The organism is Stenotrophomonas sp. STEN008, assembly GCF_056760435.1.
In genome coordinates, this window is sequence record NZ_JBRRET010000015.1 from 1 (window position 1) to 55,793 (window position 55,793).

50 protein-coding genes and 2 pseudogenes (1 of these 52 running past the window's edge) are annotated in these 55,793 nt (G+C 65.6%); 30 read left to right on the forward strand and 22 right to left on the reverse strand.

Going from position 1 to position 55,793, the window contains the following annotated elements; all coding sequences use genetic code 11:
• Window positions 1-151 precede the first annotated feature (151 nt).
• A complete protein-coding gene (locus ACVOME_RS09290) occupies window positions 152-1,666 on the reverse strand; it encodes an acetyl-CoA hydrolase/transferase family protein (protein ID WP_128988074.1) in 1,515 nt (504 codons plus the stop codon).
• 318 nt (window positions 1,667-1,984) lie between these two features.
• Here ACVOME_RS09290 and glnE point away from each other — a divergent pair, with 318 nt between their 5' ends.
• Complete coding sequence (glnE, locus tag ACVOME_RS09295) at window positions 1,985-4,780, forward strand: bifunctional [glutamate--ammonia ligase]-adenylyl-L-tyrosine phosphorylase/[glutamate--ammonia-ligase] adenylyltransferase (RefSeq protein WP_481505011.1); 2,796 nt, start codon at window positions 1,985-1,987, stop codon at window positions 4,778-4,780.
• Between the two features lie 111 nt (window positions 4,781-4,891).
• Here glnE and ACVOME_RS09300 read toward each other — a convergent pair whose 3' ends face one another.
• Both ACVOME_RS09300 and ACVOME_RS09305 read right to left on the reverse strand, forming a co-directional pair.
• On the reverse strand, window positions 4,892-5,458 hold the full coding sequence (locus tag ACVOME_RS09300) for a queuosine precursor transporter (protein ID WP_053520117.1): 567 nt from the start codon (window positions 5,456-5,458) through the stop codon (window positions 4,892-4,894).
• A gap of 101 nt (window positions 5,459-5,559) precedes the next feature.
• On the reverse strand, window positions 5,560-6,519 hold the full coding sequence (locus ACVOME_RS09305; protein ID WP_164151055.1) for a mitochondrial fission ELM1 family protein: 960 nt from the start codon (window positions 6,517-6,519) through the stop codon (window positions 5,560-5,562).
• 126 nt (window positions 6,520-6,645) lie between these two features.
• Here ACVOME_RS09305 and ACVOME_RS09310 point away from each other — a divergent pair, with 126 nt between their 5' ends.
• Both ACVOME_RS09310 and ACVOME_RS09315 read left to right on the forward strand, forming a co-directional pair.
• Window positions 6,646-7,236 carry a malonic semialdehyde reductase gene (locus ACVOME_RS09310; protein WP_053520115.1) on the forward strand — a complete coding sequence of 197 codons (591 nt, stop codon included), beginning with the start codon at window positions 6,646-6,648 and terminating at the stop codon, window positions 7,234-7,236.
• Between the two features lie 85 nt (window positions 7,237-7,321).
• The gene (locus tag ACVOME_RS09315) at window positions 7,322-8,032 is read left to right on the forward strand and encodes a YceI family protein (protein ID WP_074902043.1); all 711 of its coding nucleotides are present in this window, start codon (window positions 7,322-7,324) and stop codon (window positions 8,030-8,032) included.
• Window positions 8,033-8,136: 104 nt separating this feature from the next.
• Here ACVOME_RS09315 and ACVOME_RS09320 read toward each other — a convergent pair whose 3' ends face one another.
• On the reverse strand, window positions 8,137-8,538 hold the full coding sequence (locus tag ACVOME_RS09320) for a hypothetical protein (RefSeq protein WP_164151053.1): 402 nt from the start codon (window positions 8,536-8,538) through the stop codon (window positions 8,137-8,139).
• 180 nt (window positions 8,539-8,718) lie between these two features.
• Between ACVOME_RS09320 and ACVOME_RS09325 the strand changes: the two genes are divergently transcribed.
• On the forward strand, window positions 8,719-9,543 hold the full coding sequence (locus ACVOME_RS09325) for a hypothetical protein (protein ID WP_368865992.1): 825 nt from the start codon (window positions 8,719-8,721) through the stop codon (window positions 9,541-9,543).
• Between the two features lie 16 nt (window positions 9,544-9,559).
• On the opposite strand, the gene ACVOME_RS09330 is transcribed toward ACVOME_RS09325, so the two are convergent.
• Together ACVOME_RS09330 and ACVOME_RS09335 are read right to left on the reverse strand one after the other, a co-directional pair.
• The gene (locus ACVOME_RS09330; protein WP_065175417.1) at window positions 9,560-10,357 is read right to left on the reverse strand and encodes a siderophore-interacting protein; all 798 of its coding nucleotides are present in this window, start codon (window positions 10,355-10,357) and stop codon (window positions 9,560-9,562) included.
• 59 nt (window positions 10,358-10,416) lie between these two features.
• Entirely contained in the window at window positions 10,417-10,974 is a 558-nt protein-coding gene (locus ACVOME_RS09335) for a PadR family transcriptional regulator (protein ID WP_053520111.1), read from the reverse strand.
• A gap of 573 nt (window positions 10,975-11,547) precedes the next feature.
• On the opposite strand from ACVOME_RS09335, the gene aceE reads away from it, so the two are divergent.
• Together aceE and ACVOME_RS09345 are read left to right on the forward strand one after the other, a co-directional pair.
• A complete protein-coding gene (aceE, locus tag ACVOME_RS09340; RefSeq protein WP_065175416.1) occupies window positions 11,548-14,235 on the forward strand; it encodes a pyruvate dehydrogenase (acetyl-transferring), homodimeric type in 2,688 nt (895 codons plus the stop codon).
• 238 nt (window positions 14,236-14,473) lie between these two features.
• A complete protein-coding gene (locus ACVOME_RS09345) occupies window positions 14,474-15,970 on the forward strand; it encodes a reverse transcriptase domain-containing protein (RefSeq protein WP_481505012.1) in 1,497 nt (498 codons plus the stop codon).
• Between the two features lie 22 nt (window positions 15,971-15,992).
• Here the strand turns inward: ACVOME_RS09345 and ACVOME_RS09350 are convergent, their stop codons facing one another.
• From ACVOME_RS09350 to ACVOME_RS09365, 4 genes and pseudogenes are all read right to left on the reverse strand, one after another.
• Window positions 15,993-17,612: a TIGR04141 family sporadically distributed protein gene (locus tag ACVOME_RS09350; RefSeq protein ID WP_481505013.1), complete on the reverse strand. Its 1,620-nt coding sequence runs from the start codon at window positions 17,610-17,612 to the stop codon at window positions 15,993-15,995.
• An 809-nt stretch (window positions 17,613-18,421) separates the two neighbouring features.
• Window positions 18,422-19,312: an HNH endonuclease gene (locus ACVOME_RS09355; RefSeq protein WP_481505014.1), complete on the reverse strand. Its 891-nt coding sequence runs from the start codon at window positions 19,310-19,312 to the stop codon at window positions 18,422-18,424.
• 624 nt (window positions 19,313-19,936) lie between these two features.
• Window positions 19,937-20,305: a hypothetical protein gene (locus ACVOME_RS09360; protein WP_197600618.1), complete on the reverse strand. Its 369-nt coding sequence runs from the start codon at window positions 20,303-20,305 to the stop codon at window positions 19,937-19,939.
• Between the two features lie 484 nt (window positions 20,306-20,789).
• A pseudogene (locus ACVOME_RS09365) lies at window positions 20,790-21,004 on the reverse strand (hypothetical protein).
• Between the two features lie 132 nt (window positions 21,005-21,136).
• On the opposite strand from ACVOME_RS09365, the gene ACVOME_RS09370 reads away from it, so the two are divergent.
• The 4 genes from ACVOME_RS09370 to ACVOME_RS09385 all read left to right on the forward strand — a co-directional run bounded on the left by ACVOME_RS09370 (window position 21,137) and on the right by ACVOME_RS09385 (window position 24,990).
• Complete coding sequence (locus ACVOME_RS09370; RefSeq protein WP_481505015.1) at window positions 21,137-21,802, forward strand: DUF6988 family protein; 666 nt, start codon at window positions 21,137-21,139, stop codon at window positions 21,800-21,802.
• Window positions 21,803-22,149: 347 nt separating this feature from the next.
• Complete coding sequence (locus ACVOME_RS09375; protein WP_481505016.1) at window positions 22,150-23,289, forward strand: YncE family protein; 1,140 nt, start codon at window positions 22,150-22,152, stop codon at window positions 23,287-23,289.
• Between the two features lie 147 nt (window positions 23,290-23,436).
• On the forward strand, window positions 23,437-24,351 hold the full coding sequence (locus tag ACVOME_RS09380; protein ID WP_414487754.1) for an HNH endonuclease: 915 nt from the start codon (window positions 23,437-23,439) through the stop codon (window positions 24,349-24,351).
• A gap of 45 nt (window positions 24,352-24,396) precedes the next feature.
• Window positions 24,397-24,990, forward strand: coding sequence for a hypothetical protein (locus ACVOME_RS09385; RefSeq protein ID WP_414487753.1), 594 nt, complete (start codon window positions 24,397-24,399; stop codon window positions 24,988-24,990).
• Window positions 24,991-25,049: 59 nt separating this feature from the next.
• Here ACVOME_RS09385 and ACVOME_RS09390 read toward each other — a convergent pair whose 3' ends face one another.
• Complete coding sequence (locus ACVOME_RS09390; protein ID WP_197571269.1) at window positions 25,050-25,526, reverse strand: DUF4440 domain-containing protein; 477 nt, start codon at window positions 25,524-25,526, stop codon at window positions 25,050-25,052.
• Between the two features lie 219 nt (window positions 25,527-25,745).
• Between ACVOME_RS09390 and ACVOME_RS09395 the strand changes: the two genes are divergently transcribed.
• Together ACVOME_RS09395 and ACVOME_RS09400 are read left to right on the forward strand one after the other, a co-directional pair.
• Entirely contained in the window at window positions 25,746-26,558 is an 813-nt protein-coding gene (locus tag ACVOME_RS09395; RefSeq protein ID WP_481505017.1) for an alpha/beta fold hydrolase, read from the forward strand.
• A 20-nt stretch (window positions 26,559-26,578) separates the two neighbouring features.
• On the forward strand, window positions 26,579-26,749 hold the full coding sequence (locus ACVOME_RS09400; RefSeq protein WP_164972344.1) for a hypothetical protein: 171 nt from the start codon (window positions 26,579-26,581) through the stop codon (window positions 26,747-26,749).
• Here ACVOME_RS09400 and ACVOME_RS09405 read toward each other — a convergent pair.
• Window positions 26,746-27,489, reverse strand: coding sequence for a hypothetical protein (locus ACVOME_RS09405; RefSeq protein ID WP_460256228.1), 744 nt, complete (start codon window positions 27,487-27,489; stop codon window positions 26,746-26,748). The two genes, ACVOME_RS09400 and ACVOME_RS09405, sit on opposite strands and share 4 nt — an antisense overlap.
• A 139-nt stretch (window positions 27,490-27,628) precedes the next feature.
• Here ACVOME_RS09405 and ACVOME_RS09410 point away from each other — a divergent pair, with 139 nt between their 5' ends.
• Both ACVOME_RS09410 and ACVOME_RS09415 read left to right on the forward strand, forming a co-directional pair.
• Window positions 27,629-28,225, forward strand: a complete 597-nt coding sequence (locus ACVOME_RS09410; RefSeq protein ID WP_227255455.1) for a hypothetical protein — start codon at window positions 27,629-27,631, stop codon at window positions 28,223-28,225.
• A 54-nt stretch (window positions 28,226-28,279) separates the two neighbouring features.
• A complete protein-coding gene (locus tag ACVOME_RS09415) occupies window positions 28,280-29,248 on the forward strand; it encodes a polysaccharide deacetylase family protein (protein WP_481505018.1) in 969 nt (322 codons plus the stop codon).
• A gap of 3 nt (window positions 29,249-29,251) precedes the next feature.
• On the opposite strand, the gene ACVOME_RS09420 is transcribed toward ACVOME_RS09415, so the two are convergent.
• Together ACVOME_RS09420 and ACVOME_RS09425 are read right to left on the reverse strand one after the other, a co-directional pair.
• On the reverse strand, window positions 29,252-30,103 hold the full coding sequence (locus ACVOME_RS09420; RefSeq protein ID WP_481505019.1) for a class I SAM-dependent methyltransferase: 852 nt from the start codon (window positions 30,101-30,103) through the stop codon (window positions 29,252-29,254).
• A 552-nt stretch (window positions 30,104-30,655) separates the two neighbouring features.
• Complete coding sequence (locus tag ACVOME_RS09425) at window positions 30,656-31,072, reverse strand: hypothetical protein (RefSeq protein WP_111186612.1); 417 nt, start codon at window positions 31,070-31,072, stop codon at window positions 30,656-30,658.
• Between the two features lie 85 nt (window positions 31,073-31,157).
• Between ACVOME_RS09425 and ACVOME_RS09430 the strand changes: the two genes are divergently transcribed.
• Entirely contained in the window at window positions 31,158-31,442 is a 285-nt protein-coding gene (locus tag ACVOME_RS09430) for a hypothetical protein (RefSeq protein ID WP_111186611.1), read from the forward strand.
• A gap of 24 nt (window positions 31,443-31,466) precedes the next feature.
• Here ACVOME_RS09430 and dmeF read toward each other — a convergent pair whose 3' ends face one another.
• The gene (gene dmeF, locus ACVOME_RS09435) at window positions 31,467-32,441 is read right to left on the reverse strand and encodes a CDF family Co(II)/Ni(II) efflux transporter DmeF (protein ID WP_053518816.1); all 975 of its coding nucleotides are present in this window, start codon (window positions 32,439-32,441) and stop codon (window positions 31,467-31,469) included.
• A gap of 51 nt (window positions 32,442-32,492) precedes the next feature.
• On the opposite strand from dmeF, the gene ACVOME_RS09440 reads away from it, so the two are divergent.
• Complete coding sequence (locus tag ACVOME_RS09440) at window positions 32,493-32,777, forward strand: metal-sensing transcriptional repressor (protein WP_049417302.1); 285 nt, start codon at window positions 32,493-32,495, stop codon at window positions 32,775-32,777.
• Window positions 32,778-32,801: 24 nt separating this feature from the next.
• Here ACVOME_RS09440 and ACVOME_RS09445 read toward each other — a convergent pair whose 3' ends face one another.
• On the reverse strand, window positions 32,802-33,179 hold the full coding sequence (locus ACVOME_RS09445; protein WP_197600628.1) for a MerC family mercury resistance protein: 378 nt from the start codon (window positions 33,177-33,179) through the stop codon (window positions 32,802-32,804).
• 68 nt (window positions 33,180-33,247) lie between these two features.
• On the opposite strand from ACVOME_RS09445, the pseudogene ACVOME_RS09450 reads away from it, so the two are divergent.
• Window positions 33,248-34,573: pseudogene (locus tag ACVOME_RS09450) on the forward strand (GTP-binding protein).
• 10 nt (window positions 34,574-34,583) lie between these two features.
• Here the strand turns inward: ACVOME_RS09450 and ACVOME_RS09455 are convergent.
• Both ACVOME_RS09455 and ACVOME_RS09460 read right to left on the reverse strand, forming a co-directional pair.
• A complete protein-coding gene (locus ACVOME_RS09455; protein WP_481505020.1) occupies window positions 34,584-36,194 on the reverse strand; it encodes an ATP-binding cassette domain-containing protein in 1,611 nt (536 codons plus the stop codon).
• Between the two features lie 163 nt (window positions 36,195-36,357).
• Entirely contained in the window at window positions 36,358-37,257 is a 900-nt protein-coding gene (locus ACVOME_RS09460; RefSeq protein ID WP_053518823.1) for a LysR family transcriptional regulator, read from the reverse strand.
• A 197-nt stretch (window positions 37,258-37,454) separates the two neighbouring features.
• Between ACVOME_RS09460 and ACVOME_RS09465 the strand changes: the two genes are divergently transcribed.
• Window positions 37,455-38,633, forward strand: coding sequence for a serine hydrolase domain-containing protein (locus tag ACVOME_RS09465; protein WP_481505021.1), 1,179 nt, complete (start codon window positions 37,455-37,457; stop codon window positions 38,631-38,633).
• On the forward strand, window positions 38,630-39,814 hold the full coding sequence (locus tag ACVOME_RS09470) for an MFS transporter (RefSeq protein WP_277381345.1): 1,185 nt from the start codon (window positions 38,630-38,632) through the stop codon (window positions 39,812-39,814). The genes ACVOME_RS09465 and ACVOME_RS09470 overlap by 4 nt, the downstream gene beginning before the upstream one ends.
• A 3-nt stretch (window positions 39,815-39,817) precedes the next feature.
• Here the strand turns inward: ACVOME_RS09470 and ACVOME_RS09475 are convergent, their stop codons facing one another.
• Window positions 39,818-41,434 carry an EAL domain-containing protein gene (locus ACVOME_RS09475; protein ID WP_065182542.1) on the reverse strand — a complete coding sequence of 539 codons (1,617 nt, stop codon included), beginning with the start codon at window positions 41,432-41,434 and terminating at the stop codon, window positions 39,818-39,820.
• Window positions 41,435-41,660: 226 nt separating this feature from the next.
• On the opposite strand from ACVOME_RS09475, the gene cycA reads away from it, so the two are divergent.
• From cycA to ACVOME_RS09495, 4 genes are all read left to right on the forward strand, one after another.
• A complete protein-coding gene (gene cycA, locus ACVOME_RS09480; RefSeq protein ID WP_481505022.1) occupies window positions 41,661-43,034 on the forward strand; it encodes a D-serine/D-alanine/glycine transporter in 1,374 nt (457 codons plus the stop codon).
• A 61-nt stretch (window positions 43,035-43,095) separates the two neighbouring features.
• The gene (locus ACVOME_RS09485) at window positions 43,096-43,872 is read left to right on the forward strand and encodes a lytic transglycosylase domain-containing protein (RefSeq protein WP_065182540.1); all 777 of its coding nucleotides are present in this window, start codon (window positions 43,096-43,098) and stop codon (window positions 43,870-43,872) included.
• 133 nt (window positions 43,873-44,005) lie between these two features.
• On the forward strand, window positions 44,006-45,358 hold the full coding sequence (locus tag ACVOME_RS09490) for a hypothetical protein (RefSeq protein ID WP_481505023.1): 1,353 nt from the start codon (window positions 44,006-44,008) through the stop codon (window positions 45,356-45,358).
• Window positions 45,359-45,367: 9 nt separating this feature from the next.
• Complete coding sequence (locus tag ACVOME_RS09495) at window positions 45,368-47,446, forward strand: gluconolaconase (protein WP_481505024.1); 2,079 nt, start codon at window positions 45,368-45,370, stop codon at window positions 47,444-47,446.
• Here ACVOME_RS09495 and ACVOME_RS09500 read toward each other — a convergent pair.
• Window positions 47,424-47,828, reverse strand: coding sequence for a YciI family protein (locus ACVOME_RS09500; protein ID WP_065175397.1), 405 nt, complete (start codon window positions 47,826-47,828; stop codon window positions 47,424-47,426). The genes ACVOME_RS09495 and ACVOME_RS09500 overlap by 23 nt on opposite strands.
• Window positions 47,829-48,009: 181 nt before the next feature.
• Between ACVOME_RS09500 and ACVOME_RS09505 the strand changes: the two genes are divergently transcribed.
• From ACVOME_RS09505 to ACVOME_RS09530, 6 genes are read left to right on the forward strand one after another with little or no spacing between them, the layout of a single operon-like run.
• Window positions 48,010-48,423, forward strand: a complete 414-nt coding sequence (locus tag ACVOME_RS09505; RefSeq protein ID WP_053518842.1) for a YciI family protein — start codon at window positions 48,010-48,012, stop codon at window positions 48,421-48,423.
• Between the two features lie 51 nt (window positions 48,424-48,474).
• Window positions 48,475-48,897, forward strand: coding sequence for a VOC family protein (locus ACVOME_RS09510; RefSeq protein ID WP_065182537.1), 423 nt, complete (start codon window positions 48,475-48,477; stop codon window positions 48,895-48,897).
• Between the two features lie 38 nt (window positions 48,898-48,935).
• Complete coding sequence (locus tag ACVOME_RS09515; protein ID WP_065175394.1) at window positions 48,936-49,346, forward strand: VOC family protein; 411 nt, start codon at window positions 48,936-48,938, stop codon at window positions 49,344-49,346.
• Between the two features lie 30 nt (window positions 49,347-49,376).
• On the forward strand, window positions 49,377-49,733 hold the full coding sequence (locus ACVOME_RS09520; RefSeq protein WP_053518847.1) for a DUF1428 domain-containing protein: 357 nt from the start codon (window positions 49,377-49,379) through the stop codon (window positions 49,731-49,733).
• Between the two features lie 45 nt (window positions 49,734-49,778).
• Entirely contained in the window at window positions 49,779-51,047 is a 1,269-nt protein-coding gene (locus tag ACVOME_RS09525) for an RNA polymerase sigma factor (RefSeq protein ID WP_053518849.1), read from the forward strand.
• 54 nt (window positions 51,048-51,101) lie between these two features.
• Window positions 51,102-52,751: a M28 family metallopeptidase gene (locus ACVOME_RS09530; protein ID WP_481505025.1), complete on the forward strand. Its 1,650-nt coding sequence runs from the start codon at window positions 51,102-51,104 to the stop codon at window positions 52,749-52,751.
• 143 nt (window positions 52,752-52,894) lie between these two features.
• On the opposite strand, the gene ACVOME_RS09535 is transcribed toward ACVOME_RS09530, so the two are convergent.
• A complete protein-coding gene (locus ACVOME_RS09535; RefSeq protein WP_065176020.1) occupies window positions 52,895-53,482 on the reverse strand; it encodes an FMN-dependent NADH-azoreductase in 588 nt (195 codons plus the stop codon).
• A gap of 124 nt (window positions 53,483-53,606) precedes the next feature.
• On the opposite strand from ACVOME_RS09535, the gene ACVOME_RS09540 reads away from it, so the two are divergent.
• On the forward strand, window positions 53,607-54,599 hold the full coding sequence (locus ACVOME_RS09540; RefSeq protein ID WP_053520355.1) for a LysR family transcriptional regulator: 993 nt from the start codon (window positions 53,607-53,609) through the stop codon (window positions 54,597-54,599).
• A 67-nt stretch (window positions 54,600-54,666) separates the two neighbouring features.
• Here the strand turns inward: ACVOME_RS09540 and ACVOME_RS09545 are convergent, their stop codons facing one another.
• A protein-coding gene (locus ACVOME_RS09545; protein WP_481505026.1) for a DUF7256 domain-containing protein crosses the window boundary here: on the reverse strand, window positions 54,667-55,793 show its 3' portion. The gene runs 220 nt beyond the window's last position; 1,127 of the gene's 1,347 nt are visible here — the last part of the coding sequence; its start codon lies off the right edge, out of view — the gene reads right to left on this strand; it ends in the stop codon at window positions 54,667-54,669.

Genomic DNA, 55,793 nt, shown 5'->3' on the forward strand with positions numbered 1-55,793 from the left:
CCCCCCCCGCCCCCCCCGCCGCCCCCCCCCCCCCCCCCCCCCCGCCCCCCCCGCCCCGCCGCCCGCCCCCCGGGCCCCCGCCCCCCCCCCCCGGGCGAAGCGGCGAAGGATGCAACGGTAGCGCCGGGCCATGCCCGGCGAACCCTATGCCTCAACCCTTCATCGTGCCCGTATCCAGCCACCGCTGGTGCCAGGACAACGCTTCCGGCAGCAGGTGCGGGGTGTGCTTGCCATAGCTCTCACGGCTGGCGCGGTCGAAGTAGTCCTGCAGCTGCGGGCGGAAATCCGGGTGCGCGCAGCGGTCGATCAGCACCTGCGCACGCTTGCGCGGGGTCAGGCCGCGCAGATCGGCCAGGCCCTGCTCGGTGACGATCACCGAGACATCGTGTTCGGTGTGGTCGACGTGGCTGGCCATCGGCACGATCGCCGAGATGGTGCCGTTCTTCGCCGTGGACGGGCTGAGGAACGCCGACAGGAACCCGTTGCGGGCAAAGTCACCAGAGCCGCCGATGCCGTTCATGATCCGCGTGCCCATCACGTGCGTCGAATTGACGTTGCCGTACAGGTCCACCTCGATCATGCCGTTCATGCCGATGCAGCCCAGCCGGCGCACGAGCTCGGGATGGTTGGAGATTTCCTGCGTGCGCATGATGATGCGCTCGCGGTAGAAGTCGATGTTCTCCTTGAACGTCTCGTTGGCCTGCGGGCTCAGCGCGAAGCCCGTGCACGAGGCATAGCTCAGCACGCCGTCGCGCAGCAGGTCGAGCATGCCGTCCTGGATCACCTCGGTGAACGCGGCCAGATCACGGAAACCACTCCTGGCCAGGCCTGCCAGCACCGCATTGGGGATATTGCCCACGCCGGACTGCAGCGGCAGCAGGTTCGGCGGCAGCCGGCCGTGCTTCACTTCGTGCTTGAGGAAGTCGATCAGGTGCGCGGCGATCTGCTCGCTGGTCGCATCGATCGGGCTGAACGGGCTGTTGCGGTCCGGGCCGTTGGTGCGGACCACCGCCACGATCTTGTCCGGGTCGCAGCGCAGCGCGGTATCGCCGATGCGGTCGTTGGCGTTGACCAGCGGAATCGGCTTGCGATGCGGCGGCAGCGCGGTGCCGTAGTAGATGTCATGCATGCCATCGACGCCGGCCGGCTGCCACTCGTTGACCTCGACGATCACCTTCTTCGCCAGGTCCAGCCAGGTCTTGTTGTTGCCGACCGAGGTGGACGGCACCAGCGAGCCGTCCTCGCGGATGGCCGAGACTTCCACCACGGCGGTGTCGATCTCGCCGTAGAAGCCGAACCAGACGTGCTGGGCGACGTGGCTGAGGTGGATGTCGATGTAATCCAGCTTGCCTTCATTGATGCGGTTGCGCGCATCCGGGTCGCTCTGGAAGGGCATGCGCATGGCGATGCCATCGGCCTTGGCCAGCGCACCGTCCAGCTCCGGCGCGGTGGAGGCGCCGGTCATCAGCTTGATCTGGAAGGGCTGGCCCTGGGCATGCACCGCTTCGATGCGGCGCGCCAGTTCCACGGGGACGGCCTTGGGATAGCCCGAGCCGGTAAACCCGCTCATGGCCACGGTTTCACCCGGCTGGATCAGCGCGGCTGCGGCCTCGGCGGAGACCACGCGGTCGCGGAGACGCGCGTTGGCGATGCGATCAACAGACATGACGACAGTGTTTCTGGGGGGAGCCTCGATTATCGGCCATCCCCCGGCGTACGGGGGGGCTACCTTCGTGGAATGGCTTTTCGCGGGCGGGGCTATCCATACCCGCCGGTTCTGTTTTGCAGTGCAGCGTGCAAAGTCCTTTCGCAGCCCGCAGGATGGCCCTGCATCCCGACGTGGGGGAGGGAGCAGAGCCCGCTGGCAGTTCGCTGCAAGCGGGCTTTTTTATTGCCCGCTGCCCAGGATGAATGCGCGCGATGGACGGCGGCGCAGCGACTTCCCGCCGTTGGCAAAGGCGCCCGGCGCCGCGAGAATCAACGCATGACCCTCGCCCCCGCCGAACTGCCCGCCGCGCTGCAGCCCCTGGTTGATCGTGCCCTGTCGCGCCTGGCCCAGGTGGTTCCGGAACCGATCCCGGCCGACCTGCGGCCCCTGCTGACCCAACTGGCCATCGCCAGTGACTTCGCTCTGGACACGCTGGTGCGGCAGCCCGGCCTGTTGTCGCAATTGGCCCTGCCGGAGTGCCCGCCGTTGCCGGCGCCGGTGCTCGACCCGGTGCAGCCCGGCGAATGGCCGGCGCAGCTGCGGCGTTGGCGTGCGGCGATGTCGACCCGCCTGGTCTGGCGCGATCTGGCCGGGTTGGATGACGTGGCGCAGACCCTGGCCGGCGCCACCGCCCTGGCCGAAGACTGCCTGCGGCTGGCGCTGGACGCCCTGCAGCAGGAATTCGCACAGCGCCACGGCGTGATCCGTGATGACGAGGGCCGCGTCGAGCAACTTGTCGTATTTGGCCTGGGCAAGCTCGGCGGTGGCGAACTCAACTTCAGCTCCGACATCGACCTGGTCTACGCCTACCCGCAGGGCGGTGAATCGGACGGACCGCGTCCGCTGGCCGCCGAAGAATACTTCGCGCGGCTCGGCCAGCGCCTGGCCAAGCTGCTGGATGAAACCACCGTCGATGGCTTCAGCCACCGCGTCGACCTGCGCCTGCGCCCGTTTGGCAGTGCCGGCCGCGTTGCGCTGTCGTTCGCTGCGATGGACCAGTACTTCCAGCGGGAGGGCCGCGACTGGGAGCGCTACGCCTGGTTGAAGGCACGTGCCGTGGCCGGTGATATCGCCGCCGGTGAGGCGTGGCTGCAGACGCTGCGCCCGTTCGTCTATCGACGCTATCTGGACTTCACCGCGCTGGACGGACTGCGCGAGATGAAAGCTGCGATCACGGCTGAAGTCGCCCGCCGCGAACTGCATGAAGACATCAAACGCGGTGCCGGTGGCATCCGCGAAATCGAATTCCTGTGCCAGGCACTGCAGCTGATCCGTGGCGGCCGCGAACCGGCCCTGCGTGAACGTCGCCTGCTGGTGGCGCTGCAGGCGCTGGTGGCGGCGGGCCAGATCGCGCCCGAAGACGGCGCATCGCTGGAGCAGGCCTACCTGTTCCTGCGCCGCCTGGAGAACCGGCTGCAGATGCTGCGCGATGCGCAGACGCATGTGCTGCCCAGAGATGCGATCGACCGCGAGCGCATCGCCCTGGGCCTGGGTTACCCGGATTGGGAGGCGCTGCGCGCCGCACTGACCGTGCAGCAGCAGCGGGTCAGCACCGAGTTCGCTGCATTGCTGGCACCGCGCAAGGGCCAGGCGGCGCCGGACGCGCTGGCCAACTACTGGCGCAGCCTGCCGGGTGGCAGTGACGCGCCGTTGCTGGCCGAAGCCGGTTTCCTCGATGCGAACGGCGCCGATCAGTCGCTGCGCGATTTCGCGCAGAGCACCGGCGTGAAGTCGCTGTCCGACGCCGCGCGCGCGCGGCTGGACCGCGTGCTGCCGGCGCTGCTGCACGCCGCCACGCGCTCGCCGCAACCGGATGCCGCGCTCAAGCGCGTACTCGGCCTGCTGCAGGCGGTGCTGCGCCGGACCAGTTATCTGGCCCTGCTGGACGAACAGCCCAGTGCGCTGGCGCGGCTGGTGGATGTGCTGGCGCGCAGCGCGCTGCTGGCCGAGCGCCTGGCGGCCTATCCGTTGCTGCTGGACGAACTGCTGGACGTGCGCGTGTCCGGCCCGATGCCGGATGCGGCCGGCATGCTGGCCGAATGCCAGCAGGCGCTGACGGTCGAAGATCCGGAAGCCGCGTTGCGCTGGCTCAACGAAACCCGGTTGGCCCTGAGTTTCCGCATGGCGATGGCCACGCTGGACGGCCGCCAGGGCGCGGTCGACAGTACCCGCCAGCTGGCCGAACTGGCGCAGGCGGTGGTGGTCACGGTGCTGGCCATGGCCGAGTCCGACATGCAGGCCGCGCACGGGGGCATTCCCGGCGGGCGCTTTGCGATCATCGGCTATGGCAGCCTGGGGGGCCTCGAACTCGGCTTCGGTTCCGATCTGGACCTGGTGTTCCTGCACGACCATCCGGCGGGCGTGGAGGCCAGCGATGGCGCGCGCGCGCTGGAGCCGGGACGCTGGTACGCGCGGCTGGCACAGAAGGTGATGGCCCTGCTCGGTGCGGTCACCGCCGCCGGTCGGCTGTACGACATCGACGTGCGCCTGCGGCCGGACGGCGGCAAAGGCTCGCTGGTCTCGTCCCTGGCCAGTTACACTGAATACCAGCGCGAACGCGCGTGGACCTGGGAGCATCAGGCGCTGGTGCGTGCGCGCGGCGTGGCCGGTGATGCCAGCCTGCTGGCCGACTTCGAGCAGGTGCGTGCGCAGACCCTGGGCCGTGCACGCGACCCCGCCACCCTCTATGCCGATGTGCTGAAGATGCGAGGGCGCATGCGCACCGAACTGGACCGCAGCGATGCCGCGCGCATCGACCTGAAGCAGGGCGCCGGTGGCGTGGTGGACCTGGAGTTCCTGCTGCAGACCGGTGTGCTCGAGCGCAGTGCACAGGTACCGGCGCTGCTGTCACCCCGCGATACGCCGTCGTTGATCGATGCATTGGCCGCAGCGGAATTCCTGCCGGTCGCCACCGCGCAGGCACTGCACGCTGCGCATGCCACTCTGCTGGATGTGGGCCTGGCCTGCACGCTGGACCGTCGCCCGCGGCTGGCACCGACCACACCGGCCATCGAAGCGGCCTGCGCAGCAATCAGTGCGGCCTGCCGGGCGGCCGGCCTGCCGTTCGGCTGATCGGCGGCGAGGCCGCCGGGCATGGCCCGGCGCTACCCGAACAGGCGCGCTGCGCCATGCCGGCGTCATCCAAACAAACGCAGCGGTAGCGCCGGGCCATGCCCGGCGGAATCACCGCGCGCTTTCCGCGCGCAGCGGCGCCATCTTCCACAGCAGCGCGCGGAACGGCGCCAGCAGGCACACGCCGATGGCCAGCTTCACGGCCAGATCGCCTGCCGCCCAGCTCACCCACGGCAGGCTGGAACCGGCAAAGGCGATCGACCAGAAGATCGTGGTGTCCACCGTCGCGCTGCAGGTGGTGGCTACCATCGGCGCACGCCACCAGCTGCCCCGGCGCAGGCGGTCGAATACGGTGATGTCCAGCAGCTGCGCCACGATGAAGGCCGAGCACGATGCGATGGCGATGCGCGGCGTCGCCACCCAGACCGACAACAGCACCGCCACCGCGAAACCGATCCAGGCCACGCGCCGGGCCGGTCCCGGGCCGAAGCGGCGGTTGATCAGATTGCTCACCAGGAACGCGACGGGATAGCTGAACGCACCCCAGGTCAGCCAGTCGTTGATCGGGTACTGCACCAGCACGTTCGACAGCAGCACCACCGCGCCCATCGCCAGCACGGCCAGCACCAGGGCGCGCGGGGTCAGCGGGGCAAAAACGGGGGCAGGACGCACGGACATGGCGAGCCAGGAGGACAAGGGGAATCGCCCATTATCCGCCCGGCCAAAGGCAAATCCAAAACCACCCGTTCAGGAACACACCAGCCGTCAACGGTGGGGCGTTACCCCAATGCCAGCCGCGCCCTGACCTCGGCGGCGATGCGCGCGGTTTCGCGCAGTGGTTCGATGCGGTCGTACTGCCAGTCCAGCCAGCGTGTCTGCAATCGCCCGCGCTCGTGCAGCTGCTGCTGGAAGCGGGCGAGGCGTCCCTGCGCGGTCTCCGCCAGCGCCACCATCACCGGCATGCGCGTGGCGCAGGCTTCAGAGAGCAGGTTCACCGAATCGGGCGATACCACCACCCGGTTGGCCCAGCCGAGCAGGCCGCCATACGGATTCACCCCGTCGCCGCCATCGCCCCAGATCACGTGCGGCAGGTCGGCGAAGGTCGCGCGCAGGATCTCGGCCAGTGCCGGCGGGGTGCGTCGCGAGGTGGTGGCCAGCAGGCTGCCGCCTTCGCTGCGGATCTGCGCGGCCAGGGCGCGGAACACACCGACCATCGCCGTTTCGTCCCACGGCGCCAGCGGCGTCGGGCCGCCCACCAGCAGTGCAGTGCGCGGACCGGGCAGGGTGCTGAAGCCGGCGAACGCGGCCCGTCCCCAGGCCAGCCAGTCGTCATCGACCGGGTTGAGGCTGCCGATCAGGGTCAGCACATTGCTGCCGCGCAGGCGATCATGCTCGGGTACCACCACCACGTCCCAATGCCTGGCGCCGATGCGCGGGTCGAGGATCTGCACCACCTGCGTGCCGCGGGCGCGCAGCACGCGCAGCGCACCGGCGGCCTGGCGGCCACAGCCGATCGCCAGCGCAGGGGGCTCGGCAGCCAGTGCCGCGAACGCATCGCCGTAGCCGTTGGCATCCCCGGGCAGGCGCCGCGGGGTGACCCAGCGCCAGGGCGCCCGAGGCTGTAGTACCACGGGTCGATAGGTGCCCTGGCGCAGCGCCGAGGCCAGCGCGACCGCCTGGCGGACGTTGCCTGCACGGCCATCGGTGACCGTCCACGGTGCGCTCGATCGTTTCACCATTGGCATTAATTCGTTTCAGCCCTGCTGGGTGTTGCAACAGTCGCGACACTCTACACTGCGGCTGGTCGTTTCGCCCCGCGTTGCCCGCGGGCACTGACTCCCCTTCGCCGCCCTGGAGATGCACCGATGTCCCACGCGCTTGACGCCGCCGCACTGGATCAGCTGTTCCGCACCGCCCGCACCCAGAATGCCTTCCTCGACACCCCGGTGGACGACAGCCTGCTGCAGGAACTGTACGAGCTGGTGAAGTGGGGCCCAACCGCGGCCAACGCCAGCCCGGCGCGCTTCGTGTTCGTGAAGTCGGCCGAAGCCAAGGCCAAGCTGGCCCCCGCGCTGTCCGAAGGCAACCATGACAAGACCATGGCCGCACCGGTCACCGTCATCATCGGTTTCGACCTGGATTTCCACGAGAAGCTGCCGTACCTGTTCCCGCACGCCGACGCCAAGTCCTGGTTCGACGGCCCGCAGGAAGGCCGCCACGAGGCCGCCATCCGCAACGGCAGCCTGCAGGGCGCCTACCTGATCCTGGCCGCGCGCGCGCTGGGCCTGGATGCCGGCCCGATGTCCGGCTTCGACCCGGCCAAGGTCGATGAAGCCTTCTTCGCCGGCACCAGCATCAAGTCGAATTTCCTGGTCAACCTGGGGTACGGTGACCCGGCGGGCCTGTTCCCGCGCCTGCCGCGTCTGTCGTTCGACGAAGCGGCGCGCATCGCGTAAGTCGCTGTATCGGTTTCGGGCCCGCCGGTTGCGGCGGGCCATTGCTGCACCCTGTACCCACCCTACGATCCGGAGAGTTCCTCAGATGAGCGCCACCCGTAAACTGCTGCTGCCGCTGGCCCTGACCCTGGCCATCGCCGCCTGCTCCAAGCCGGCCGATACCGCTGCCCCGGCCGCTGATGCCGCCGCTCCGGCCGCCACCGAACAGCCGGCCGCCACCCCGGCTGCCGATGCTGCCGCTGCCGCGCCGGCCGCCGAAGCGATCCAGATCGCCTCGGGCACCTACAAGCTCGACCCGAGCCACACCGACGTGCTGGCACAGTGGAGCCACTTCGGCTTCTCCAACCCGAGCGCGCACTTCGGCAACGCCGAAGGCACCCTGGTGTACGACGCCGCCGACGTGACCAAGTCCACCGTGGAAGTGAAGCTGCCGCTGAGCGGCCTCAACAGCTTCACCGCCAAGTTCGACGAGCACCTGAAGAGCGCCGACTTCTTCGACGCTGCCAAGTTCCCGGCGGCCACCTTCAAGAGCACCAAGGTGGAATCGGCCGGCACCAACAAGCTGACCGTCACTGGCGATCTGACCATCAAGGACATCACCAAGCCGGTGACCCTGGACGTCACCATCAACGGCGGTGGCGAGCACCCGATGGCCAAGGTTCCGGCCGCCGGCTTCGATGCCACCACCACCCTCAAGCGCAGCGATTTCGGCGTGGGCGCCTACGCCCCGAACGTCAGCGATGAAGTGAAGATCCGCATCACCACCGAAGCCACCGGCGAGAAGCCGGCCGCTTGATGCACCCCGCTCACTCGTCGTGAGAAGGCAGAAGGCCCGCTGCGAAGCGGGCCTTCTTTTTTGAGCGCGGGCAACGCGTGTTGGCCACTACCGGGTACGCGCGCTCAGCGCAGCGCGCCCAACCACGCTGCACACGCCTCGCTCGGGCTCTGCTTGGCCTTCACCGTCATGCCACTCATCCGCACGAAGGTCTGCGCGGCCTGCGCCACCACCTGACGTGCGATCAACGCGGCTTGCCTGGTCGCCGCCTGCTGCTTGCGCAGCTGCACGATATGCACCGACGGCCGGCCCACCGGCGCGTACTTCTGGTCGCGGCGCAGCACATCGGCCACCTGCGCCACTTCGTACTCGGCCTGCAGGAACCGGTGTTCGGCGTCCAACAGATCCCGCAGCGGTGCACGCAGGGCGGCCGGATCAGCGAAGGCCGCCAGCGCGCCATCACAGGCGGCGTCGTCGTTGAAGCGGGAGCGCAGCGCATCGACGCCGGCCAAGGTCAGTTTGCCCACAGGGGCCTCGTTGCAACTGGAAAGGAGCGCGATTGTCGCATCTGCCCGGGTCGATCCGCTGCCGGCGTCATGCGCCGCTCCGTGGGACAAGGGGTCTGACCCTGTGGCATGGGCCGAAGAGCCACCGAGGGTGAACCCGGTCCTACAATCGCCTGCTGTTTCATCCACGGAAGGAAGGCCATGCAGGACGTGCAGTACTGGTTGAACGAATTCTGGGCCGGGTTGAGCGTGCTCGATCTGGCAGTGGGCAGCGTGCTGGGCGCGCTGCTGGGCCTCATGGTCGGACTGGCCGGCTGGTATGCGCTGCGCCGCCGCGGCTGGTTGCAGCGGCGCAGGCGCTGGCATCACTGGCTGCTGGCCAGTTACGCGCTGCTGCTGCCGCTGGGCACTGCCTTCTTCGGCCTGCAGCTGGGTTTCACCGCGGGCGCGCACCGCGCGCTGCTCCAGCAGATGGACCATTTCCAGCCGCATCTGCAGACGCTCGTGACCCAGTGGAGCCACGGGTTCACCGACTCGCTTGACGACCCGCGCATGCGCGATGCGCTGCACAGCGAAGGCACGGTGGGCGATGTGGCCGAAGCCGTCGCCTCGGCCTACCTCAGCGAACACCCGCTGCCGGTACTGGATGGCCTGGGCGATGGCGCACTGGGACGCGCCAGTGGCTGGGTGATCGGCAAGGTGCGCGAAGGCGTGCTGCGCGGGCTGGTGGAAGACACTCTGGTGGACAAGGCCGGTGTACTGGGCGTGGAGCCGACGGTGGTGCGCGAAGCGCTGACGATGCGCGTGGACGAACTGCTGCACACCCGCGGCGTGTTGCGGCTGGTGAAAGCGCAGATCAACGGCATGATGCCGGGCGTGTATTTCGGCCTGCTGCTGCCGTGGCTGGTCGTTGTGCTGCTGATGGCGCTGGAGATCTGGGCCGCGCACCGGTTCGGATGGCGACAGCAACACATCCCGGTGGCTGCCTGCTGCAGAGCCGGGCCATGCCCGGCTCACGCAGACTGAGGCAAACGCGGCGCGCTCAGTCGCCGTCGGTATCGTCCGGGTGCGCCTTCCAATAGCCGGTCGAGCGGATCCAGTCGCGCGGCACGCCCAGATGGCCTTCGATGAACTTGCGCATCATCCGTGCGCGACGCGATTCGGTGGCGATCCAGTAGAACGTGTCGCCCTCCGGCGCCTCGAAGTCGGTCAGCATGTCTTCCAGCAGCGTGCTGCTGGCCGCCGGGAAGCCATTGCGTTCCAGCCAGTGAATCTGCACGTTCTCGTACTGCGGCAGGTCCTGTCGCTCGGCTTCATCGCTCACTTCGATGAAGGCCTGCACCTCGGCGCCCTCCGGCAGCACATCCAGCCAGCGGGCAATGGCCGGCAGCGCGGTTTCATCGCCAATCAGCACATAGGCGTCGTAGCTGTCGGCCACCACGAACGAGCCGCGCGGGCCGCCGATCACCAGCCTGTCGCCCGGCTGCGCCCGTTCGGCCCATGGCCCGGCAATGCCCTGGTCGTGCAGCACGAAGTCGATGGCCAGTTCGCCGGCGTCGTGGTCCCACCAGCGTGGGGTGTAGTCGCGTGCCGGAGACGGCTGCTTGCCGTCCGGGTAGCTGCGGCCTTCGGCAGTCAGCACCGGCAGCACCATTTCGCCGCTGGCGTTGGGGAAGAACAGCTTGATGTGGTCGTCGGCGCCGGGCGAATCGAAGCCGGCCAGATCATCGCCGCCCAGCACGACGCGGCGCATGTGCGGGGTGACCACCTCGGTGCGCAGCACCGTCAGTTCGCGGAATCTCACATCCAGGCGCAGGCGCGCGTTGTGATGCTCAGTCATGGGAATACCTGTAAAGGTGTCGCGCAGGGGGCGCAGCGTAGGGGGAGACCTGGCTGGAGTCAGTCTGGCTGGGTCGTTGAAGAGGTGGGCTCGCTACCGGTGGTGCCGTTGATCAGTGCCGATGCCTGCGACAGCAGCGCCGCCACCTGCTCGGCCTCGCCTTCGGCCCAGCGGCCGTGGTGATGCACCAGCGCCCGCTTGAAGTCACGCAGGGCGCTGGCCAGCGGCGGCGGCAGCGATGCCTTGGTGATCTCGCGGGCGCGATCGAAGGCCCGTCGCTGGGCCAGGCGCACCTGGGTGCGCTGCACCTTCAGCTCGAACTCGCCGGCGGCGGTGATGCGGAACACCCGGCGGCCATCCACTTCCTCCGATGCCACCCAGCCGGCCTGCTCGAAGCTCGCCAGCAGCGGGTACATGGTGCCGGCGCTGGGCGTGTAGGCCTGCAGGAACTGGTTGCTGATCAACTGCATCAGCTCGTAGCCATGGCGCGGCTGCTCGCCGATCAGGGCCAGCACCAGCAGGCGCAGGTCGCCCCGGCTCAGCACGCGTGGCTGGCCATGGCGGCGGGGCACGGCCGATTCGCTGGAACGGGTTCTGGGGGAAGGGGAACGGCTCATTTCGATATATCGGTAACGAGTATCGAAACGATATATCGATAGGGCAGGCGCCGGCAAGCATCGATCCGGCCACAACCGTGCCGCGTTTGGGCCACGTACACAGAAAGGGCGCCCTTGCGGTGCGCCCCGGGGACCACTGTGGAAGGGAGCGAGGCAGCCAGACGGCGGGCCGTTGCGGCAGTGCCAACACTCGCCGTCACCTTGCGCGGCCGGCGCAGCCCGGTCCAGAGCCGGGCGCGACACCGCATCAGTCATTCAGCTGCGGTGCCCCCGGCGCAGGCCCACACGCGGTCGGCCGTGCCCTACAACGGTCATCGCCCTGGGTAACACTTCGTTCTGCACATGCGCCAGGCGGGCAATCGCGACGTGCCCGAAGCGGTCCGAGGCCCGCCGCAGCGGCCTGCAGCGCGCCTGCTGGCCCGCCGAAGACAGGCGGGACATGCCTTGCGGACACTGGCTGCATGCGTCCATACGCCAGCGTAGCCAAGTGACGAAAGCCCTTGGTGCGCTACACTTTGCGGTCTAGATATCTATACAACAGTCGCGCGCGTGCGTGCGGTTATGGGAGCGCTAATGAACTGGTTGAACGAGGTGCTGAACAACGACCCGAATCCTGTGGAAACCCAGGAGTGGATCGAGTCGTTGAAGGCCGTTATTGATGTCGAGGGCTCCGAGCGCGCGCATCAGCTGCTGGAAGGCATGGTGGAGCTGACCCGTCGTTCGGGCGCCTACCTGCCGTTCTCTCCCACCACCGAATACGTCAATACCATCGAGCCGCAGTTCGAGGCCAAGAGCCCGGGCAATGCCGAGCTGGAATGGCGCATCCGTTCGATCATCCGCTGGAACGCGATGGCCACCGTGGTCCGCGCCAACCGCAAGCCGGGCGACCTGGGCGGCCACATCGCCTCGTTCGCCTCCGGCGCCACCCTGTACGACGTGGGCTTCAACCACTTCTGGCGCGCCCCGAGCGACAACCACCCGGGCGACCTGCTGTTCATCCAGGGCCACAGCGCCCCGGGCATCTACGCCCGCGCCTTCCTGGAAGGCCGCATCAGCGAAGAGCAGCTGGACAAGTTCCGCATGGAAGTGGACGGCGGTGGCCTGTCCTCGTACCCGCACCCGTGGCTGATGCCGGACTTCTGGCAGACCCCGACCGTGTCGATGGGCCTGGGCCCGCTGGCCGCCATCTACCAGGCGCAGTTCATGCGTTACCTGGAAAACCGTGGCCTGATCGAGAAGTCCGACCGCAAGGTGTGGTGCTTCATCGGCGACGGCGAGTCGGACGAGCCGGAAACCCTGGGTGCCATCGCCCTGGCCGGCCGTGAAGGCCTGGACAACCTGATCTTCGTGGTGAACTGCAACCTGCAGCGCCTGGACGGCCCGGTGCGCGGCAACGGCAAGATCATCCAGGAATTGGAAGGCGTGTTCCGCGGCGGCGGCTGGAACGTCATCAAGCTGCTGTGGGGCGGTTACTGGGATGCCCTGCTGGCCAAGGACACCAACGGCGTCCTGAAGAAGCTGATGATGGAAACCGTCGACGGCGAATACCAGAACTGCAAGGCCTTCGGCGGCGCGTATACCCGCGAGCATTTCTTCGGCAAGTACCCGGAGACCGCCGCGATGGTCGCCGGCCTGTCCGACGACGACATCTGGCGCCTCAACCGCGGTGGCCACGACCCGCACAAGGTGTACGCCGCCTACCACCAGGCCGTGAACACCAAGGGCATGCCGACCGTCATCCTGGCCAAGACCGTGAAGGGTTACGGCATGGGCAGCGCCGGTGAAGCGCTGAACCCGACCCACCAGACCAAGAAGCTGGACGACGAAGCCGTCAAGCACTTCCGCGACCGCTTCAACATTCCGGTGACCGACGAGCAGCTCAAGGACGGCCAGGTGCCGTTCTACAACCCCGGCCCGGACTCGCCGGAAGTGCAGTACCTGCAGGAGCGCCGTGCCGCCCTGGGTGGTTACCTGCCGCAGCGCCGCCGCAAGGCCGACAAGAGCTTCAACGCACCGAAGCTGGAAACCTACGAGCGCCTGCTGAAGAGCAGCGGCGAACGCACGTACTCCACCACCATGGCGTTCGTGCAGAGCCTGAACATCACCCTGCGCGACAAGGAGCTGGGCCCGCACATCGTGCCGATCGTGGCCGACGAAGCCCGCACCTTCGGCATGGAAGGCCTGTTCCGCCAGATCGGCATCTACGCGCCGTTCGGCCAGAAGTACAAGCCGGTGGACGCCGACCAGCTGATGTTCTACCGCGAAGACCAGAGCGGCCAGGTGCTGCAGCAGGGCATCAGCGAGCCGGGCGCGATCAGCTCGTGGATGGCCGCCGGTACCAGCTACTCGGTCAGCAACGTGCCGATGCTGCCGTTCTACATCTACTACTCGATGTTCGGCTTCCAGCGCGTGGGCGACATCGCCTGGCAGGCCGCCGACATGCGTACCCGCGGCTTCCTGCTGGGTGGCACCGCCGGCCGCACCACGCTGAACGGTGAAGGCCTGCAGCATGAAGATGGCTTCAGCCATCTGGTGGCCGGTGGCATCCCCAACGTGCGCAGCTACGACCCGACCTTCGGCTACGAAGTGACGGTGATCCTGCAGCACGGCACCAAGGCGATGATGGAAGACCAGGTAGACGAGTACTACTACCTGACCCTGATGAACGAGAACTACGCCCACCCGGACATGCCGGAAGGCGCAGCCGAGGGCATCGTCAAGGGCATGTACCTGCTGACCGACGCCGGCAAGCCGAAGAAGGGCGAACTGCGCGTGCAGCTGCTGGGTTCGGGCACCATCCTGCGCGAAGCCATCGCCGCCGCCGAGCTGCTGGACAAGGACTTCGGCGTGACCGCCGATATCTGGAGCTGCCCGAGCTTCAACGAACTGCGCCGCGACGGCTTCGATGTGGAGCGCCACAACCGCCTGCATCCGGAAGGCGAGCAGCGCAAGGCCTACGTGACCGAGCTGCTGGAAGGCCGCCAGGGCCCGGCGATTGCCGCTACCGACTACGTGCGTGCGTATGCGGACCAGATCCGCGCGTTCGTGCCGATGTCGTACACGGTGCTGGGTACGGATGGTTTCGGCCGTTCGGATACCCGTGCGAACCTGCGTCGCTTCTTCGAGGTTGACCGGTACTACATCGCGCACGCCGCGATTGCGGCGCTGGCGAAGGAAGGGAAGATGACCGCGAAGGATGTGGCCCGGGCGATCAAGCAGTACAAGATTGATCCGGAGAAGGCTAATCCTGTTGGGGTTTGATTGAACTGTCAGGGGCACGGGTTGACGCCCGTGCTCTGAGCTTGAATAGATATCAAAAATGGGGAAGAATCCATACATGCCCCAAGGGGGCTAGCGGGACCGATCTAAGGCGGTATGCCGTTCGGAGCCGAGGTGCGAACTGAGGCCACCTGATATCCTACTTTACCCGATTGGTACCGTGGCCCGAGTTCGCTCGGGCTTTTTTTTACTCTTTTTTCTTGGTATCAAGGATGGATAAATGATTAGCGAAAAGGAGCTGGCTGCCGAGATTGTCTTAGAGTGCAACAAGCTAATTCGGCGATATGAGGTCTATCACAATAACCTACACGCTGAGACTGTTCGCATGGCGAAAAGACTCGGTGTGGTGCCCGCAAAGATTGTAATCAAGCCCGACTATTGGAAAAAGAATAGAAAGTTCGATCCGTTTTATTGTCGCGGCAGAGCTCGAGCAATGGCGAGAGCCATCGTTCGGAAGATTATTCTGAAAACGTACAATCCAGAGTCGCCCCACGAGAAAGATGTTCCAAAGGCATCAGGGGGGAAGCGTAAGCTGCGAATTTACCAGATTCCTGACGCTGTAGTTTCCAAGATCGTGTACGAGCGGATGCTGTCGAAAAATAGGCATCGATTTAGTGCTTTCTCATATGCCTATAGAGATGATCGCAATGTCCATTTTGCAATACAAGACATGCATTCAGACATATCTGGATTCGATCGTGCATACATTGCGGAGTACGACTTTTCAGATTTTTTCGGAAACATTTCCCATCGTCATCTACAGGCGCAGCTGAATTCAAATGGATTGCTGATTAGTGAAGAGGATGAGTGGATACTCAAGAAATTCCTTCTGAGCGATAAGGGGATTCCTCAGGGAACTTCGGTTTCGCTGTTCCTGGCGAATGTAGCGTGCCTTTCTCTTGATAAGTCTCTGGAAAAGATTGGGGTGAAATTCGCCCGCTATGCTGATGACACAGTCATCTGTAGTGATAGCTATGATTCCATCTGCAGAGCTGTTCGCTGTATTTCAGACTTCTCTCGTCAGTCTGAAGTAAAAATAAACTTTGCCAAGTCGGAAGGAATTAGTATGCTTTCCGATATGGTAGGTAAAGCGGAGATGCGAGAGAAGCGTAGTTTTGATTTTCTCGGTTATGCGGTCTCAATGAGGGCGCTTGGCATCAAAAAATCCTCCGAGCAAAGAATTAAGAAGCGAATATCGTACCTGCTCTACAGAAATCTTCTTCAGCCGCTTAAGGGAGCCGCCCTTGCAGGTGTTCGTGTCCCAGTTGGGTATGACCCGGACCTGATTACAGCTATGTTGCAGGTGCGGCGGTATGTCTGTGGAAGTCTCTATAAGTCTGATTTGCACAACTATCTTAATTCAGGAATTGGGCAGATTAGATTTCGGGGAGTGATGAGCTTCTATCCGCTTGTAACGGACGAGGAGCAACTTATGTCACTGGACGGGTGGCTGACATCGACCGTCTTTCGAGTGCTGAAGCTTAGAGCGCGTAGATATGCTGCGCACGGGCATCCCAGTGTAGGAACTGTTTTCCCCTTTAGCGTGCCAAAGGTCCGTCTGGTCTCCGCACTCGACTCTATGAGCTATTCGGGACGAAAGTTGTTGGAAATTCCGAGCTTTCTCTTGGTTTCTAGGGCGATGAGAAAGGCTATCAACGAGCATGGAATTTCCTATGTGATGGATCCAAAATCGAGCCGGTACGCCTACAGAACCTAGGCGATTGCAGGTCAAAATTCACTCACAGTTTCTGCTTCTTAGGTTTCTGCTTTTTAATGAGTGGCAACTGAGGGTCGATGGGGATCGCGGTAAGCCTCACTTTATAGCCCAATGCGAGAAGCTGTGAAGTGGCGTTCTTCAATGAAACTTTCGAGAAGAAGGGGAGTTCGGACGGGATAGATTTATCCGTCGCGATTGCATAAGTTACCGTATATTTTGATGCGTCAGGGCGGGATTTGGTGTCCTTCAATGCAATGCTCTGCGGAAGTTTCTTGTTTAGTCGCTGGCGAAACGCTTCGTCTTTTACGAACGCCTCTGCCGCAGTTAAGCCTTGAGCAAATAAGTGACTCAGAGTGGCTGACGAGCGATAGTATTTTACGTGAATGAAATTTTCGGACCCTTCAATTAGGTCGCAAAACTCGATCTTGTCGAGTGGCCCGCCTAGTTGAATATTATTCTTGTCCATTAGATGTATATTGTCGACCAGATCTGATGCATGCTGGTTGTATTCGCCTTCGTTTGCGAAAGAATAGATTGGAAGTGAATTGGCCGTGACTGGAATTTTGGTAAGGCTATCATCTACTCTTTTGATGAAGTCAGATTCAATCCTGAACCACACGCCATTTCGAAGCGTGAACCTGTCGTTTCCTTCGGAAATCTCCGCGTAAAGGCATCTGTAGGCGGACCAGCTTCGAATTGAGTTGTATTCTGAATTGTTTATGTGGACAGTCGACGACTTAATTGTGGTTAGACAGAACTCTATGCCCTTGGAGTCGATGTATTCGCGGAGATCGGAGATCTGAAGAATCTGGTGCCTCGGGGTGTTGGGTCGCATGTCAAATGAGTACCCCGCGTTTGATTCCCAGTCTACAATTTCAGGTTCCCCCATCCATAGATTGCCTTCGCCGTCTCGTCTAATTAGGTCGTCAAGAAACAGGTCCAGTAGATTAACTGTGTCGGGATCTCGAACCCTCGCGACGTTATCAATCCAGCTGTATGCAGAAGGCAGTGGATCTCTAAATAGTTCAAGGGCCTTTGTAAGGATTGGTAATATTCCTGGAATGTCTGTCTCGACCATCAGGGTGAGTGTGTCCCGACCAGTAATGTGGCTTCCCAATATAGGAAATCTGCACGCACCCGTAACTGCATACACCAGGTCGGATTCTGAGTTGGCCTGCAAGTCGAATATGTCGGACTGCGTGGTGCTTTGTGTCCTGGAGCTTAATGGACTATCGTCGTAGCTTGCCTTGTCTAGGCTCCTGAGCTTGCCTGGATCTACTGCGTTCAATGTTACACGCAGTCCGAAATCCCGTTCCATGGATTCAGGATGGATGAGGTGAAAGCCAGATCCAAAGGAAATCAAAAATACTCTAAGCTCTAGCTTAATTAGGAGAACTGCCCCGACGCTTGCGCTCTTTCCAAACCTCATCTCAGGCGCGCCTGGGTGCTCAGTTAGAAGATGAGCCCAGGCAGGAGTTTTGGATGGCGGCTCTCTCTTTATGAATACCACGGCTTCTTCGCAGTCAACCGGAATATGGTGCATTGCTTCAACCATTTCATGCTTAATGAATAATCCGTAGTCTTCAATTCCTTCTCTGGCAAGATAAATTGACAGTTTTTCCTTGCGCGCTCCATCTCTCATTGCGGTCATATCCCTTGATGTGTGAGAGTTCCAAGATGATGCTAACCGAATTGTGCTCCATGTAAGTATCTAATGGTGCGCCAGATTCTGCCTTTGTCACGCGATTAATGTGGTGGCATAGGCCATCCATGGGCAGAGCATCAACAGCGCATGATGAGAGGTGCTGCTGGTTGCAGAAGATGATCCACTCAGCGATTAACTGTGTAGCGTACAGCTGGCTTTCGAAAGGATGCTTGCGAACGAACTGCCTTTTTCAATGGTCCCACTGATTCGCTCATCCAGCTTGGGCTTGACCTTGGCCATGCCCCTCGTCGGCTTGTGGTACGTCTCCCGACCCGCAACTTGGAACCGTTGACAGAGCTTCGTCATCGTCAACGCGGTGCCTTCATCTCCTGGCCCTCGCTTGGTGACCAAGTACATCGGCTTGCGCCATTTCCCAGCAGAGAGGTCATCTCTTTCCGGGCGCGGATCTCCAGAACTGCCCTGCTAAACGCTTCCTGCAGGTCCTCCGGCTGTCGCTAGTGCTCCTTGAGTGCATCCTCCGTATTGGGCCGCAGGGCCTTCTACATAATGCCCTCGCCATCTTCGCCCAGCTTTCGATCGCGGCTAGGGTCGAGTCGCATTGACTGCTACTTCCGCCTGGAACTGGACCAGATCAAAGACCAAGGCCGACTTGCATCGGGCGGATCAGCGCTTGATCTTTTCTTCAACCTATCCGCTCACCTGTGTCTACTTCGTGGAAGCTACAGCTGAACGGAGAATCAGTGGGCTCTTATAGAAGGCGCAGGAAGCCAATGCTCTGGGGAATGCTATGGGGGATTGCGGCGATCAAATACAACGTTTCGGTGGAGTTCCAAGAAGCCAAGTTGCCTTGGTGAGAAAATTCCATGCCGACGCGATGTATCCAAGTTCAGACCGAGCCGATCTTGGACCTCAAACGGTAGGCCGCTCGAAACGAGTACGCGTCCGCTCGATAAAAAGCTAATCCATCCCAGATCAAACAGCAGGTCCGCATGGGGAGCCAGCAGGAGTCCGTTCTCGCCATCGGCACGCTCGCTATTAGTGCTATCTGCCCATGGCTTGATGTGGCTCGCGCGGAGGAATCTCAGGTCCTCAATGCCAGTTAGCCTGCACCCCTTCTCAACGCCGATCAGGCGCTCACGGAAAAGGCGTTGCTTCGTCCGCACTTCAGTTTCGCGTCTTGCGCTGGTTGCGCCAACGTCATCGATAGCGGCATCGATCTCAGCTTTGTCCGTCTCACCTGGGGCAAGGCCCAGCGAGGCTTCCAGTGATCTCAAGCGGGACACAATGGCAGACCATGGCTGCCCTTCTCGATCGGGCGTGCCTGGTTGAACGTAGGAGGACTGACACATGAACCTACCGAGGTACCGGTAGGGCCGCCCCTTGCCCATCATCTGGAACACTACGAGCGTTTTGCCATCCTTGGCGTGCTCGCCAATGGCTCGGTTGCCCGCTACATACTTCATGTCTCCGACTTGACCCTCGCCGAAGTAATGAAAGACTTCGTCGTCGTCCCAGAAAGCATGGTAGCCGTGAGACGCGCCGGCCTCGCAAGTGAACGCGATGACTAGCGGATGATCCTTGGGTATCGAAATGCCGCCTTGCCGTTGCCCGCCAAATACGCCATGGATCTGCTCCTGACGGTTGTAGAGCGGACCCACCTCGAATGGGAGTTCCATCCTCGATCCCTGTCCCAGAGGCTAAGTGCCCAGGATTCTAGCCAGAACCAGGCTGCCTGTGTCATTGATTGACGCGTTTGGCTGTTGGGGAAGATGGAGATGGGCGCTAATGGGATGCGGAACGAGCGCAGCCGGTCTCAGGCGAGCTCAAATTTCTCCTCCGTTTCTCTGGTGAGTCCCACCCATCTCGCCAGTGTTGTAGGTCCATTGCATCGCTTGCAACCGCAGGCATCGTGACGACCAACAGCTTAGGTCCAGAGTTGTCCACGAACAGGATGGGATCTGTCCGCACGCTCACGACAAAGAAGCGTGCGCCGGAATCATGTCTTCCCATGGCGACCCCTTGGCAAGCCAACTTTTCGGCGAAGCGCTTGGCTTCGGCCCGAAACATGGCGAACTCCGAGTCGGCGAGTCTTGTGTATCTCTCAAGACTCATTGTGGTGGGCGGTGAATATATCCGGCCCATGAGCAACCCCAGCAGCGCTGCCGCCGCCATGGCAAGGAAAGTCCGGCTTGGCATATTGAGGCCAGTGTAAGACGCCAAATGGCTCAGGCTGGGGCGAATGATTCGGACCGTGCATACGATCCGGTGCATTGCAGCGAATGCGCATAGCGAAGCACGTGCTATTCCCGCACCTGCAACCGATCAGCCACCTGCGCCGTCAACGCCACACACGCCATCTTCAACCCTTCCATCACCCGATCCCCCACGTACTCCTCGGACGGGCCGTTCTGCCGAGTCCGTTCCGCAGCCAGCATCAACTCCGCGACCACACGCAGACCGGCCACGGCGCAGTCCGCATCCGCTAGCTGAAGGCAACGCCCTGGCAGTTGATGTCGTTCCGGCCAAGGCTGACCATCCGCCGCAGCACCGGTTCCGATGCGGCGCAGCGTGGCGACGAAGGAGTTGGGATCGGGGGACGGTTCGCGCTCGGCTTCGGTGTTGTCCGGATCGTATAGCGCGTGCAGGGAACGGAAATCCGAGGTGCTCATGGCAATGCTCCGTACAGGACAGATAGCAGCGCCACCAGTATAGGCGGCGGACGGTGCGGGCTCGAAAACCGGCATGTACCAGACCGGCGGATCCGAAGATCCCCACGCACCGCCCGCCATAGAACGCGAACGGATTGCCAGCCGGCGCCACACAAATGGTGACGCCGGCCGGCAAGCGCATACATCTGGTACATGGGCGGGTTTTCGAGTCCCGCGCCACCCTTTTTCGGTGGCACGCCAAGATGTACCCGCACTAATGCGAAATGCCAAGAAATCGTCGGCCACAGGGGCCACAGATGCTGACGCTTACGGCATTGTTGCATGGCACGCGCAAAGCGGAAGCCTTGCAGTGCAGCGGTTTCGCCCCTTGTTAAGTAACCGCCCGAATGCGCTCCCAAAAGCACGGTTTGCCGCCGTGTGAGGTTCCAGAAGCGACACTCAGCTCAAAGCGTCGGTAGGCGAGTTGGGTCAATTGCGACACAGCTTATCGCTTCGACGCCAGACCCGGTCGTAGCCACAAGGCATCGTCGCGCTCCAGGCGTAGTCGCCGCCGAACGCCAGCGTCGCCTCGCGCGACGGCAGATCCGCGTAGCGGGCCAGCAGGTGCTCATCCACGCCGGCATCGCCATGGTCGATAGCGAACAGACAGAGAAGTTCCTTATCGACGCCTTCCAGCCATGCGGCGCCGACATTGGCCATGCTTATCTTCCAGCGGGATCGGGAGGACGGCTGCAGTGGGTCCCAAAGAATGGGATGAGGCACCGAACCCGGTCTGGTGGACCGGTTCTTTCGCTGGATATGCTGCGCCAGCCGACATCAGGAGTCATCGCCATGGAAGACCTGCTCAATCGATCCGCATTGCTCAATCAAGCGATGCTCTCCACCGTAGACCATCCCCCTGCGGATGAGTCTGCCAGACTGTTGGCGTCCAAGGACGCAGCGTTGCTGAGCATTGAACACGGGGAGGCGCTTCGCGTACTGATGGGGACAGGCATGGGGTCTTCGGCCATGGCTCTATTCCGTTGCCAGTACGAGGCATTCACCCGATCCGTTTGGATTGAGCACTGCGCACTCGAAGATCAGATCGCGCTGCTGTCCCGGCCACCGGAGGCCGGATCAGACGAGAAGGGGCTGCCGATGCTGTCGAGGATGCTGGAGGCATTGATGCAGGTCCCCCTTCTGGCCAACCTGCTGCCACATCTCATCGAACTGAAGGCGTATGCTTGGAGGCCGCTGAACTCATTTGTGCATACAGGGGTACACGCATTGAGTCAAAGTCGTGATGGCCTCTCCATGACCTTGGCGATGGACGTCATACGAATGAGCAACAATCTGTCGATGATGGCTGGCCAGCACCTCGCCATCCTCACTGGTATCCCGGAGCTGCAGAAGGAAGTGATTCGACTCAACGAGACGTACGCGGAATGTCTCCTCCTTGATGAAGAGAATCGTCGCGCCCTCCAGAAGGCAGCACTGGCTGTACCTTTGAGCGGGTGAGTGGCGGTCACTTGCCGAGGGGAGGCGACCCGCAACCCGATGGCCGAGTGGGTGGCAAGTCGTTTGATCGCCTCGACCCGGGGCATGATATGGCGGCCATCGCCACCGCCACCGCCACAGCCACAGCCACCGCAACGGCGGCCAAGCTCAAGTGACCGATCCTCTCCGCTTGAGGGAGCAGCGTCCGGGCGTCTGCCATACGGATGCAGCCGCACGCCACGCCCCCCACCTGCTACCATTCCCCCCGCTAACCCAGCCAGCCTTTCCGTGCGCACACGCCGGAACGGCCGTCTTCGTACGGCCCAGCGAGCCAGGACACCCTTCCGTGCCCTTTCAAGGATGCTCGCATGTTCCGTCATTCCGCTTTCCGCTCGGCCGCCCTGGCCCTTGCCATTTCGCTCAGCGTCGGCGCCCCGGCGGCCTTCGCCGATAACGCGCCCGCCGCCAGCACCACCACTGCGGTGCAGCGTCAGGCCATCGCCAAGGGCCTGTACGAACTGGCGTACAGCCCCACCCAGAACGCCGTGTTCGTCGCCTCATCCGGTGGCTTCGGCGATGACGCCGGCCCGTCGCAGGTGCTGCGCCTGAACCCGGCCACGCTGGCCGTGGAAACCCGCATCCCGCTGGAGCGCAAGGCGTTCGGCGTGGTGCTGGATGACGCCCACAACCGCCTGTACGTCGGCAACACCGTTGATACCTCGGTAACCGTGGTCGATACCGCCCAGAACAAGGCCATCGGCATCGTGCAGCTGATGGAGAAGAAGGTCGGCAAGGACGGCAAGGCCGCCTACACCCACGACCTGCGCGAGCTGGTGGTCGACAGCCCGGCCAACCGTCTGTACGTCACCGGCCATTCCAGCGAAGGCAGCGTGCTGTTCGTGGTCGATACCACCACGCTGAAAGTGATCGACACCATTCCGGGCTTGGGCAACGCCAAGGCGCCGGGCCTGGCGCTGGATGCCGCCAACAAGCGCGTGTATACCAGCAACCTGCTGGCCGACCTGGTGGTGGTCGGCACCGACGACAACAAGGTGGTAGCCCAGCACAAGATCAGCGCCGAGCAGCCGATGAACATCGCACTGCACCCGGACGGCAAGCGCCTGTTCGTGACCGACCAGGGCTCGGAGATGATCCGCAGCTACATGACCAAGAGCAGCGCGGGCTTCACCAGCAAGCACCCGGGCCAGCGCGTGCTGGTGCTCGACCGCACCACCGGCAAGGAACTGGCCAGCATCCCGACCGACGCCGGCCCGCTGGGCATCCTGCTGGACGCACCGCGCAAGCGCCTGTACGTGACTAACCGCGACGGCGGCACGGTGACCGCGTACAACAGTGACAGCTACCAGAAGGTGGCCACCTACCCGGTGCCGACCCACCCGAACAGCTTGGCGCTGGATGCCAAGAACAACGTGCTGTACGTGAGCATCAAGAACGGCGAGAAGGATGACAAGGACGCGAATGAGAGCGTGGCGCGCATCCAGTTGTAAGCGCAACACGCGACAGGTCAAAGGCAGAGGCAGGGCGATGCCCTGCCTCTGTTGTTTTGGACGAAATCGTGCCGATTACGACATTGCTAGGTAGTATCCCGTCAGGCGGCCAGGAGGCTGCGTCATCTGGACGAGACGGGGGCAGGAATGAGGTATTGGTGGGTCAATCAAAAGAAGACGTTCGACGCATCGTTCCAGGGCGGCTTTCTGTGGTCCCCAAAGAAAAAGAAGGGCGGGTACTCCAGTCCCTTCTATGACCATATGACGCAGGTCCAGCCCGGCGACATGGTCTTCGCATTTGCGAACAAGCGGATCAAAGCCCTTGCGGTGGTAACGGACCCGCACCACTCCCAGGACCGACCAGACGCGTTCGATGTGCCGGATAGTGAGTGGGGCAAGGACGGTTGGGCCGTCCCTGTGACGTACCGCCTGCTCGAGGCACCGCTGCTGGTGAGCGAGCATATGGATCGTCTCGATCCTCATCTCCCGGACAAGTATTCGCCCCTCAAGCGAAACGGCAAGGCGAACGAGGCGTACCTCTGCCCGGTGCCGCAGCGCATGGCAGATGAACTCCTAGCACTGATGAGGGTTGATGTTGATGAGGTGTCGCAGTGGCGGGAGGACGTGCCGATCAACCGCGCTATCGAAAAGATTGAGAATGATCGCGAGCTCTCGGTAACTCAAAAGAAGCAGTTGATTACCGCGCGCCTGGGACAAGGGAAGTTCCGCAACAACGTGAAGGCCATTGAGCTCAGGTGCCGCGTCACGGGAACCAGTGATGTCAACTTTCTTATCGCAAGCCACATCAAGCCGTGGGCGGATAGTGACAACGCCGAGCGTCTCGATGGCAACAATGGCCTAATGCTTGCGCCGCATGTCGATCGACTATTCGATCGGGGGTTTATCTCGTTCGATGACGAGGGTGGACTTATCGTGAGCCCCAAGTTGCCCGCAACGCTGTTGCAGGATTGGTCGCTCGAGCAGCGACGGGCGCAGCAGCCGTTCAATGCAGCGCAGCGGCGGTACCTCGACTACCACCGTAACCGGCGGTTCCAGAGGTAGAACGAGAGCTCGGCACCGCTGTTTCGCATCTCAGGGAGATAACGCATGGATGGCATCATCAATCGACTGGTGGACTTGAATGGTGGGCAATTGCTCTTCCCACTCATCTTGTGCGCTATCGCTGTTCTGCTGTTCAAGTGGATTGCAAGTAATGCGCAATCGAAAGGTACATCGCGAAAGGAGTTCCTTGAGCTATTTCAGCGTGCGGATGGCAAGGATGACCTTTGGCTCTCCGTTGCTGTGCGACATCACTTTGGCGCCTATCTGCCGGTGTCGCTGATTAAGGAACTCTCCCGGTTGGACCAGCCGGCGCGGGCAATCATGGAGATCGCTGACGCGTGGGAACTGATCGATCTGGATGACACCACCGGTGAGCTGACATGGCGCCATCGGCGGCATTCCACTCCACAACGAAGAAGGTATCTCGCTTGCGCATTCATGGCGGGCTACTGCATTACGGCCATGGTGGCCATGCTACTGGCGTACTTCTTGCTGGTCGGCGATTTCTCGCTGCGTGCATCTGCCCCGTACTGGCTATGGGTTGCGATTGCTGGCGTGTTGGCGGGGTGGTGCCTCCATCGCTACCTGCTGTTCAGTGCAGGCAGCGCAGCGATTGAGCGTTGGCTCGGAATGACGTGAGGCCGCCACTCGACTGCTGGGGTGGATCGAAGGGGCAGGCCTGTAAGCGCCCCCCAACCTCAATCCACCCCGCGGTGGTCATAGCTGATCACCCGCTCCACCTGCCAGGTGCCGTCCACGCGTCGCCACACCTGCACGAAGCGCGCCTGCCCCACCCACCGCTCCAGGCCGTCCTTGCCGCGTTCGTAGAAGCGATGGTCACCTATCTCCAATGCACGCTCGTCGTGCAGCGGGAACACCTGCAGCGAACGTTCCACCAGTTCGCGGCGCAGGCGCCAGCCGCCCTGGCGCGCGCTGTCGCACATGCGGGCCACGCTGCGCCGGAAGTCCTCGCGGCTGCTGGCCGATTTGCCGTCCTTGTCATGGAAGAACTCCATGTCCTCGGTGGTCATCGCCGCGGCCCGATCGGCATCGCAGGCCTCGAACGCCACCGCGAACAGCTGGGTATCGGCCTGGCGGATCTGCTCGCGCAGGGTATCGGACGGGGCAGGGCTGGCGGCAAGGCCGGCGGCGAGCAGGGGCAGGGCGAACAGCATGGCGCGTCTCCGTGGATGTCGGGCGCACAGTGGCACGCTGCGGGGGCGGTCAGCGCACGGGTGCGACGAAGCCGCGTCTGCCAGGTACGAACGCCCGGATTCCGGGTGCGGGTGCCGGGCGCCAGGCGTGTAGGGCATGTCATGGCGCGGGCGGATTCCCTCACGGTCGCCACAGGCGGCGCTGCCTAGGCTGGTGCCATCCTTTCACCAGGAGTTCCCATGCCTGCTTCCCCCATCCGGCTGCACATCGAAGACACCGGCGGCGAGGGCCGCCCGGTCATCCTCATCCATGGCTGGCCGCTCTCGGCCGAGGCATGGAAGGACCAAGTGCCGATCCTGCGGGATGCGGGCTACCGCGTGATCAGCTATGACCGCCGTGGCTTCGGTCGTTCCGAGAAGCCAACTGACGGCTATGACTACGACACGCTGGCGGCCGATCTGGCCGGCATCATCGAGCAACGCGATCTGAAGGAGGTCACGCTGGTCGGTTTCTCGATGGGTGGCGGCGAGGTGGCGCGCTACATCGCCAATCACGGCGAGTCGCGCCTGCACAGTGTGGTGTTCGCGGCTGCGGTGCCGCCGTACCTGCTGCGCACCGACGATAACCCGGAGGGCCCGCTGACCCAGGACAAGGCGGACGAGATGCGCACCGGCCTGGAACAGGACCGCGAAGCCTTCTTCGATGGTTTCACCCGCGATTTCTTCAGCGCCAACGGCAAGCTGATGGTCACCGAGGCCGAGCGCCAGGCGACGATTGCGCTGTGCCACCAGTCCGACCAGGCGGCGGCGCTGGGTTGCATGAAGGCGTTTGCCACTACCGACTTCCGTCGCGATCTGCAGAAGGTGAGCGTTCCCACCCTGGTGCTGCACGGCGACAGTGATGCCACCGTGCCACTGGAGGGCTCGGGCAAGCGCACCCAGCGCGCCATACGCGGCAGCGAGCTGGTGGTGCTGCATAACGCGCCGCATGGCTGCAACACCAGCCACACCGACGACTTCAATCTGGCGCTGCTGAACTTCCTCAAGCAGTAATCGGCCTCTACACTCGTCGCATGCGCCAGACCCGCACGCCACCGTGGAAGAAGCCCAACCCGAAGGGCCAGAAGTCGCAGCCGTTGTCGCCTGCACAGAAGGAGGCGGCGCGGCAGCGCGCGGAGGAGAACGGGCGACCCTATCCGAACCTGGTCGACAACATGTGGGCGGCCAAGCTGCCGCGCGGTTAGCGCGGCGTTGGGCGGCCCGCTGGTGCAGGGGCGAGCAGGGGCGTCCAACCGCGTTCGCGCCAAGGTGCGAACGTGCGTGGGTGGACCTGCACCGCACCCGCGGCCAGAGCGCCCCGCGCTGTCAGTGCGGCCTGCAGTGCGTCTGTCTGCATCGGCTGTGCGAACGCGACCTGCAGCAGGTCACCCTGCTGCCGTACCTGTACCGGCAGGACATCGCGCGACTGGATTGCCAGCGGTGGGCGGCCGATGGTGTAGTCCATCTCGACCGTGCGTGCGCCCTGTGCGATGACAGGCTGCCACGCCTGCAACAGCGCGGCGTGCCGGGATGCGGGCAGGCGCACCTGGGCGATGCTCGCCGGGTAGCCGACGGTGCTTTCAACCATGACCTGGAAGCGTGCGCCGTCCGGCATGACGACGGCCCATACCGCTGCCGTGGCGAAGATCGGTATGCAGCCGACGAAGTACCAGCGGCGGGGAACCGGTGCGGCAACGGGGTAGCTCCACTGCGGATGACGACGTTGCAGGCGCCGTAGTGCCTTGCGTTCGCGACGGCGCGGTGGTGTGGCCGTAGGCAGCAGGGATTGCGTGACTGGTGGCAGCTTGGCGCGCTGGGTCTGGATGACACGCGACACGGCGTAGGCCGCCCCTGCGATCATCAACAGGCCGGTGCCGTAATGCACCAGCAGGTACAGCGTCAGCATCCAGCGCACTCCATGCAACGGCTCTTCCTCGGTGGACATCGTACCGCCGAGCACACGTGTTGTCGCATCCGCCAGCCGACAGCCGTGATCGGCTTGGTTACGATGACAGACCGCCGACACGAGTGTAACGATGACATCCACTCCGTTCCCTCAGGGCCGCACGCGCGCCCCGGGACTGATGTTGCTTCTGCTGCAGGTGGTCGCCGTGCTGGGCCTTGGCCTGGCCGCAGGCTATTTCCATCACCGTGTGGATCTGTTGCTGGAGCCGGTGACGGCTGCCTGCGGTGGCCCGGACCCCGCGGCGCGACTGCGGATGGCCGAAGTGTTGATGGCGCGTGCCGGCGCGCTGGATGATTGGCAGCCACTGCGGTGGTTGCCGGTAGCGGGCATGGTGCTCGCACTGCTGGGTGCGATGGCCATCTGCGTGCATTGGTGGCACCGGGTACGGCGGCCCCTGCGCACCACCGCGTTGGGGCTGATGGCTCTGCATGCCAGCGCCATGGCGCTGGCGGCGTGGACCCTGCATCTGTACGAAGACGCGTGGAACAGCGTGGTCAGGCTGTCTCCGACGGCGTGTCTGGTCGATCTGACCCAGCAGGGACGCATGCCGCTGGAGCAGGCCCAGGAAGTGGTCTTCCATATTTTCACCCGCGCGCACGCGCCGCTGCAGCGCAATCCGGATGACCTGGCCCTGGTGCTGGTAGCGCTGCTGACGGCCGCGATGGTGGGCGGTGTTGCGCTGTGGCGGGCCGCGGCTGCTGAAGAGGGGCGCTGACGGCGCTCGCGCGCTGGGCTACAGTCGGCGTTCCTGCCGACACAAGGATGGTCCATGCGTACGTGGCTGTGTGCCCTGCCGTTGCTGCTGTTGTCGCTGGCGGTGCACGCCGCGGAGGTGGACCGGCGCATCGCGGTGACCATTGATGATCTGCCGTGGGCGCGCGTGGACACCATCCTGCCTGCGGATCTGCAGACGCGCCATGCGGCGTTGATGGCGCAGCTGCGCCAGGCCGATGTGCCGGTGGTGGGCTTCGTCAACGAGAACAAGCTGGAGGTTGATGGCCAGGTGCAGCCGGCGCGGGTGCAGATGCTGCGCGATTGGCTCGACGCGGGTTATGGGCTGGGCAACCACACCTATTCGCACATGGACCTCAATGCGCAGGGCGTAGCCGCCTTCCGGCAGGATTTCCTGCGTGGCGAACAGGTGCTGCGGCCACTGCTGGCCGAGCGCGGCCAGCGGCCACAGTGGATGCGCCATCCGTATCTGCGTGCGGGCCGGACGGCCGAGGACCGCGCGGCAATGGACGGATTCTTCCGCGACCACGGTTACCGCGTGGCGCCGGTGACGGTGGACAACGGCGAATGGGTCTGGGCCTTCGCCTACGCCAACGTGATGAATGAACAGCCGCCGTCCGCAGCCCGCGAGGCTACGCTGGCGCAGCTGCGCAAGGGCTATGTGCCGTACATGCTCAACAAGCTGGACTACTACGAGCGGCAGTCGCAGGCGCTGCTGGGCTATGCCTTGCCGCAGGTCTGGCTGATGCATGCCAATGAACTGAACGCGGCCACCTTCGCCGAACTGGTGGCGGCCACCCGGCGGCGCGGCTACCGCTTCATCACGCTGGAAGAAGCCATGCGTGACCCCGCCTATGCGCGCGGCGCGGAAGGCTACAACGGCCGCTACGGCCCCAGCTGGCTGCATCGCTGGGCGATGGCCGAGAACAAGCCGAAGGACTTCTATGCCGGCGAACCGGTGGTGCCGGCGTGGGTGATGACGCTGGCGAAGGTGGATTCGGAGTAGCGCTCAGCGCTTGACCGCCAGCACGCCGTCCAGCGCGAGCTCGGCCTTGAATCCGGCCTTTTCCAGGCGCTTGGCCACTTCGCGCGGCACATCGCGGCCGCTGGTGAGCTTGTTGGGCGCGCCGGTGTAGTGGAACAGGCGGCCGCCCTTGCGCAGGACGCGGGCGAGATGGTCGTAGAACACCTGCGAATACAGTTCGCCTGCGATGCCGAAGCGCGGCGGGTCATGCAGGATCGCATCGACGCTGTTGCTGGCGATCTGCTCGATCTGCTGCGAGACGTCGCCCTGGCTGAAGTGCAGGCGACCACCGGCAGCGGCCGAGTCGGGATCGGGCGACCACGGGTTGAGCGTGCGCAGCCACATCACGTCGGCGTTCTTCTCGAACGAGCGGATCTGGCCGACGCCGGCCTCCAGTGCGCAGGCGGCGAAGTAGCCGAGCCCACCGCAGGTATCAAGCACCGCCTTGCCCGCCGGTGCAACCAGCTCGACCTTGCGGCGCGCGTCCTCGAACGGCGACAGCTTCGAGGTGGGCAGCATCTTGATGCCGTCGATCTCGAAGGTCGGCGCACCCCACTCGGTAGGCACCAGTTTGATCAGTGAACCGCTGTAGCGTGAGATGGGAGCGAAGTCTTCGCCCTCCCAGTAGTACAGCGTGCGGTCCTTCAGCTTGCCCGGCCACGGGTAGTGCTGGCCGCGGAAGCTGAAGCCGTCAGCATCCAGCGTGACCGTGTCCTGGCTGCGCCCCAGGTCAAGCGAGCCCTGCCACTCGGGTGCACCCTTGTCATGGGCACGACGCAGGGCGTCGGCGCTGTCGCGGGTCAGCAGAGGGCCGGTGTAGTGGGGCACGGCAGGCATCGGGTGGTTCGGGGGAGGGCATGGTACCGCAGCTGCCATGAAGGATAGAAAGAGCGGTGTTGGATCCCAACGCAGCTGCCGGGGGCATTTTCACGAGTGCATACCCAGCCCGCCGCCGGCCCTTCAATCGTCCCTTCCCCCTGAGACGGTTCCATATCCATCGAGGCGCAGAAGGCCTGATGATAGAGCTTGGTGGCTTCCGACTGGTCACTGTATCGATAGATCAGGCGTCCAAATCCATCTGGCTTGAGATGCTGGTCAACCTGGATGTGTGCTCCGTCGAAGTCTGGCCAGGTTGTACGACGAACGATGATGATCTCGCCCTTGGAGTCCAACTCCGTTCTGTCGACACTCAAGGGTGTTTCTGCGAACGCAGGTACAGCCATGGCCGCCGCTAAACATAGCATCCGCGCGCGTCTGCTCATGTGTGAGTCTCCGTTTCATGGTTGCGGAGACAGTAGGCTCAACAATATCCGGCATCTTGATTGTGACCGAAGTTGTGCCTGGTCGAATTTGAAACTTTCCTCATCCGCTTGAATCCCTGCACTTCGATCAATCGCACTTCACCGCATACACCGGCCCGGCACCGATCAGCATCAGCGCCATGTAGTCACTGTCACTGGCCTTGCCCTTCAGCGTGGCGCCGCTGTTGAAGTGGAAGAGGCCGAAGCCGCCGGCCATGCGGATCACGGCGCTGTCGATCTGAGCCGCATCGTCGCGGAAGTAGCGGCTGATCTCGCTGGAGGTGGCCTTGTGCAGCCCGTTCGGGTCGCGCTGCCATTGGCCATCGCGGTTGAAGGAAACGAAGTACTGGCTGCCTTCGCGCTCGATGCGGAAATCGGCGGTCTTGCGCGGGCTGGTGGCGAAGCAGCCTTGCAGGGCATCAGAAGAGAACGGCAGCCGTGCATCGCCACCACAGGCGGTGAACAGCAGCAGGGCACCGGGCAGCAGCAGGCGAAGCGCGCGCATGGGATGTCCCGACGAGGCAGGTGCGGCTAGTGTAGGCAGCAGCCGGGCGTGGCCCGTACAGAAATTCGGCAAGAGGACGCGTGCAATGGCACAGGACAAGGCACCGTGGTGCGGTGTGGCCAGTGGATTGGGCCTGGTCGTGGGGTGGGCTGCAGGCACGCTTGCGGCACAGGCGGCGGTGGCCGCGGGAGGCAATGGCATCGCCGCGGGCCTGGGGGTGGGTGTGCTGGGCTCGGCACTGGTGGGATGCGGGCTGGCGGTGGCGTCGCGGGTGCGGGGCGAGCGTTGGCCCTGGATCGGTATCGTGGGCGCGGTGCTGAGTGCGCTGCCGTTGCTGATGTACCTGCTGCGGATGATGCTGAAGCTCTGAAGCCGGGGCGAGGGCTCGGCGCTGTCAGGACGGGCTGTGATGGATCTCGACCGTCACGTGCACCAGCTCCTCGTGGATCGCCAGCGCCTGGCGCACGGTATCGGCATCAAGGCGGGCGTCGCTGGTGACCACGCTGGCGCTGACCGCGTACTTGCCGCGGCCCACCTGCCAGACGTGCAGGTCGGCCAGGCGTGCCGGCCATGGGCCCTGCTCGATCACCTCGCGGACCTCGGCCACCACCGGCGCGTCCATCTGCGCGTCGAGCAGGATGCGGCCACTGTCACGCAGCAGGCCGACCGCCCACACCGTGACCAGCACGGCGCCGACCAGACCCATCACGGGGTCCAGCCAGGTGAGGCCCAGCAGCTTGCCGCCGAGCAGTGCGACGATGGCCAGCACCGAGGTGGCCGCGTCGGCCAGCACGTGCAGGTAGGCCGAGCGCAGATTGAGATCGTGGCCATGCGAAGGGGCATGAACGTGATCGTGGTGATGCCCGTGATGATGCGCGTGGTCGTGCCCATGCGCATGATGCGCGTGGCCGGGGCTGTCGTGCAGCCACCACGCACAGAGCAGATTCACGCCCAGGCCGACCACGGCGATGGCGATGGCTTCGTCGTAATGGATCGGCGCGGGAACCCACAGCCGCTGCACGGACTGCGCGGCCATCAGCGCGGCGACACCCAGCAGGGCAATGGCGCTGGTATAGCCCGCCAGGATCTCGATCTTCCAGGTGCCGAAGGCGAACCGCGGGTCGTGCGCGTAGCGCCGTGCACAGCGATAGGCGAACACCGAAAGGCCCAGCGCCAGTGCGTGCGAGCTCATGTGCCAGCCGTCGGCCAGCACGGCCATGGAGTTGAACCACCAGCCGCCGACGATCTCCACCAGCATCATGCCGACGGTCAGCCACAGGGCGCGGCGTGTGTTGCGTTCGGCAAGGGGATTGCCATCGTCGAAGCGATGGTCGTGGCGACGGGCAGCGGCGAGCGTGTCCAGATGCATGGAGTGACCGGCGGGTGGAGTTGATACCCCCATAGGGTATACGATCCACCCATGGCACACGTACACAGAAATCGAAAACAGCTGCTGACCCGGGTGCGCCGCATTGGCGGCCAGGTGGCGGCATTGGAGCAGGCGCTGGACAGGCCCGAGGGTGAAGCGGGCGACTGTGCGGACGTGCTGGTGCAGGTCGCGGCGGTGCGTGGTGCAGCCCACAGCCTGTTGATGGAGTTGCTGCACGAGCACCTGCAGGAGCATGTGGTCGGGGCTGAAGACCCGCAGCAGCGGGCGGCGGAGGCCGAGGTGCTGGTCGAACTGTTGCGGCGTTACGGGAAGTAACGCCGGGCGGGCCGTCGGCGATGCTCAGCAGTGGCGGTGCCGGCGCCGCGCGTTCCAGATGTGGGTGGCGGCCAGCAGCAGGCTGCCGGTGACGGTCAGCGGCGTTTCCCAGGCATGCGAAGGCAGCTCGAGCGCGCCGGCCAGCAGCAGGCCCAGGCCGAGACCGGCCGCGATCCAGGCCATGACGGGCAGGCGATGGCGGCGGTCGGCCCGCAACAGGGCGTAGCCGGTGAGCGGCAGGGCGATCGCCACGAACAGCAGATGCACCCATTCGGCCTGGGCCCAGGCGCCGAACAGTGGCAACGCGGCGGCAAGCAGGGGCAGCGCCAGGCAGTGCAGCAGGCACAGGCTCGACAGGGCGAGGGCTCCGGCATCGAGCAGTGCGGGGGAAGGGGACTTCATGGGGGAGGTTCCTTGCGTAGCAATTGTTATACCGTAACATTTCTTTCCCGCAGCCAGACCGCTCCGACATGAACACTGTTTCTCGCGCCGACCGCCGCTTGCCCGTCACCGTGCTGTCCGGCTTTCTGGGGGCCGGCAAGACCACCCTGCTCAACCAGATCCTGCGCAACCGCGAGGGCCTGCGCGTGGCGGTCATCGTCAACGACATGAGCGAGGTCAACATCGATGCGCAGCTGGTGCGCGACGGTGGCGCCGAACTGCGCCGTACCGAAGAGACGCTGGTGGAATTCAGCAACGGCTGCATCTGCTGCACGCTGCGCGAGGACCTGCTGCAGGAAGTGCGGCGGCTGGCTGACAGCGGCCGCTACGACTACCTGCTGATCGAATCCACCGGTATCGGCGAACCGATGCCGGTGGCCGCGACCTTCGCGGTGCGCGATGAGCAGGGCTTCAGCCTGAGCGACATCGCCCGGCTGGACACGATGGTCACCGTGGTCGACGGCAGTGCCTTCCTGGCCGACTTCGGATCGACCCTGCGCCTGGCCGAGCGTGGCCAGCAGGCGGGACCGGACGACGACCGCGGGGTAGTCGACCTGCTCTGCGAGCAGGTCGAGTTCGCTGACGTGATCGTGGTCAGCAAGATCGACCAGGCGGAGGAGGAAGTGCTGCAGGACACGCTGGCCGTGCTGCGCGGCCTCAACCGCGATGCGAAGCTGCTGCTGTCCAGCTTCGGTGATGTACCGCTGACGTAACTGCTCGATACCGGCCGCTTCGACTTCGAGCGGGCGCAGCGCGCACCGGGCTGGGTGAAGGAGCTGCGTGGCGAGCACACGCCGGAAAGCGAAGAGTACGGCATTGCCAGTTTCGTCTACCGTTCACGGCGGCCGTTCCATCCGGCCCGTTTCGCGCGCGCGTTGCGCAGTGGCATGCCCGGCGTGATCCGCAGCAAGGGCTGGTTCTGGCTGGCCAACCGCATGGACTGGGTGGGCGAGTTGAACGCGGTTGGCGCGGCAACGCGCACGCAGGCCGCAGGGTTCTGGTACGCCGCGCGTGATCGCGTACGTGCAGGCCTGGAAGACACCACGCCGCTGCTGCCGCCGACGCCCCTGCCGTACAGCGATGTGGGCTGGGCGCGCCAGCAGGCCAACTGCTGGAGCGCTCCGCTGCCGGGCGTGGAGGACTTCCCGGATCGCGCCGCGCATGCCGCGATGGCGCGGCTGTGGCATCCGCTATGGGGGGACCGTCGGCAGGAACTGGTGGTGATCGGCGTGCACATGGATGAACGCGCGGTGCGCGCGGAACTGGACGCGTGCCTGCTGGATGACCAGGAGCTCCGCGCCGGCCCGCTGTTGTGGCAGCAGTTGCCTCAGTCGTTCCCGGCATGGAAGCGCTGACGGGAGGGGTTCAAGGGCGTGGGTCGTGCCATTGCCAACCGTCTGCTGTTACCTGCAGTACCTGCGTGGGCCGCAATGCCTGCAGCAGGTGACGGTCGTGGCTGACCATCATCAACGCACCCGGCCATGCATCCAGCAGCTGTTCCAGCGCCTGCAGTGCCCCCAGGTCCAGGGCATTGCCGGGCTCGTCGAGCAGCAGCAGCTGGGGTGCCGGGTCGGCATACAGCACGCTGGCCAGTGCGCCCTTCACCCGTTCGCCGTCGCTGAGGCTGCTGGTGGGACGCTGGATGCGCTGCGCATCCAGCCCCAGCAACGCCAGGCGCGTGCGCAGCTCGCCAGGATCGGCGGCGGGGTTGGCGGCCTGCACGCTGTCCAGAATGCTGCGTGTACCGCACAACCCCAGCAGCTGCTGGTCCAGCAGGGCCAGCGGCGCGAGGCGCTGCACGGCGCCACTGCGCGCGGGCAGGTGATCGGCCAGCACACGCAGCAGGGTCGATTTGCCACTGCCGTTGTCGCCGATCACGGCGATGCGTTGCCGGCGGCGGATCTCCAGCTGCAACGGCAGGCTGCAACCGTACGGCAGTACGAGATCAGTTGCCTGCAGCAGGCGCGTACTGCCACGTTCGCCCTCGCCTGCAAACAGGGCCAGCTCGGGTGTGGCCTGCACGGCCGATGAAGCGGCGCGCAACTGCGCGGCACTGGCCTGCAGGCGCTCGTTCTGGATCTGCTGCGCACGCCCGTGGCTGGCTTCTGCGCGCTGCTTCTGCCGGCCGAGCAGGATCGGTGCCTGGTTGGCCTGCTTCGCCTCGCGCGTGCCGCGTGCCTGCCGCTGCTGTTGGCGTTCGTGCTGCTCGCGCGCGCTGCGCTGCTGCCGCCGGTGCTGCGCACGTGCGTGGTCAAGCTGTGCGTCCGCTGCGTCCCGCTCGGCGGCGCGTGCCTCGGCATAGTGCTGCCAGGGTCCGCCGTAGCGACGCAGGCCGTGCGCGTCCAGCTCGACGATCTGCTGCATGTGCGACAGCAGCTCGCGGTCGTGGCTGATCACCAGCAGACCGCCGGTCCACTGCTGCAGCTGCGCGTAGAGCTGCTGCCGATGGCGGGCGTCGAGGTGATTGCTGGGCTCGTCCAGAATCAGCCAGTCGGCGCCACTGGCCCAGGCGCCGGACAGCGCCACCTGCATCGCCTGGCCACCGCTGAGGCGGGCCGCCGGCTGCGCAGGATCGAGATCGTCCGGTAGCTGTTGCGCCTGCCAGTGCTGTGCCAGCCGCTCGCGCAGATCCCAATGCTCGCCAATGCAGGCGAAGTCGGCCTCGTCGATGCTGCCAGCCTCGATCCGCGCCAGTGCGGCCAGCTGCGGGCCGACGCCGGCCAGTTCGCCGACGCTGCCACGGGGTGGGTGGCCGGGCGTGGGCAGCAGGAACACGTTGCCGCTGCGGTGCACGTCGCCGCTGTCCGGCGTGATCTGCCCCGCCAGCAGGCGCGCCAGCACGCTCTTGCCGGCACCGTTGGCGCCGACCAGGCCGGTGGCGACCGGTTCAAAGGAAAACGACAGGTCTGAAAACAGCGACCGGCCATCGGCCAGTCGATACGACACGCGATCGAGCGTGAGGAAATGTGCGGTCATGCGACCTCCATGGATGCCGTGTTCTCCCCTGCGCGCAGGGGCGGGAAGCGTCGGGCCGTCTAGTTCGAAGACGGCGGCATCAATGGCGCATCGGTCGCGAGCCTCAAGGAGGAATGAGCGGCCAGTATAGCGCCGGCGGCTGAACGGTCGCGCCGCGGCGTGGCTACGGCACGGTGTCCAGGCGCGCGCCGACGAAGTCGATGAACACGCGCAGCTTCGGCAGTACGTGGCGCCCCGAGGGCCACAACAGGTGGAAGGTGCCGCAGGAGTGCACGTACTCGTCCAGTACCGTCACCAGGCGCCCGTCGGCCAGCGTATCGCGCACTGAATGCACGGGTACGAAGGCCAGGCCGACATCGCGCAGGGCCAGGGCCACGCGGGCTTCGATGGTGTTGGCGACCATGTGCACGGGCAGTTCCTGCACGGGTTCGCCTTCGGGCCAGTGGATCGGCCATGGCTCCAGCTTGCCGCTGCTGGGGAAGCGGTAGTGCAGCAGCGTGTGCTGCAGCAGGTCGGCCGGGGTGCGGGGCGTGCCACGCCGCTGCAGATAGGCAGGCGAGGCAACGACACGCCGGGGAAACACCCCCATCCGACGCGCGTTCATGCGCGAATCGCTGGGCTCACCCACGCGCAGCACTGCGTCGAAGCCTTCTTCGATCACGTCCACCAGGCGGTCACTGAAGTCCAGGTCGAGGCGGATGTCCGGATACGCCGCCATGAATTCGGCCATCAGCGGCAGGGTGAGGTCGCCGACCAGCGGCAGGCTGATGCGCAGGGTGCCACTGGGCGTGGCATGCGGTTGCGCCAGTTCGGTACGCGCGGCATCGCGCTCGTCGAGGATGCGCCGGCAACGGGCCAGGAACAGCTGGCCCTCTGCGGTGAGGGTGATGCTGCGCGTACTGCGGTGGAACAGGCGTACGCCCAGGGCCTGTTCCAGCCGCGCCACGCATTTGCCCGCCGCGGAGGCGGAAATGCCCTGCAGGCGGCCGGTTTCGACGAAGCTGCGGGTGTCGGCTGCATGCACGAAGGTCTGCAGGTTGGCGAGATTGTCGAGAACGGACATGGGCGTGGCAGGCAGGGGAGCGGCGGGGGGAATGCAACACCGTGATGCAGCGCGTTGACGCGCGATGATGGCCTTCCGGTTCCGGGCATCATGCCCATTGCGGACTCCCCGGTCCATGATGCGCGGAGCGGCAACCGGCTTTTTGCCAGCGTCCAGGCTGCCTAAGGTGGCGGCCTCTCCTCCCACGGACTGCCGCCATGAATGCCGCTCTTTCCCCAGTGACTGAACCCGCCCTGCCGTCGGTGCAGCGCCTGCTGCAGCAGGTGCACCCTCATCGGCTGGTCGGTGCGGTCGTGCAGGTGCGTGTGCACGGGGTGCTGCGCCACGCCAGCGCCACCGGCCTGGCCGACCGTGAACGCGGCGAACCGATGCGCCGTGACCATCTGTTCCGCCTGGCATCGGTGAGCAAGCCTCTGCTGACGGTGGTGATCCTGCGCCTGGTCGCCGAGGGCGTGCTTGATCTGGATGCGCCGGTGCAGCGCTGGCTGCCCGATTTCCGGCCGGCGCTCGCCGACGGCAGCACGCCGGCCATCAGCCTGCGCCAGCTGCTCAGTCACAGCAGCGGCCTGGGCTACCGCTTCCTGGAAGCCGATGCGCACGGCCCCTACGCGCGCGCCGGCGTCAGTGATGGCATGGATGCCAATCCGCTGTCGCTGGCCGACAACGTGCGGCGTATCGCACAGGTGCCCCTGCTGTTCCCCCCGGGCAGCCAGTGGATGTACTCGCTGGGCGTGGACGTGGCCGGGGCGGTGGCCGAAGCCGCGGCTGGCGAGACCCTGCAGGCGTTGTTCGAGCGCCTGCTGGCGACGCCGCTCGGCCTGCGCGACACCGCCTTCGCAACCGGCGACGCGAGCCGCCTGGCCACGCCCTATGTCAGCGACGACCCGCTGCCGCACCGCCTGCGCGAGGGCGAGGTCGTGCCGGTGTTCCCGGAAACGGTCGGTATCGAGTACAGCCTGGCCCGGGCCACCGATGCCAGCCGCTATCCATCGGCCGGCGCGGGCCTGGTCGGCACGGCCGACGATCTGATGACGGTGCTCGAGGCGCTGCGCGACGGGCAGGCGCCTGCGCTGCTGCCGGCCCCGCTGCTGGCGCAGATGGGCACGCTTCAGGTGGGTGAGGCGGGGCCGCCGGAGCCGGCAGGCTGGGGCTTCGGCCTGGGATTTGCCGTGCTGCGCGATGCGGTTGCCGGCGCAACGCCGCAGGCGCCAGGCAGCTGGCGCTGGGGCGGTGCCTACGGCCACAGCTGGTTCGTCGACCCGGCACGGGGCCTGAGCGTGGTGGCGCTGACCAATACGCTGTACGAGGGCATGGACGGTGCATTCGTGGATGAACTGCGCGATGCGATCTACGCCGATCTGGAGGCTGCACGATGAGTGGCCACGCGATCGATGCGGCCGCACCCGCGGGTGCGGCCTCGCGCCTGCCCTGGGCCGGCCTGCTGGCGCTGGCCGGCGGTGCCTTCATCACCCTGCTGACGGAAACACTGCCGGCCGGGGTGCTGCGTCCGATGGGCGCCAGCCTGGGTGTGAGCGATGCGGCGGTGGGTCAGCTGGTCAGCGTGTACGCGCTGGGTTCGGTACTGGCGGCGCTGCCGATGACCGCGCTGACCCAGCGTTTGCCGCGTCGTCCCCTGTTGCTGGCCGCGATCGCCGGCTTCGTGCTGGTCAATACGCTGACCGCGTTGAGCAGCAGCTACGCGCTGATTCTGGCGGCGCGCTTCCTGGCCGGCGTCAGTGGCGGCCTGCTGTGGTCGCTGGTGGCAGGTTACGCCGCGCGCATGGTGGTGCCTGAGCTGCAGGGACGCGCCATCGCGGTGGCGATGATCGGATCGCCGTTGGCCCTGTCACTGGGCGTGCCAGCCGGTACCCTGCTGGGCCAGCAGATCGGGTGGCGCTGGGCGTTCGCCCTGATGAGCGTGCTGGCGGTGCTGCTGCTGGTCTATGCGCGCTGGGCCCTGCCGGCCCTGCCCGCAGCCGGCTCCGGACGGCGTGTGTCGCTGGCTGCGGTATGGCGCATGCCGGGCGTGCGCAGCACCTTGCTGGTGATGGCGCTGTACGTACTCGCGCACAACGTGCTGTACACCTACATCGAGCCTCTGGCCTTGCAGGCCGGTGCGGGGGCCTGGCTGGACCGCCTGCTGCTGGCGTTCGGCATGGCGGCCCTTGTCGGTATCGCGATCGCTGGCTGGGGTGTGGACCGCCACCTGCATGCGCTGGTCTGGAGCACGGTGCTGGGCTTCATCGCCGCCGTCATGGCGCTGCTGTTGTGGCCGGTGAGCGCGACCGCACTGCTGCTGGCGACGATCGTGTGGGGTGTGGCGTTCGGCGCGGTGCCGACCCTGTTCCAGACGGCATTGGCGCGGCGCGCCGGCGCGGCGGCCGACCTTGCGCAGTCGATGCTGGTGACCGGCTGGAACCTGGCCATTGCGGCTGGCGGCGTGGCCGGTGGCCTGGTGCTGCAGTCCGGTGACGCGCGCCATCTGGGCTGGCTGCCGCTGCTGTTGCTGGCGGCAAGTGCGGCGTGGCTGATCGCACGCCCGAAGGCCTGGGCGTAACGCTTACGGCAGTGGCTCCTGTTCGATCGGTACGCTGCGCGGGTTCTGCATCTGTTCGCGCGCTGCGCCGTAGCGCTGCTGCCGCTTGTGGTGGAACGCCACGAATTCGTCACGTGGCAGCGGCCGGGAGAACAGCCAGCCCTGCCCGAACTGCACCTTCTGACCGTGCAGATAGGCCAGCTGCGCTTCTGTCTCCACGCCTTCGGCCACGACCCACAGGCCCAGCTCGCGCGCCATGCCGATGATGTGCGGGGTGACCGGGCTGGTGGCACTGTCGGTGCCGATCGCATCGACGAAGGACTTGTCGATCTTCAGCGCATCCAGTGGCAGCTGTGCCAGGTACTGCAGGCTGGAATAGCCCACGCCGAAATCGTCGATGGCGACGCTGTGCCCGGCGCGGCGTGCCGCGGCCAGCATCGTGCGGGCGCGGTCCAGGTCGAGGAAGCCGCGCTCGGTGGCCTCCATCCAGATCTGCTGCGGCAGGATGCCGCTGCCGGTCATGTGCTTGGCGATCATCTTCAACGCGCGGCCGCTGCTGATGTCTTCAGCTGCCAGGTTGATCGCCACGTGCGCGCTGCGATCGCCGACCAGCAGTTCGCGCAGGTCGCGCACCACGTTCTCGATCACCAGATCGGTGACATCGCCGATCATGCCGGCCTCTTCGGCCAGCGGAATGAACAGGTCCGGACGCACCTGGGTGCCGTCCGGACGCTGCCAGCGCACCAGCGCTTCGGCGCCCACGCAGATGCCGGTGTCCAGTTCGATGATCGGCTGGTAATGCAGGTACAGCTCGCGACGGCGGATGGCGGTGGCCAGTTCACCCCGCAGCGACAGCCGGCGGCGCGACAACCAGATCACCAGGCCGGCACCGGCGGCGGCCAGCAGCACGCCCAGCGGCACGAACAGCCACGCCTGCTGGCGGAAGCTGGCGGTGAGCGCGGTCCGCGGGGTGGTGGCGATGGCCAGCCATTCTTCATTGCGAGCGGTGGCGTACAGCGTGTTCTGGTCCAGACCAATGCCGGGATCGCGCAGCAGGCTCTGCAGCAGCGCCGGATCCATGTCGTTCTGCCGGGCCAGCAGGCGGCCGTCGGGGCTGGCCAGGGCCAGCCGCACGTTCGGATCAACGATGACATCGACGAAGCGGCGGGGATCGACCAGTACGTCGTAGGAGCCATACAGGATCGACAGCACCTTGCGGCGGCCGCTGGTCTCGGGACGCACATCGACCGCGATGCCGGCGCCGTCGCTGGTGACGTGGTCCGGCCTGGGCTGGTTCACGTCGGACAGGAACGGCCCCCATGAGGTGCACCGCAGTTTGCCGCCTTCGAAATAGCCCAGCTGATCGGCCGAAGGGGTGGTCATCACCAGCGTCTGCATGCGCCGGATGTGCTCCGGGCTGCAGGCGGGGAGTGCGGTGGCCTCGGCTGATTTCAGTGCGGCCAGCGCTTCCTGGTAGGACAGGTCCGCGCGCCGCAGGGTGCGCTCGGCGATGTCGTGCAGGCGCTGCTGCTCCACGCTCACGGCGCGGTCCCACGTGGCGTAGGCCATGACGGCGATGGGAATGGCCGCCGCCAGCAGCGCCAGCGCGGTTCCCCCGATGATGATCCGCAGTCGGCTCACGTCCGGGGCTCCAGCAAGGCAGGCAGGGCAGGGCGCATGGTCGGGCCGATCCTTGGGCAGATGCGGCTATCTGAGCATGCCGCCGCGCCGGGCGGAATGGGACGAATCAGGTATTCGGTCACATTGTGGTGAAAGCGGCCAACTTTGCCGGATTCAGCCCGTCCCCAGCTGGCGCAACCGGCCCGGGAGGACTACCGTCGGACGCTTCGCCCGCCGATTCCGCGCCATGACCGACCCTGCCCAGCCCCCCGAGCATCTGCGCCGCAGCCTGTCCAACCGCCACCTTCAGCTGATTGCCATCGGCGGTGCCATCGGCACCGGTCTGTTCATGGGATCGGGCAAGACCATCAGCCTGGCCGGCCCGTCCATCGTGTTCGTCTACCTGATCATCGGCGCGATGCTGTTCTTCGTCATGCGCGCGATGGGCGAACTGCTGCTGTCCAGCCTGCAGTACAAATCCTTCATCGATTTTTCCACCGATCTGCTCGGGCCCTGGGCCGGCTTCTTCTGTGGATGGACCTACTGGTTCTGCTGGATCGTCACCGCCATCGCCGATGTCATCGCCATCGCTGCGTACGCACAGTTCTGGTTCCCCGGCCTGGATGCGTGGATTCCGGCACTGATGTGCGTGCTGTTGCTGCTGGGGCTGAATCTGGTGACAGTGAAGCTGTTCGGTGAGATGGAGTTCTGGTTCGCGCTGATCAAGATCGTGGCGATCTGCGCGCTGATCATCACCGGCGCCGGCCTGGTGGCGTGGGGCTTCACCTCGCCCAGCGGGCACACCGCCTCGCTGGCCAACCTGTGGAACGACGGTGGCATGTTCCCGATGGGACTGGTCGGCTTCTTTGCCGGTTTCCAGATCGCGGTGTTCGCCTTCGTCGGCATCGAGCTGGTGGGAACCACCGCCGCTGAAACCGCCGACCCGGAGCGCAACCTGCCCAAGGCGATCAACTCGATCCCGGTGCGCATCATCATCTTCTACGTGCTTGCGCTGGTGGCGATCATGGCAGTGACGCCGTGGCGGCAGGTGGTGCCGGACAAGAGCCCGTTCGTGCAGCTGTTCGTATTGGCCGGGATCCCTGCCGCCGCCAGCCTGATCAATTTCGTGGTGCTGACCTCGGCAACGTCCTCGGCCAACAGCGGCATCTTCTCCACCAGCCGCATGCTGTATGGCCTGGCGGAAGAAGGCCACGCGCCGCGCGGCCTGTCGAAACTGTCGCGCGCGGCGGTGCCGGCCCGCGGGCTGCTGTTCTCCTGCCTGTGCCTGCTGGGCGGCACGCTGCTGATCTACCTGATCCCGAATCTGGTGACCGCCTTCACCCTGGTGACGACGCTGGCGACGGTGCTCTTCATCTTCGTCTGGTCGCTGATCCTGGTGGCTTACATGGTCTACCGCCGCCGTTACCCGCAGCGCCACGAGGCCTCGATCTTCAAGATGCCCGGTGGCGTGGCGATGTGCTGGGCGTGCCTGGTGTTCTTCGCGGGCGTGCTGGTCCTGTTGAGCCTGCAGGCCGATACCCGCCAGGCCCTGATCGCCAGCCCGGCGTGGTTCGTGCTGCTGGGCGTGGGCTACGCGCTGCGCAGCCGGATGGCCCGCTAGGGGCGCGGCCGCCACCGCATTCACCCATCGTTAGCGGGGGCGGCCGGATGATCCGGCCGCCATGACCCGCCGCCCCGTCCTCGCTGCGCTGATGCTGCTGTCCCTCCTGTGGGCCGGGACGGCGGCTGCGCGCACGGTGTACCGCTGCGTGCAGGGCAACACCGTCAGCCTGGCCACCGCGCCGGAACCCGGTTCGCGCTGCACCGCGCGAGATATCGACGACAACGCCATCCAGACCCCGAACCTGTGGGGCAACATGGGGGTGTTCAGCGGCGTGCTGTACGAACGTGAGCAGGACGGCCGGCTGGTCTATTCCACCCGCAATCTGCCGGGCTCGCGGGTGTTCCTGAAATTCACCGTGGCCACGCCGCCGGGCGAGCCTGCGCATGAGGGCCTGGGCCGGGTCGGCAAGCCGCAGCTGGCACCGCACGCGCGGCAGTTCAGGGCGGCAGCGAAGGCGACCGGTGTTGATGATGCCTGGCTGCGTGCCATCGCCCACGCAGAAAGCAACTTCGACGCGCTGGCGGTGTCCAGCAAGGGCGCCCAGGGCGTGATGCAGCTGATGCCCGAGACCGCACTGGAGTACGGGGTGAGCGACCCGTTCTCGCCACAGCAGTCAATCGACGGTGGCGCGCGCTACATGCGCGCGCTGCTGCGCCGCTACAACGGCGACCGCACGCTTGCCGCGGCCGCGTACAACGCCGGCATCGGCGCGGTGACCCGCTACAAGGGCGTACCGCCCTACGCGGAAACGCTGGCCTACGTGGACAAGGTGATGGCGTTGTACACGCGCTATCGCGAGGCGATGGGCATCCGCATCGAGGTGCCGGCAAAGTAGCCACTCGTCGGACGGTGATTGTGGGCGCCCCTCGGCCGCGGCAGGATGGCGCTGCACGGGTGGGCGGGGGAGCGCCGGCCCGGGCGTCGAGGGACGATCCGGCCTGCAGCATCGAATCCACAGGGGGATGTGCATGAAGCCTATCAGGAGCGTGGTCGCGGCATTGTTGTTCGCGATCGCATGCAATGGCTGTGCCAGCAAGAACGTGTTGTATCGCGATGCCGAACGACGACAGGACGCAACCGCGCTGTTCCTGGACCGTGAGGGAAGTCTCTACCCTGCAGCCAGCGTAGCGGTGCCGGTGCAGCAGATGCTGGAAGGGGCACGCCCGTCGTCGGCGGAGTTCGCGACGCTCCGGCATCTCTACCAGCAGTCGGCAGTGCCAGGTGCCGCCTCGGCAGAGGCGTGGCGCAGCCTGCTTGCCGATACCGGGGTGACGCCCGACGCCGCCTTCACCGACACCTGGCAGCAGATCCAGCAGGTGCTGCGTGCGCGCGCCTCGCAGCAGCTGGATCGTGCGGCGGAGGACGGCCGTGTGGTGGTGCTGCTGGTGCACGGCTACAACAACGACTACCGCGAGGCGGCCGCCTGGTACGAACGAGTGGAGCGTGATTTCCGAGAGCGCGGGGCGGCCAGCGGGCAGACGTTGTCATTCGTGCGCGTGTACTGGGATGGCATGCATGGCAACGCGTTCCTGATCTGGGGCGCCGCCCAGCTCAACGGGCCCTACGTGGGACTGGAGCTGCGCAGGGTGCTGGCGGGTGTGGACAACACGGACATGCCGTTGCGGGTGTTCACCCACAGCTCGGGTGCGTACGTGATGAACAACGCATTGGGCAACGGCTCTTCGCCGCTGCGCGGCATGCAGGACGCCTACTACCGTCGCGCTGCCGGTCTGGATGGCTATGGATTCCCGCCGCTGCGCAACCTGCGCATGGCGATGCTGGTGCCGGCGCAGCCGCCGACGGCGATGGCCAACTACCATCATCCGCGCCTGGAGCAGACCTTCGGCACGATCCCCGACCGGTTGATCCTGGGCCTGAGCCGGCACGATTTCGCCACCGGCAAGGGCCGCCGGCTGGGGCCGTGCAGGATGGCGGGCAACACCTGCATGGCCACCCACATCCGCTATTCCTGCGCAGCGGTACGGCGCGACCTGCGCAGCAGCGAATCGCACGGGCGAAAGCAGGTGTGGGCCGTCGCGTTTCCGCAGCCCGCGCTGAAATCGCATCCACATCCGGTAGCGTCCTACATGCAGGATGGCGACTGGAAGCTGTTCGCCGACGCGCTGCTGCTCGACACCGCGCTGGAGCCGGCCAACCAGGCTGCGCTGTGCGAGCGGAGGGTAGGGCCGCTGAAGCACAGCGATGCCTGGCCTGACGAAATCAAAGTGCGCGCTGCAACAGCACCCGAGCGTGCGGCTGAGGCCGATGCGGGTTGGCATTGGTGGCACTACTGGCTAAGTTCGTCGCTCCCCGTTGAATGATGGAACACGATGGCGCGGCGATACTGGATGGCGGCGGTTGCGGTGGCAACCGCCGGTGCATTGGCAGCGACCTTCTGGCTGCCGGACGAACCCCACCCCGACACACCTGCGGGACCAGCGCCGACGCCGCTGGCATGGACCGCGCAGATCGAACTGCTGGCCGGTGATGGCCATCCGGGCGATCGGGATGGGGCCTCCGCGCAGGCGCGCTTCGCCGATCCCTACGCGCTGCTGCGGCTGGCCGATGGCAGCGTCTACTTCACCGATGGCGGCGACAACAACCGTATCCGCCGCCGCCTGCCCGATGGCCGCGTCGAGACCGTGGCCGGGCAGGGCGAAGGTCGCGTCGATGGCCCGGCACTGCAGGCACGCTTCCACACGCCGTCCGGCATCGCCGCCGATGCACAGGGCAATCTGTACGTGGCCGACACCGGCAACCATGCGATCCGCCGCATTGGCGTCGATGGCCAGGTGACCACGGTGGCCGGCGGCGAGCAGGGATACGCCGACGGTCCCGGCGCGCAGGCACGTTTCGATGCACCGATGGGTATTGCGGTGGATGCGCAGGGGCAGATCTACGTGGCCGATACCTGGAACGACCGGATCCGGGTGATCGGCACCGACGGCAGTGTGCGCACCCTCGCCGGGGGCGATCGGCCCGGTTTCATCGACGCGGCAGGAGGCGAGGCGCGGTTCGATACACCGGTGGCGCTGGCCTTCGACGCGCACGGGGCCCTGCTGGTGGCGGATCTGTTCAACAACGCGGTGCGTCGTGTCGGTGCCGATGGCACGGTCAGCACGTGGGTCGGCAGTGGCGGGGTCATCAACGGGCCGCTGTCGCTGGCCGCGACCCATGATGGCGTGCTGTACGTGGGCGACCTTGAGGGACGCGTGGTGCAGGTCACCGCACAGGGCCACCAGATCGCACTGGTGGGCAATGACCGGCTGCCGCGGCTGGCGCGCCCCAGCGGCCTGGCGCTGGATGTGGATGGCAGCCTGCTGGTGGCCGACGCGGCCGGATACCGGCTGCATCGGCTGCGGCCGCTGCCGGTGGGCGAGCTTCCGGCCCCTGCGCTGGTTGGACCCGCCGCTGATGCAGCGCTGCCGGACACGGCCGGGCGCTGGCCGCTGGCACCGCAGGAGGGCTGGCACGAAGTGGTCGGCACGCTGGGTGAGGTGCGGGGCAATTTCAGGGGTGAGAGCCGGCACCATCTGCACGGCGGCTTCGATGTGCGCGGTGATGTCGGCCAGACCGTGCTGGCCATTGCCGAGGGCAAGATCAGCAGCCCGGTGGCCAGCTGGAGCCTGGGCGGGCAGGGCGAAGGGCTGGCGGTGGACCGGCTGAAGTACATCCACATGCGGGTGGGCCGCACGCCGCGCGGGGAACCGTTCGACACGCGCTGGCAGGCGCTGTATGACGATCAGGGCGCGCTGGAACGCATCCGCGTGCGCCGGGGCACGCGCATCCATGTGGGCGATCGCCTGGGCAGCATCAACAGCCAGGCGCACGTGCATCTGGCGGTGGGTACCAGCGGCTTTGAAACCAACGCGGTCGCGCTGGGGTTCCGCAACTTCGCCGATCATTTCGCGCCGCGCATCACCGAGGTGGCGCTGCTGGACGCCAACGACCAGCCGATGACGGCGGGGAGCGACGGCAGCGTGATGGTCGCGCGGCAGGGACGGGGCGTGCAGATCGTGGTCGAGGCCTGGGACCAGGTCGACAACAACCTGGCCCGGCGCAGGCTGGGCGCGTACCAGGTGGGCTACCAGATCCTGGATGCGGCCGGTCGGCCGCTGCAGGGCTACGAGCAGCCGCGCTGGAACATCGTGTTCAACCGCATGCCGCCGCAGAATGCCGCCGTAAAGGTTGCCTACGCACCGGACAGCGGCATCACGGTGCACGGCAGCGCCGTCACCCGTTTCCGCTACCTGGTCACCAACACCGTGCGCGATGGCCTGATGGAGACCGGTCGCTGGCAGCCGGCAGCCCTGCCGCCGGGGGACTACATCGTGCGTGCCAGCGTGCGCGACTACAGCGGCAACGAGGGCATCGGCAAGCGCGAGGTCAGAGTACGGCTGCTGCCATAGCGGGCGGGGCGCCGCAGCGCTCACGCTCGGCGTCCATGTCCTCCAGCGGGCGCACTTCGATGCTGCCGAACCGTGCCCACGGGAACTCGCGCGCGATGCGCATCGCCTCGTCACGGTCGCGCGCGACAATGAGATTGAAGCCGGCCAGCAGCTCGCGGGTTTCGGCGAACGGGCCATCCAGCACCCGGCTGTGGCCATCGCGGACGCGCAGGGTCTGCGCGGTATCCACCGGCTGAAGCTTCTGCGCCAGCAGCAGCGTGCCTTCGGCCTGCAGCCTGTCGGCGTGGGCCAGGCAGTCGCGCATCAAGGTGTTGAACGCCTCGGTCGGCAGGGCCTGCAGCAAGGCAGGTTCGATGTAGATCAGAAGCAGGTACTGCTGCATGGCGCGATCCTGGCGGGGGCGGACCTGCATGATCGCGCAGGTTTGCGCCGGGGCATGTTGCAGCGCGGGAGACCGGTCCCCGCCCCCCCCCAAAAAAAAACTTTCAGAATTTGTCGATTCCCCGTTCCCTCGTTCGTTGTAACAGTGAAGGGCGCGCACCTGCGTCCCACGGGAGACCCACATGAAAGTCATGGTGATCGTCAAAGCCAACGCCGATTCCGAAGCTGGACGCCTGCCCAGCGAGCAGGAGCTGACGGCCATGGGCGCCTACAACGAACAGCTGGTTGCCGCCGGCATCATGCTGGCCGGTGAAGGCCTGCATGCCACCGCGCGTGGCCGCCGCATTCACTTCGGCGGCGCTGGACCGCAGGTCGAGAGCGGCCCGTTCGCGCCCGTCGCCGACCAGATCGCAGGCTTCTGGCTGTGGAATGTCCGCTCGCTCGACGAGGCTGTGGAATGGGCCAGCCGCGCCCCCTTTGGCAGTGGTGGCACGCTCGAGGTGCGCCCGCTGATCTCCGCCGAAGACTTCGGCGAAGCCTTCACCCCCGAATTACAGCAGCAGGAACAGCGTCTGCGCGAGCAGCTCGAAGGCTGAGCCCCGCCGCGCCGCGAACACTCGACATCTTCAACCGAACGGAGCACCCCGATGAAACTGATTCCCTTCCTTGGCTTCAGCGGCCAGGCCCACGAGGCGATGGCCTTCTACGCCAAGGCCCTGGGTGGCCAGGTCACCTCGGAAATGAAGTACCGCGACATGCCCCCCTCCGACGGCTCGCCGGGATGCAACGAGATGCCGGCCGACACCCTTGACCACGTGGCCCACAGCCAGCTGGAAATCGGCAGTGCCATCCTGATGGCCGCCGACGGCCCCGGTGCCGGCGAAGGCGGCTCGACCACCATCAATGTCGATGTCGACAGCATCGAGGAGGCCGAGCGCGTGTTCGCCGCGCTGGCCGATGGGGGCCAGGTGCAGATGCCGATCGCCGAGACGTTCTGGGCGCACCGCTGGGGCATGTTGACCGATCGCTACGGCAAGCCGTGGATGGTCAACTGCATGAAGCAGCCCTGATCGCCCGCCTTCTTTCCATTTCCCAGGGAACCTGAGCAATGAGCACACCGCAACCGCAGATGATCTTCGTCAACCTGCCCGTGCAGGATCTGGACAAGTCCAAGGCCTTTTTCGCCGCACTGGGCTACCACTTCAACCCGGCGTTCACCGATGAGAACGCGGCCTGCATGGTGGTCAGCGACAGCATCTTCGTGATGCTGCTGGTCAAGCCGTTCTTCCAGCAGTTCACCACCAAGGCGATCGCCGACGCGCAGGCGCAGACCGAGGTGATCACCTGCCTGTCCGCCGACAGCCGCAACGCAGTGGACGTGATGGTGGACAAGGCACTTGCCGCCGGTGCCACTGAACCGCAGCCGGCGCGCGACTATGGTTTCATGTACCAGCGTGGCTTCCAGGACCTGGACGGACATCTCTGGGAAATCGCCCACATGGACGGTGAGCCGGGCTGAGCGGCCACGCCCGACGACAGGAGAACGCTCATGGCTTACGTCGATGCCTATGTGCTGCCGTGCCCCGAGGACAAGGTCGCGGCCTACCGCCGCCTTGCCCGCAAGGCCGGTGCGGTGTGGAAGGATCACGGTGCGCTTCAGTACATGGAATGCGTGGCCGACGACGTGGAACCCGGCACGTCGACCTCGTTCCCGCGTGCGGTGAAGGCCAAGCCGGGCGAGACCGTGATCGTGGCCTTCGTGGTGTTCCGATCGCGTGCGGCACGTGACCGCATCAACGCGAAGGTGATGGCCGATCCGCGCCTGGCCGGCATCGGCCCGAAGGACATGCCGTTCGATACCCGGCGGATGTTCTGGGGCGGTTTCAGGCCCATCGTCGAAGCGTGACTGCCGGTGCTTGTGCGGCGGGAGCGTGCATGCTGTGATCGGCGCATGCACGAGCCCGCCCTGACCCAGCGCCTGGAGACTCTCTGGCGGATGGAATCGCCAGTGTTGATCGCGCGCCTGGCGCGGCTGCTCGGCGGTGATGTCGGCCGTGCCGAGGAACTGGCCCAGGACACCTGGCTGGCCGCGCTGGAGCGTTGGCCGGAGCAGGGCATCCCGGACAATCCTGGAGCCTGGCTGATGACCACTGCGCGCAACCGGGCCATCGATGTACTGCGCCAGCACCAGCGGGTGGCGCAGCAGCATGCGCAGTGGGGCGAGGCACTGCATCCGGCCGCGCTGCCGGCACCCGACGACAGCACCGCGCTGGAAGACGATCTTGGCGACGATCTGCTGCGCCTGATGTTCGTGGCGTGCCATCCGGTACTGCCCGCGGACGCGCGCGTGGCGCTGACCCTGCGCCTGCTCGGCGGGCTGACCACGAGCGAGATCGCGCGCGCGTTCCTGCAGCCGGAACCGACCATCGCCCAGCGCGTGGTGCGCGCCAAGCGCACGCTCGCGCAGAAGCAGGTGCCCTATGAAGTGCCGCGTGCCGAAGCGTTGCCCGCGCGCCTGGCCTCCGTGCTGGAAGCGATCTACCTGGTGTTCAACGAAGGCTACGCCGCCAGTGCCGGCGATGACTGGATGCGACCAGCGCTGTGCGAGGAGGCGCTTCGCCTGGCGCGCATTCTCGCCCACCGCATGCCGGCCGCCGCCGTGCTGGGACTGCTGGCACTGATGGAACTGCAGGCGTCGCGCGCCGCAGCGCGGGTGGATGCGCAGGGTCGGCCGGTGCTGCTGGACCAGCAGAACCGCGCACGCTGGGACTGGCTGCAGATCGAACGCGGGCGGCAGGCGCTGGCGCGCGCGCTGTCGGCGGGCGGTAGCGACGATCCCTACGTGCTGCAGGCCTGCATTGCCGAGTGCCATGCAACGGCGCGCCAGGCCGACCAGACCGATTGGGCACGCATCGCCGGGCTGTATTCGCGGCTGCTGCAGATACAGCCTTCGCCTGTGGTGGCGTTGAACCGGGTGGTGGCCATCCTGCGCAGTGAGGGCGCGTTCGCTGCCTGGGCGCATCTGCAGCCGCTGCTCTCCGATGACCGTCTGCGTGACTACGCACCGTTGCAGGTCGTCCGTGGTGAAGTGCTGCAGCACCTGGGTCGGGTCGAAGACGCCCGGCAGGCGTTCCAGGCCGCTGCCGCGCTCACCGACAACGTGCGCGAACGCGATCACCTGCTGGCGCGGGCCCATCCGACAGTGCCAAAAGCGCCTTAAATCCCTCGGGCCCCTTTTGTACACTCGGCTGGGATTTCCCTGCTGGAGAGAGCAATGAAGCGAGTAGCACTGGGCGTGCTGGCCCTGTCGGTGTCGGGCGCGCTGATGGCGGCCACGCCGAAATTCGATGGCGCGCGTATTTCCGCCGACGTGAAGGAACTGGCCTCGGACGCCTATGAGGGCCGTTCGCCGGCCACGGCGGGCGAAGCGAAGACCATCGCCTACCTGAGCAAGCAGTTTGCAGACGCCGGGCTGCAGCCGGGCGGCGACCTGAAGGATGGCAAGCGCCTGTGGACCCAGGCCGTGCCGCTGCGCAAGGGCGACATCGTGGGGACGCCGCAGCTGGCCCTGCATCAGGGCGACAGGACCATCGCGCTGGAGCAGGGCAAGCAGATCGCCGTGCGCGCGGCGATGAACGGCGCCAGCACGGTGGACATCAGCAAGGCGCCGCTGGTCTTCCTCGGCTACGGCGTGAAGGCCCCGGAGCGCAACTGGGACGACTTCAAGGGCGTGGACCTGAAGGGCAAGATCGCGGTCGTGCTGATCAACGACCCGGACTTCGAGACCGGCAAGGGCGACTTCGACGGCAAGGGCATGACCTGGTACGGCCGCTGGCCCTACAAGTACGAGGAAGGCGCACGCCAGGGCGCGCTGGGCGTGCTGATCGTGCATGAGACCGCACCGGCCTCGTACGGCTGGGCAACGGTGGCCGGCTCCAACACCAACACCATGTTCGATGTGGTGCGCGACAACCCGGCCGACAGTCACCCCCTGCTGGAAGGCTGGATCCAGCGCGACCTGGCCGTGGACCTGTTCCGCGCGGCCGGCCAGGATTTCGAGGCACTGAAGAAGAAGGCGCAGCAGCGCGACTTCACGCCGGTCACGCTGACCGGCGCCAGCCTGGACGCGAAGTATGCGGTGAAGACCGAGGTGATCACCTCGCACAACGTGGCGGCGCGGCTGGAAGGCAGCAGCCACCCGGACGAGACCGTGATCTACAGCGCCCACTGGGACCACATCGGCGTGGGCGAGCCCGATGCCCGCGGCGACCGCATCTTCAACGGTGCGCTGGACAATGCCAGTGGCACCGCTTCGCTGATCGAACTGGCCCGTGGCTTCGCCAAGGGCAAGCAGCCGCAGCGCTCGCTGCTGTTCCTGGCGGTCACAGCCGAAGAAAAGGGCCTGCTGGGTTCGGAGTACTACGCGACCCACCCGTTGTATCCGCTGGAGAAGACCGTGGCGTTGATCAACATGGATGGCATGGCGCCGTTCGGCCCATCGCGCGACTTCGGCATCTATGGTGCCGCGCGCTTCGAGCTGCTGGACCAGCTGAAAGAGGTGGCCAAGGGCTGGGACATCCGCTATACGCCCGATCCGAAGCCGGAAGCGGGCCTGTTCTTCCGCTCTGACCATTTCCCGTTCGCCAAGCGCGGCGTGCCGGCGCTGTCCTGGTCGGCCGGACAGGACTGGGTGGACGGGGGTGTGGCTGCTGGCAGGAAGGCCTCGGAGGACTACACCGCCAAGCGCTACCACCAGCAGGGCGACGAGTGGCAGCCGGACTGGGTGTTCGCCGGCGCCGCCCGCGACCTGGAGGTGCTGTACACCCTGGGCAACCAGCTGGCGAACTCGCGCAGCTGGCCGAACTGGAGCAAGGACGAGTCGTTCCGCGCCGTGCGTGACGAAAGCGCGGGGCAGCGGAAGTAAGGGAAGGCGGGGGGCGGCCCCCCCCCCCCGGAGGGGGGGGGGGGCGGCCGCCGCGGGGGGGGGGGGGGGGTGGGGGGGAGGGGAATCCCGGCCCGCGTTCAACGCCCAGACGAGGAGAGAGGGGCGCTGAACGCTGGAACGCGTTACGCCGTTGCCGCTTCCGCCGCCTCATGCGAGGGCAGTGCAGCCAGTGCACCGGCAATGGCGTCTTCGCGGTGCTGCGGCGAGTAGGCGATGCCCTCGGCACGCACGAACTCGACCTCATTGATGCCCATGAAGGCGAACACCTGGCGCAGGAACGGCTCCTGGAAGTCGGCCGGCGAATCGGTGTAGATGCCGCCACGGCTGCTGGCGATGATCACCCGCTTGCCACCGGCCAGACCCACCGGGCCATTCTCGGTGTACTTGAAGGTACGCCCGGCCACGGCCACGCGGTCGATCCAGGCCTTCAGGGTGGACGGGATGCTGAAGTTGTACATCGGCGCGCCGATCACCACGACATCGGCATCGAGGAACTGCTGCATCACCTGTTCAGCATCGGTCGCCTCGGCCGCATCGGTCTTGGCCAGCGAGCTGCTGCGCAGATGCGGTACCGGATTGGCGTCAAGATCGCGATAATCGACCTGCAGGCCGTCGATCTGGTCCTTGAACCGGGCCACCACCGCTGCCGACAGCTGGCGGGAGACGGAGTTGTCGCCAAGCACGCTGGCGTCGAGATGCAGAAGCTTCATGGCAGTCACCTATGTTCTGGAAGGAAGGGCGGGTTTGCCGCCGACGGAGAGAACGATAGGTTGTTGCAAAGGCGGAATAAAGGTGGTTGAATGCCACGTATTGTTCTAGATATGGAACTCGGGCATGCATGACCTGAATGATCTGTACTACTTCGCGATGGTGGTCGACCACGGCGGATTTGCCGCCGCCGAGCGTGCGCTGGGCATCCCCAAGTCGCGCCTGAGCCGCCGTATCAGCCAGCTGGAGACCGACCTGGGCGTGCGCCTGCTGCAGCGCTCCACGCGCCGCTTCGCGGTCACCGACGTCGGCACCAGCGTGCACCGTCACGCGCAGACCATGCTGGCCGAAGCACAGGCCGCACGCGAAGTGGTGGACCGCCTCAGTGCGGAGCCGCGCGGCGTGGTCCGCGCCAGCGTGCCGGTGTCGTTGGCGCAGATGCAGCTGCCCAAGCTGCTGCCCAAGTTCCTGGAGCAGTACCCGAAGGTGCGGCTGCAGCTGAACATCAGCAACCGCCGCGTGGACATCATCAACGAAGGCTACGACGTGGCCCTGCGCGTGCGCTCGCGCCTGGACGACGATGGCAGCCTGGTGATGCGCAGCTTCGGCCAGGTGCAGGAACTGCTGGTGGCCAGCCCGAAGTACCTGGACCGCGCGGGCCGCCCGAAGGAGCCGGAAGAGCTGACCCAGCACGTCACCCTCAGCATCAGCGAGGACGAGGCGCGCCAGCGCTGGGAACTGCATGGCCCGGAAGGCGAAGTGCGCCGGGTGGACCTGCAGCCGCGCGTGGCCGGCTTCGACTTCCCGCTGCTGCAGAGCATGGTGAAGGACGGCTTCGGCATCACCATGCTGCCGGAAACCGTGTGCGCCGATGCCGTGCGCAATGGCGAACTGGAAGTGGTGCTGCCGGACTGGTCGCTGCCGCAGGGCGTGTGCCACGCCGTGTTTGCCTCGCGTCGCGGCCTGCTGCCGGCGGTGCGCGTGTTCATCGATTTCCTGGCCGAGCACCTGCCGCCGCAGCTGGAGGCCTCGCGCCTGCATTGCGACGGCGCCTGCGAGAAGGCCAAGGAACGCATCAAGGCCAGCGCGCTGGGTGCGCTGGCGGTGGATGCGGGCTGAGCCGCGCGCGAATAGAGAATAGAAGCCCCGGCCATGTCCGGGGGCTTCTTGTTTCAATGCGTAGCTGTCATCCGCAAGCCCAATCGATCTTCATCTGTTCAAGATCGAGCTGGGCGTTGCCGCAGCCAAAGTTGAAGCCACCGAAGCCTTCCTCGAACTCGAGGTAATAGGGGCCGAACTCAGGGTAGCCCTGCTGGGGCAGCATTGTTCCACCGAGGTGGGCAACGGAATCCCAGCGACTCAGATTCAGTTCTTGTCCGAGATCGCTGAATGCCTCGATGTATCCACTGATGGCGCATTCGCTTTCCCATTCACGGGGCGATCTGCCCACATTGGGATCATCAGCGCGGATGACCGCGTTGATCGGCAACGCGACTGACGGATTGGCAGCACCGCCAATTCCCGCGCCCGGAATAGGGTCGTCCCCGTTTCTGGTGTACAGCCAGCTGTCGTGGAAGTAGCTGGCGTAGTCCTTCTCTATCCAACCGGGCGGGTCTTCCAGCAGGGTCGAGAGCGACTTGGGGGGCAAGCTCAGTTCGCCTTCAAATTCCTGCTGTGTGAGCCAGATCGCACAGTACTGTGTGCCGAGGATGTCCTCCATGGTGCGGCTGTGGGGATGCTTGGCATGGCGGTAATGCCAGAAAGGAAGCAGGTTGCTGTCATCCGGCGGTGTCATTGCAAGCGGACTGTCAAAGAACGCAGCGATCTCCTCCACGTGCGACAGCTCCTCCTGCTGATCGTCGACAAACATGCACAGGGCAACCCATTGCTCTCCCTTGACTCGGTACTCCGGGGGCAGATGCAGGGTGAAGGCGTGTCGCAGTGGCTGCCCGTTGCTTGCACTGAGCGGCCATTGCGCGGAGGAGATGCCCGGTGGCAGGCCGAGGGTCCAACCGCCGCTCCATTCGTCGCCCCGGTCGACCCTGGGGAGTATCCGTTGCGGACCCAGCTCCAGGTCGAAGGCATGGGTCAGCGTCGGATCGAAGACGGGGAGGGCTGGCTCACAGTAGACGGCACCAGGATTGTCGAGGCGCACGCTCCTGACCGTGTTGTCCTGTGTGCTCACGTTCGCGGTGACCTTCATCCCACCGTCCGAGATGAAGCCATAGCGCGTCCACCCGGCCTCTGTCGTATCAGGATCTTCCGGAAGTGCTGTCAGGCGAGGGTTGGCGGCCAGAGCATCGCTGATGAGCA

Coding starts and splice junctions, on each gene's coding strand:
- ACVOME_RS09455 (WP_481505020.1), bottom strand. CDS start 36,194: ATGACCGCACATTTCCTCACGCTCGATCGCGTGTCGTATCGACTGGCC.
- ACVOME_RS09410 (WP_227255455.1), top strand. CDS start 27,629: ATGTTGCTTCTGCTGCAGGTGGTCGCCGTGCTGGGCCTTGGCCTGGCC.
- ACVOME_RS09445 (WP_197600628.1), bottom strand. CDS start 33,179: ATGAAGTCCCCTTCCCCCGCACTGCTCGATGCCGGAGCCCTCGCCCTG.
- ACVOME_RS09330 (WP_065175417.1), bottom strand. CDS start 10,357: ATGACTGAGCATCACAACGCGCGCCTGCGCCTGGATGTGAGATTCCGC.
- ACVOME_RS09380 (WP_414487754.1), top strand. CDS start 23,437: ATGAGGTATTGGTGGGTCAATCAAAAGAAGACGTTCGACGCATCGTTC.
- ACVOME_RS09490 (WP_481505023.1), top strand. CDS start 44,006: ATGAAGCCTATCAGGAGCGTGGTCGCGGCATTGTTGTTCGCGATCGCA.
- ACVOME_RS09515 (WP_065175394.1), top strand. CDS start 48,936: ATGAGCACACCGCAACCGCAGATGATCTTCGTCAACCTGCCCGTGCAG.
- ACVOME_RS09315 (WP_074902043.1), top strand. CDS start 7,322: ATGAGCGCCACCCGTAAACTGCTGCTGCCGCTGGCCCTGACCCTGGCC.
- ACVOME_RS09360 (WP_197600618.1), bottom strand. CDS start 20,305: ATGAGCACCTCGGATTTCCGTTCCCTGCACGCGCTATACGATCCGGAC.
- ACVOME_RS09510 (WP_065182537.1), top strand. CDS start 48,475: ATGAAACTGATTCCCTTCCTTGGCTTCAGCGGCCAGGCCCACGAGGCG.
- ACVOME_RS09430 (WP_111186611.1), top strand. CDS start 31,158: ATGGCACAGGACAAGGCACCGTGGTGCGGTGTGGCCAGTGGATTGGGC.
- ACVOME_RS09310 (WP_053520115.1), top strand. CDS start 6,646: ATGTCCCACGCGCTTGACGCCGCCGCACTGGATCAGCTGTTCCGCACC.
- ACVOME_RS09395 (WP_481505017.1), top strand. CDS start 25,746: ATGCCTGCTTCCCCCATCCGGCTGCACATCGAAGACACCGGCGGCGAG.
- ACVOME_RS09530 (WP_481505025.1), top strand. CDS start 51,102: ATGAAGCGAGTAGCACTGGGCGTGCTGGCCCTGTCGGTGTCGGGCGCG.
- ACVOME_RS09300 (WP_053520117.1), bottom strand. CDS start 5,458: ATGTCCGTGCGTCCTGCCCCCGTTTTTGCCCCGCTGACCCCGCGCGCC.
- ACVOME_RS09540 (WP_053520355.1), top strand. CDS start 53,607: ATGCATGACCTGAATGATCTGTACTACTTCGCGATGGTGGTCGACCAC.
- ACVOME_RS09305 (WP_164151055.1), bottom strand. CDS start 6,519: ATGGTGAAACGATCGAGCGCACCGTGGACGGTCACCGATGGCCGTGCA.
- ACVOME_RS09400 (WP_164972344.1), top strand. CDS start 26,579: ATGCGCCAGACCCGCACGCCACCGTGGAAGAAGCCCAACCCGAAGGGC.
- ACVOME_RS09535 (WP_065176020.1), bottom strand. CDS start 53,482: ATGAAGCTTCTGCATCTCGACGCCAGCGTGCTTGGCGACAACTCCGTC.
- ACVOME_RS09485 (WP_065182540.1), top strand. CDS start 43,096: ATGACCCGCCGCCCCGTCCTCGCTGCGCTGATGCTGCTGTCCCTCCTG.
- ACVOME_RS09335 (WP_053520111.1), bottom strand. CDS start 10,974: ATGAGCCGTTCCCCTTCCCCCAGAACCCGTTCCAGCGAATCGGCCGTG.
- ACVOME_RS09290 (WP_128988074.1), bottom strand. CDS start 1,666: ATGTCTGTTGATCGCATCGCCAACGCGCGTCTCCGCGACCGCGTGGTC.
- ACVOME_RS09440 (WP_049417302.1), top strand. CDS start 32,493: ATGGCACACGTACACAGAAATCGAAAACAGCTGCTGACCCGGGTGCGC.
- ACVOME_RS09505 (WP_053518842.1), top strand. CDS start 48,010: ATGAAAGTCATGGTGATCGTCAAAGCCAACGCCGATTCCGAAGCTGGA.
- ACVOME_RS09495 (WP_481505024.1), top strand. CDS start 45,368: ATGGCGCGGCGATACTGGATGGCGGCGGTTGCGGTGGCAACCGCCGGT.
- ACVOME_RS09350 (WP_481505013.1), bottom strand. CDS start 17,612: ATGAGAGATGGAGCGCGCAAGGAAAAACTGTCAATTTATCTTGCCAGA.
- cycA (WP_481505022.1), top strand. CDS start 41,661: ATGACCGACCCTGCCCAGCCCCCCGAGCATCTGCGCCGCAGCCTGTCC.
- ACVOME_RS09390 (WP_197571269.1), bottom strand. CDS start 25,526: ATGCTGTTCGCCCTGCCCCTGCTCGCCGCCGGCCTTGCCGCCAGCCCT.
- ACVOME_RS09520 (WP_053518847.1), top strand. CDS start 49,377: ATGGCTTACGTCGATGCCTATGTGCTGCCGTGCCCCGAGGACAAGGTC.
- ACVOME_RS09460 (WP_053518823.1), bottom strand. CDS start 37,257: ATGTCCGTTCTCGACAATCTCGCCAACCTGCAGACCTTCGTGCATGCA.
- ACVOME_RS09405 (WP_460256228.1), bottom strand. CDS start 27,489: ATGTCCACCGAGGAAGAGCCGTTGCATGGAGTGCGCTGGATGCTGACG.
- aceE (WP_065175416.1), top strand. CDS start 11,548: ATGAACTGGTTGAACGAGGTGCTGAACAACGACCCGAATCCTGTGGAA.
- glnE (WP_481505011.1), top strand. CDS start 1,985: ATGACCCTCGCCCCCGCCGAACTGCCCGCCGCGCTGCAGCCCCTGGTT.
- ACVOME_RS09355 (WP_481505014.1), bottom strand. CDS start 19,312: ATGGAACTCCCATTCGAGGTGGGTCCGCTCTACAACCGTCAGGAGCAG.
- ACVOME_RS09375 (WP_481505016.1), top strand. CDS start 22,150: ATGTTCCGTCATTCCGCTTTCCGCTCGGCCGCCCTGGCCCTTGCCATT.
- ACVOME_RS09470 (WP_277381345.1), top strand. CDS start 38,630: ATGAGTGGCCACGCGATCGATGCGGCCGCACCCGCGGGTGCGGCCTCG.
- ACVOME_RS09370 (WP_481505015.1), top strand. CDS start 21,137: ATGGAAGACCTGCTCAATCGATCCGCATTGCTCAATCAAGCGATGCTC.
- ACVOME_RS09345 (WP_481505012.1), top strand. CDS start 14,474: ATGATTAGCGAAAAGGAGCTGGCTGCCGAGATTGTCTTAGAGTGCAAC.
- ACVOME_RS09415 (WP_481505018.1), top strand. CDS start 28,280: ATGCGTACGTGGCTGTGTGCCCTGCCGTTGCTGCTGTTGTCGCTGGCG.
- ACVOME_RS09425 (WP_111186612.1), bottom strand. CDS start 31,072: ATGCGCGCGCTTCGCCTGCTGCTGCCCGGTGCCCTGCTGCTGTTCACC.
- ACVOME_RS09420 (WP_481505019.1), bottom strand. CDS start 30,103: ATGCCTGCCGTGCCCCACTACACCGGCCCTCTGCTGACCCGCGACAGC.
- dmeF (WP_053518816.1), bottom strand. CDS start 32,441: ATGCATCTGGACACGCTCGCCGCTGCCCGTCGCCACGACCATCGCTTC.
- ACVOME_RS09385 (WP_414487753.1), top strand. CDS start 24,397: ATGGATGGCATCATCAATCGACTGGTGGACTTGAATGGTGGGCAATTG.
- ACVOME_RS09465 (WP_481505021.1), top strand. CDS start 37,455: ATGAATGCCGCTCTTTCCCCAGTGACTGAACCCGCCCTGCCGTCGGTG.
- ACVOME_RS09325 (WP_368865992.1), top strand. CDS start 8,719: ATGCAGGACGTGCAGTACTGGTTGAACGAATTCTGGGCCGGGTTGAGC.
- ACVOME_RS09500 (WP_065175397.1), bottom strand. CDS start 47,828: ATGCAGCAGTACCTGCTTCTGATCTACATCGAACCTGCCTTGCTGCAG.
- ACVOME_RS09525 (WP_053518849.1), top strand. CDS start 49,779: ATGCACGAGCCCGCCCTGACCCAGCGCCTGGAGACTCTCTGGCGGATG.